Source organism: Corallibacter vietnamensis, from assembly GCF_039537875.1.
GTDB lineage: Bacteria > Bacteroidota > Bacteroidia > Flavobacteriales > Flavobacteriaceae > Corallibacter > Corallibacter vietnamensis.
This window is the reverse complement of sequence record NZ_BAABBI010000001.1, coordinates 1293942-1351612: the sequence shown is the minus strand read 5'-3', so window position 1 is coordinate 1351612 and position 57671 is coordinate 1293942. Positions and strand designations below refer to the sequence as shown.

Genomic DNA, 57671 nt, shown 5'->3' with positions numbered 1-57671 from the left:
AACGATTGGGTCTTTTTTGCGTTGCGGAATTTCAACAGGTAGAATCTCTTTTTCTAATCGTCCGTTTTCTTGTGCTTTAGTCGCTTTCATCTGACTCCAGTACGCGAATGCATCTTGGTCTTCTCGTGAGATATTATATTTTTCGACAAGATTTTCGGCTGTCATTCCCATTCCGTCTGAGCCATACATTTCGTGCATTTTCTGGTTTACAAAACGCCATCCAAAACTACTATCGTACATTTTAGCATCGGTACCAAATGCGCTGGACGGTTTTGCTATAACATAAGGTCCGCGTGTCATATTCTCAACACCTCCTGAAATGAACACGTCGCCATCTCCTGCTTTTATCGCTCTGTTTGCGTGAATAATTGCTGACAAACCTGAACTACATAGTCTGTTTACAGTTTCACCTGGAACTGTAAATGGTAATCCTGCGAGAAGTGATGCCATTCGTGCCACGTTACGATTGTCTTCTCCTGCTTGGTTAGCACAACCAAGAATAACATCGTCGTATGCTTCTTTTGGAATGCTTGGGTTTCGTTTTACGATTTCTTTGATTACTAAAGCTGCTAAATCGTCTGTACGTACAGCTGATAATGTGCCTTTGTAATTTCCTATTGGTGTTCTAATACCGTCTATTATGTATGCTTCCATATTATTTTGAAATTGAAGCCGAAATCGAAATTGAAGTCGAACTTCTTTATTTACTGTTTTTATAAATTCATAGATTCCGCATCAAGTGCGGAATGACAAATAGTTCCTATTTATTCTTCCCAAGATTTACTTGTTCTGTAAACCACACCTTTAAAAAGTGCTACGAGTTCATCCCCTCGTTTTACTTCTACTATATTAAATCCGAGTCTGTTTTTCACGTTTTCTATCACAGATTCTGCTACTAGATAATCTCCTTCTTCTAAAGCCTCAATATGGTTGATGCTGGTTTCTATGGACACAGCAAATTTTCCGTGTGTATTTGCCGCAAAACCAAAAGCGGTATCTGCCAATGCATAACTAATTCCGCCGTGTGCTTTGTTCATGCTGTTTAGCATATCCTTGCGAACCGTCATTGCTACACGACAACGACCGATTTCGCATTCCAAAATTTCGATGCCTAACCAAGTGCTGAATGCATCTTGACTTATCATTTTATGTGGAATTTGTTCTCCTTTCATATTATAATTTGTCATTGCGAGGACAAAGGACGCGGCAATCTCATCAACAGATTCTTCGCTTCGCTCTGAATGACATTCTAATTAAAAAATGTTTTATTTTCTTTATTCATTTTACGCAACAACGGACTGCAACGGTAACGATCTTCGTGGTACTCGTTGTACAATTCGTCTAATTTAGACACACACCAATCGATACCTTTTTCATCTGCCCAAGCCAATAATCCTTTTGGGTAATTAACGCCTTTAGTCATGGCGTTGTCTATATCTTCTGCTGATGCGATGTTTAAAAACAAAGCGTCTGCTGCTTCATTAATGAGCATAACTAAAACACGGTCGAAAATGGTTTGTGCTAATTCTTGATGAGATCCTGAATCTAGTTCAGGATGACAAGTATTTATAATTTTTCCTTTTTGGTCGTAATCATAGTAACCTTTTCCTGTTTTTCTTCCTAAATAGCCTGCTTCACTTAAACGCTTTTGAGTGAAACTTGGTTTGTACCTTGGGTCGAAATAAAAGGCTGTAAATACGGTTTCCGTTACTGTGTAATTGACATCGTTACCTATGAAATCCATTAATTCGAATGGTCCCATTCTGAAACCTCCCAATGTTTTCAAGCTATGGTCAATGGTTTCAAAATCAGCAATGCCTTCTTCATATATTCTTAAAGCTTCTCCGTAAAATGGTCGCGCTACACGGTTGACGATAAAACCAGGTGTATCCTTGGCAACAGCTACTGTTTTTTTCCAACTTTTTATAGTTTCAACAGATTTGTTTAAAACCGCTTTTGAGGTTTGCACTGCTGGAATGACCTCAACCAATTTCATTAATGGTGCTGGATTGAAAAAGTGTATTCCAATGCAACGCTCCGGCTTTTGCAATGATGATGCTATGGATGCTATGGATAAACTCGATGTGTTTGATGCAATGATACAATCATCCACAACATAGCTTTCCAATTCTGAAAAGACTTTTTTCTTGATATCGATATTTTCGACGATAGCTTCAATCGTAAGATTTGAATCTGCTAATGCTTTCAGGCTATCGACATACCTGATATTTGACTGAATTCTATTTTTTTCTTCAGCATCTATTCGACCTTTTTCAATGAGTCTATTTAATATTTTTTCAAGGCTTGCTTTAGCTTTGTCTAAAGCCGCTTGATTTGTATCATATAATTTCACGGAACAACCAGCAGTTGCCGCTACTTGAGCAATACCGCTTCCCATTGTTCCTGAACCGATGATTCCTACGTTCATATTTCTCTAACTTCTTAACTTGTCAATTACTTCTTTATTTGTTAATTCAGCACCATCCCATATTTTCACTTTCCTACCATTAACTCTTTCGAAAGATTCTAAAAAAATCCTCTTCTCCACTTCAGATATCCCTCCTTCATTTAATTCCATTGGTTGCACAATAAAAGAATTGTATCTTTTAACTTTATAGTCCTTTTTAAGTTTTTCAACTTGCTTTTTAAAAAACTTCTCCGCTATATCAAAATCAGAAATTAACAATCTATCATTAGAAAAAGAGATGTTTGATTTATCACAAATACTATTTCCCTTCTCAACATCAATTATTTCAATTCTATTTTTCCAAATCTTAACATAAAACAAATCGTCTTTAAAAAGCCCCCTTAAAATCATTTATTTTCCTTTAAAAGTTGGTTTACGTTTTTCTACAAAAGCTGAAACGCCTTCTTCGTAATCTTTAGTTTGAGCTGCTTCGATTTGTAATTTTGATTCTAATGCTAATTGCTCTTCTAAATTATTGGTTAAAGATTGATTAAACGCTTCCTTAATTTTCCCTAAAGCTAATGTTGGCATATTAGCGAGTTTTAAGGCTAATTTATTCACTTCTTCTTCAAAACTTTCTAATGGCAACACTTTGTAAATCATTCCCATTTTTTCGGCTTCATCGGCAGACACTTTATCTCCTAACATCGCTAATGCTGATGCTTTTTGAAAACCTATTAAGCGAGGTAAAAAGAACGTTCCTGCGCTATCAGGAATCAACCCTATTAAACTAAATGCTTGAATGAAACTTACTTTTTCGTGAGCTACAACGATATCACAAGCCAATGCGATGTTTGCTCCTGCTCCTGCTGCTACACCATTTATCGCACCAATAATTGGTTTTTTAATAGTTCTAATTCTGGTGATGATTGGATTGTAATGCTCTTCTAGAATTTTCTTGAATCCTGGGTTTAACTCCGGACTTGTTACTTCTTTTAAGTCTTGACCTGCACAAAATGCTTTTCCGTTTCCGGTTAGCACAATTGCTCTTACTTCAGAATTACTTTCGCAATCGTCAAAAACTTGCTGTAGGTTTAATGCCATTTCACGATTGAAGCTGTTAAAGACTTCTGGTCGATTTAGTGTGATGTAGGCTATGTTGTTTTCTATTTTAAGCTGAATGCTTTCCATATTTTTTTCTTTTATATTGGATTCCGCATCAAGTGCGGAATGACAAATCACTTCAAACATTTAAAATAATCAAATGGTTCTTGGCAGTCGTTGCACTGAAATTGCGCTTTGCAAGCTGTTGAACCAAATTGACTTATCATTTTTGTATTTGTGCTTCCGCATTGCGGACATTTTACTAATTGTTTTCCTTCCAGCAACACCGACTTGTCAGCTTCTTCATTTAATGGTGCTGCGATACCATAATCTTCGAGTGCCTTTCTGCCTCTTGGTGTAATCCAATCGGTTGTCCAAGCTGGATGTAAAATCAAATCTACTTCAGCTTTATAACCTGCTTTTTGCATTGCGCGCTTGATATCATCTCCGATAACATCCATTGCAGGACAGCCACTGTAAGTTGGTGTGATTTCAATTTTTACAACGTCATTTTCAATAACAGCAGAACGCACGACACCCATATCCATAATGGATAACACTGGGATTTCTGGATCTGAAATAGACTCTAAAATCTTTACCAGTCTCGGGTTGATATGTTGTTGTTCTGTTACCATTTTGAGACCTCTCGCTTTGTTTAACAATGTGCTTTCAATCAAAATATATTTTGATTTCAACTAATGCTCGAGGTAACATACTATTTTAAATTCGGTTTCAACTTCAGTTTCGATTTCGATTTCGTCTTCAGTTTCATCTTCATCTTCAACTTCATTCTACCATTCCATATTTGGATAGGTACGTTGCATATATTGTAAATCGGCTAGCAAGTAACCCATATGTTCGGTATGAATGCCTTGCTTTCCTCCTTTTTGAAAATATTTGCTTTCTGGAACGCTTAAGGTTGCTTCTTCTAAAACTGCATTTACTTCGTCGTAATAAGCGTCTTTTAATTTACTGACATCTACTCCAACGCCTTCAGCTACCATAGCTTTATCAGCTTCGGTTTGATGAAATAATTCATCGGTATACGTCCATAAATCATTTATTGCGGTTTGAATACGCTTGTGGCTTTCTTCAGTACCATCTCCTAATCGCTTTATCCAATCACTTGAGAAACGCTTGTGGTAACTCACTTCCTTGATGGATTTTTTTGCAATTGCAGACAGATTTAAATCGGTACTTTTTTCTAATTCTGTTAGCATTAAAAAATGATATACATCGAATAAGAATTGTCTTGCCATTGTGTATCCAAAATCGGTATTTGGCTGTTCTACCAATAACACATTGAAATATTCGCGTTCTTTACGAAGCATCGCGATATCATCTTCTGCTCTGCCATCGCCTGCAATCTTTGCTGCATATTGATAATAACTACGCACTTGTCCTAATAAATCTAATGACATATTGGTGCACGCGATATCGGTTTCTAAACTTGGTCCGTGACCGCAAAGCTCTCCTAATCTCTGACCGAGAATTAGGCTGTTGTCTGCGATTCCTAGGATGTAGTTGTATAGGTTTTGATTCATATTCTTTTTTTTGAAGACGAAGTTGAAGATGAAGTTGAAGACGAAATTAACTGTACTTTAAATTCAAATCTTTAACTCAAATCAATTGTTCATATTCTTTTTTTTGAAGACGAAATTAATAGCGTTTTAAAATCGTTACTACAATTCTTATCAGTTCGTCATTTTCTTTTTGTAATGGTTCTAATTCTTCAATACTGAAAATGTTTGCTTTAATTTGAATATTTATATTCCGTAAACATTCTCTTAATTCTTTTAGTGTTATTCTTAACTTATTGGCTTTATCTTTATCTGATGCTGCTCCAAGATATTCTCCAAAATTTAAAGCAGATGAGCACGAAGACCGAATGAGTTGTTTCGCTAAATAATCAGCTGAATAACTAAATGGCTTTTTGTCATAAAAAAGAATAATTGAAGCGGCAAAATCTTCAAGCCTACTATCCAAATCATACTTTTTCATAAAAAACATTTTTCATCTTCAGTTTCTACTTCGTCTTCATCTTCACCCTACATATGTTTTACGTCGTCTGGTAAATCATAAAATGTTGGATGACGATACACCTTGTCTTGTGCTGGTTCAAATAATTCGCCATTATGCTCTGGATTTGATGCTGTAATATGCTTACTTTCTACAACCCATATGCTTACACCTTCGTTACGTCTTGTGTAAACGTCTCGTGCATTTTCTAAAGCCATTTCTGCATCTGCTGCGTGAAGACTTCCGAAATGACGATGTTCTAATCCGTTTTTACTTCTTACGAAAACCTCCCAAAGTAGCCAATCTTTTTTTCCTGACATTTTATTTATGATTGTTGATTGTTGATTGTTGATTGTTGAACTTTTTTAATCTGAATTCGTTAATCATAAATCTTCAATCGTTAATATTATACTGCTTCTTTTTCTTTTCTTTCTTGTTGTTTTTCAGCATGAGCCATTGCTGCGTCTCTAACCCATTCGCCACGTTCCCAAGCACCAACTCTAGCTTTCATTCTTGCTTTGTTCATTGGTCCGTGACCTTTTACAACTTGCCAGAATTCATCCCAATCAATTTCTCCAAAATCATAACTCTGACGCTCTTCGTTCCATTTTAAATCTGGGTCTGGAATTGTTAATCCTAAAATATCAGCTTGTGGCACGGTTTGGTCAATAAACTGCTGACGCAATTCGTCATTGGTTTTTCGTTTTAATTTCCATTTCATTGATTGTTCGGTGTGAACTGACATATCATCAGTTGGTCCTAACATCATTAAACTTGGCCACCACCAACGGTTGAGTGCATCTTGCGCCATTTCCTTTTGTTCTGGTGTTCCATTACAAAGCTTTAGCATTATTTCGTAGCCTTGACGTTGGTGAAAACTTTCTTCTTTACACACGCGCACCATAGCTCTTGCATAAGGACCAAAAGAGGTGCTACAAAGTGGCACTTGATTGATAATGGCTGCACCATCTACCAACCAACCGATAGCTCCCATATCTGCCCAAGTCACAGTTGGGTAATTAAATATGGAAGAATATTTTGCTTTACCTGAATGCAATTGCTCATATAACTCGTCTCGCGAGATGCCTAATGTTTCGCAAGCACTGTATAGGTATAATCCGTGACCAGCTTCGTCTTGTACTTTTGCCAATAAGGCTACTTTACGACGTAAGGATGGTGCTCGCGTAATCCAGTTACCTTCTGGTAACATTCCTACAATTTCGGAATGTGCGTGCTGACTGATTTGCCTAATATGCGTTTGACGATATTTTTCTGGCATCCAGTCTTTAGGTTCAATTTTTTCGTCGCGAGCGATACGCGCTTCAAATTGCTCTTCCAGGTTTTTTATTTGTTCTTCACTCATAATTTAGTATTTAGTGAATAGTTTTTAATGTTTAGTGGATTCCGCATCAAGTGCGGAATGACAAATTCTATTTATACATCGAAATCGACCACCACTTTTTTAGTAGTTGGAACGGCTTGACAGCTTAACACATAGTTTTGTGCGACTTCATCCTCTTCAAGAGCATAGTTGATTTTCATTTCAACTTCGCCTTCCATTACTTGACACTTACAGGTACTGCAAACGCCTCCTTTGCATGCAAATGGCAAATCTGCTCCGGCAGTTAGTGCGCCATCTAAAATATTATCATCGTCTTGCTGCATTGTGAAACGGAATTCTTTTCCGCCATCGATAATAACAACTTCGACTCCGTCGATTTTTTGTTCTGATAAACGCTCAACACGTTTTTTATCTTCTTCAGTTAAGCCTTTTACAAATAATTCGAAATGAATTAAATCTTTTGGTAAACCTGCTTCAGCCAGATAATTACTCACATAATTGACCATATCTTCTGGTCCGCACAAAAACACTTCGCTTGTATCTGGAATGTCAATAAAGGTTTTGGTGAGAACTTTCATTTTTTCATCATCAAAACGACCATTGAACAACTCAATATCGCGCTTTTCTTTGGTTAGGAAATAATAGATTTCCAAACGACCGAAATAGGTGTTTCTTAATTGCTCTAAAGCTTCCTTAAAGATAATGGATTTTGCTGTTCTATTGACATAAAACAACTTACACGTTGAATTTGGTTCTGCTTCCAAATGCGCTTTAATCATTGAAAGGATTGGCGTAATACCACTTCCTGCTGCAAAAAAGAGGTAATTTTTTGCTTCATTAGGATTGCATTCTACACCAAATGTTCCGCTGGGTGGCATTACCTCTAGCTCGTCTCCTGCTTTTAAAATGTTATTGACAAAGGTTGAGAATTTTCCTCCTGGAATTTCTTTTACAGCCACTTTCCACTCGCTATCAAATGGACTAGAACACAATGAATATGAACGACGTACGTCCTCGCCATTAATTAATGCCTTAAGCGTTAAATGTTGACCTTGCGAGAATTTAAATTCGTCTTGCAATGCTTCAGGAATATCAAAAGTTACAACTGATGTATCTTTTGTTTCCTTGTAAATATCTTTTATTCTTAATTTATGAAAATCTGCCATCAACAGTAATTATCTATTCTAAATTGTTAGTAATCTTAAACCGAAAACGTTTTCGTTTTACGAATTAAAAAAACTAACAAGCGTTAGTTTACTTGACAAATTTACAAAAAATTAATCTATTTTTTTGTTAATGCCGTTAATTAACACTTCGCTTAATTTTTGAGAGAGCTCTTCTGGGTTTAAGTCTTCTTTTTTAGGAATCCAGAGATATAAAGAGCGTAAGGTTGATAAAATTGAAAAGAGCATCACTTCAATATTACCATTTATAATCTCGTTATTTTTAACACCTTGTTGAAGAACATTTCTAAATTCATCTTCATAATTAGAGCGTAGTTGCAAGTAATACTCCAACTTTTCTTTAAGATGCATCCAATTGTTATTAAGAGAAGCCATGCCATAAGTGTTTTTAGACGTTATATTGACATGTAATTCTATAACATCTTTTAGCTTATCTATATTTGATTTGTTTGATTTTTGAATTTCCTGCAATCCAGAAGTAAACTCTTCGGCTAAAGAAATTATAATCTCCTTAAGAATTTCTTGTTTAGAGTTTATATGGTTGTAAAGACTTGCTGCTTTCATGCCCATTTCTGTAGCCAAATCTCGCATAGTAACAGCGCTGTATCCTTTTTCTTTAAAAAGCTTTGCAGCTGTTCTTATTATTTCGTCTTTACGGGTTTCCTGTTTCAATTTTTATGTATTTATATATTTTATTGTAAATTTATGAAAAAGTAAAACTATGGGTTTTTTTGATTTTATTTTTGGAGCAAAAAAAAGACAAGTTCAACTTTACATGCAAAACGGCGCTGAAATTATTGATGTAAGAACACAACGTGAATGGGACTCTGGTCACATTGAAGGTTCTAGACACATACCTTTAGACGACTTAAAAAATCATGTTGATGAATTAAAAACATTAAACAAACCTCTTGTTGTTTGTTGTAAAAGTGGCGTTCGTTCTGCTAAAGCTGCTAAATTTTTAAACCTTAATAACATTGATGCAACCAATGGTGGTGGTTGGATTTCTTTGAAAAGCAAGCTATAATTTAAGATTATTGAAGACTTCTAAACTTTCAATTGGTGTTTGACTATACTCTAAAGTCCAACCTAAAGAGTTAGTTAAAATATAAAATTTAGAAAGCTCACTTAGCAATCTATTTTGTGCATTGGTTTTTAAGTCTGAAGCTTCTATTTTTTTCATCAACTGCTTATTTACTGTTTTTTTAATTTCGTTATAATCTTTTGCTTCAAAAGGATTGAGGTAGTCAGCTTGTATATCGTAATATTCAAAATCTGGATTGATTTTTATTTCTTCTTTAGGTATATCTAATATTTGTAATGTTTTTGTTGATGCGTCAATGGTATATTCAATTTTTGACAAATCATAAGCAATTGTTACATCAGCATTAACAACAACTAGCGCCTTTTTTTCAACTTGAATTAGGTCACCGAAAATTTGTTTAGAATTTTCATAAGTAAACACTTGACTAAAATGCCCTTCTGTAACGACTAGTTTTCCTACATTTTTTATCTGTTCTTGAATAAGCGCAGTGTTTTCCTGAAGTACAAGTTTGCTATCGCGCTTTTCTCCACAATACTTAAATGTAAAAAGTACTATTAATGTGACTATGATTCCGAATAGAATTTTTCTCATACCTCTAAAATACAAAAAAGCACTGGTTGCTTCGACAATGAAGCCTAACCAATGCTTAAAATTCCTTGATATTTAGCAGCAAATCAAAGGTATGGTTTTAAAGTAAAACACAGTTTAATTACATGTTAGCTATATATTAAATTTATATAATCTTGTTTTTTTTGGCTTTTTGAACAGCTTCTAACTTATTATGAACTTGTAGCTTTTTATAAATGTTCTCAATATGTTTCCTAACAGTTCCTGGTGATAAGATTAGGTTTTCTGCAATTAAATTATAACTCAACCCTTTACTTAATTGCTCTAACACTTCTACTTCACGTTGAGTTAACTTGATATCGTCTTGGTCGTTTTTATTTTCAATTTCTATAGGGTTTCTTAACAGCTTAAGTGTTTTCATAGCAATAGATGGGTTCATTGCTGCGCCTCCATTAAGAGTTTCTAAAATTCCGTCGTGAAGATCTTTAGCGTTTATTTCTTTAAGCAAATAACCATCTGCACCTGCTTTTATAGCATTAAAAATGTTTTCGTCGTTATCAAAAACTGTGAGCATTATGATTTTAATATGCGGATATTTTTGCTTGATGATTTCTGTAGTTTCTATTCCATTAAGCACTGGCATTTCAATATCCATTAGTATTAAATCTACATGGCGATCTTCTTCTATTTTAGTTAGTAAATCAGACCCATTTGTTGCTGAAAACTTGAATTTAAGGTCATCAAAAAAGGATAACTTCTCTTTTACTGTATTTATTAAAAAAGAATTATCATCTACAATGGCTATTTTCACTTTCATTTATAAATATTTTTTCTAAAAATAGATATTAAAACCAAAATACCACATACGTCAAATTACGTATTTATTTCTTTTTGTATTACTATGGTGGCGCCTTGTTGCGGGCTTGCTTTTAATGTAAAGCTTGCTTGAATTTCGTGAGCTCGCTTTTTCATATTGTTTAAACCGTTTCCTAATTCTATTGTATTTTGATCAAAACCAACGCCGTCATCTTTTACTGTAAGTACTAAATTTTTATTTTCCTTTTGAAAGCTTATTTGAATATTTTTTGCATGCGCATATTTCAAGGCATTATTAACAGCTTCTTGAATGATTCTGTAAATATTCATTCCTTCAACAGATGAAAAAACCAATGTATTAGACAGGCTTTCATCTACCTTAAAACTAAAATTAACTACATCTGAAGCATGATTAGCCTTATCTATAAAATTTGAAATTCGAGACTGTAAATCCTCAAAAGATATTTCACTTTTATTCATTGCCCAAATTGTGTCTCTTAACTCATAAATAGTTGCTGTAGTAAACTCACTAATTGTTTTTAGTTTAGAGCCTAGCTTTTCCGGAAGCGTAAAACCGTACTTTAAATTATCTAAAGACGATATAATAAATGTAAGTTGGGCCCCAATATTATCATGTAAATCTCGACTTATTGTTAATCGTTGTTCTTGCAAACGATTTTGGGTTTCTATTTTAGTTAAAGCTTCTTTTAGTTCACTTTCTTTTTGCAGTTGTTTGTTTCTTAATTTTTGCTGCTTATACAGCAAATATCCTAGAACAGATAGCACTACAGCTAAAATAGCCAAACCTATAATTTGTGTGTTTTTTGTATTTATATGCAGCTCTTTCTCTGCTAAATCTGCTCGCTGTTGTAAAATCTCTTTTTCTTTCTTTTCTGTTTGATATTGAATTTCCAGCTCTGATATTTTACTATTTGTATCTAAATTTAAGATACTATCCTTGAAAGCAGTATATTTTTTATAATACTCTAATGCTTTTTTTGAGTCACTTTTAGCTTCATAATAGTCAGAGTAATTCATCAAAGAGGCTTCAATATCTGAAACCGTTTTATATTTTCTTGAATACAGGTAAGCGCTATCTATATATTTTTTGGCTTCCGAAGTTCTGTTTTTCTCTATTAAAACTTGTGCGATATTATTGTATGATGCTCCTACTCCAACAAAATTTCCTATAGATTTTTCTACTGTTACAGATTTTTGAAAATACACCAAAGCTGAATCAATTTCTTCTAAATAATAATAAACCGCTCCAACATTATTTGTAGATTCTGCTATACCTTTTTTGTCTTGTAAAGCATATTCTATATTTAAAGAATGCTTAAAATAATCTAACGCTTCTTTTAAGTTTCCGTCGTTAGCATATATAATTGCTATGTTATTATAAACTTCAGAAATGCCTTTTTTATCATCCAGCTTTTCAAACACAGCTTTAGCTTTCAAATGATATGTAATTGCCTTATCATTAATACCGCTATAACTATAAACTAAACCTATATTATTACTTGCTGTAGCAATCTCTTTAGCCATTTTCTTTTCCTCATAAATAGCTAAAGCTTTTAAGTAGTATTCAAGAGACGCGTCATAAAGCCCTAAATTTCTATTTGTAACACCAATATTATTATAGGCTGAAGCTAATGTTATAGAATCTTGCGTTTTTAAAATAGCCTCACTAGAAAGCGCCTTTGATTTCTCAAATTCTCCTAAATCTCTATAAACAATTCCTAAATTATTTTTAATAATAGCAATATCTTTATCATTGCTTGCTTTAGTTAAACTTTCTTCTAAAAGTGCTATTGCTAGTTTAGAATCGGTTTTATAGAAACTCATAGCAGAATCATTTAACTTGAGAGCCTGCTCTTGAGAAAATACAGCTACTGAAACAAACAATAAAAGCAACGTTAAAATATGCTTCATAAGTAAATTTTAAAAAGTGAATTGGAAGTATAAGATTAATTGAAATGTTTCTTAAAAACAAATTCTTGCAACAAAATCATTTCTTCAAACACTTTAAAAATGCGCCAGTTAAGTGACTCATTTAAATCATTTACCAATTTAATATGTTGCTTATTTGTTTCTGCTTCTATTAACTCTACTTCTATTTTACGACTGATAAGCTGATTATTCTCTTCGGCTAACTTATTTTCAGTAACAGTTATTACCACAACCTTTACAGAGCAAACTATCAAAAGAAACACTAAACTGTATATAAAAATTGAAAAAATCATTATTTTGAAAGAAAAACAAAAAACACCAAAACCTAATTTTCACAAAGAAACATAAAGGTGTTTGGTGCTTTTTTATAATTTTATTAATAGCGTTATAAACTTACAATTTAAGTTGTAATACAAAATAATTTTTCGATATAATCCTATTAAAAAAAGATTAAACGTATTACTTAAAACGTCTTGATTACTGATAGTTTAAATCAAATGCACCATCTGTGATATTCTTAATAGAATCATCATTTGCGTTTTTACATGTAAAGTAAAAAGTACCAATAACTTTTGTATCAGAATCTTCAGTTATTACAATTTCACCAACAAGTCCTGAATCCTGGTAAGGTGCATTCCAAGTTTGTGAATTAAAAGGATCACTAATATTTGGCTCAATGTAACTAGCTGATCTAAAAACATTATCATCAGAAAGCTCATAAGTTCCTACACCATCATAAGCATTAATAATCATATTAATAGCTTGAGATTGCGTATTTCCCTGCATAACCAATGTTGTTTGTCCGCCACCAGTTGATTTACTAGCATAAGAAGTAATCTCTAAAGACGAAAAATCTACACCATCAACTTTAGCTACTATAATTCCTTGTCCTGCACTTGAGTTTGATCCTATTGGAACAATTGGCGTGGCATCATCATCACTTGAACATGATGAGAAAATTGATAATGAAAACGTCATTACCAGTAACATAATTTTTTTTAATTTTTTCATTTTGAATTGTTTTAGGCTTTTTTAACTTGAAGCAAAGTTGGCACAAAATAAAGCCGTAGACAATACGATGAATTACGTATTTTTAAAATACGATATGCGAAAAAGACTGCTGCAACTGGTTTTGCTTGTCTTTTAATGATTGAAGAAATGCCTTATGGCTAGTAGAGTTTGGATTAAACGGTCTATGCTGAAGTCCTTTTTGTATCACATCAACCTCGTTTAATGTTTTATGAGCCTTTTCTGAAATCCAAACCTGTTTAAATTTTTCCCAAATGTAATTTACTGCTACATCGTTTGGATGTAACATATCGGCTTTATAAAAACGATAGTCGCGAAGCTCGTCCAGCATAATTTCATACGAAGGGAAATAATACTGCTGATTTCTTGGTTCAATAACTTGATGAATAGCTGCAACTAAATGCGCTTTGCTTTGCGTGTTCTCTACAAAACCATCTTTAATATGTCGCACAGGAGATACTGTAAAAATTACTGACGCTTTAGGATTAACGCTTTTTATTAAAGCCACTATAGCTTGTAATGATTCTGAAATTTCACCAACCGTTAGCAACTCTTTTGTAAATTGTTTTTGTGGTACTTTATGGCAATTGGCAACAATAACATCTGATGCTATATGCCTATAAACCCAAGCGGTTCCTAATGTTATAATAACATGTGTTGCTTGGTGTATTTGCTGATTTGTTGACTGAACAGCATTGTTTAATGCATGTAACAAATCATCTTTATTATCATTACTTAACTTGGAATGCGCTTCATAACAATGCCATTGTTCGTTATGAAAAAAGATATCTTCTTCGGTGTACGTTTTAGAATTAATCGCATTAGCAACCAAACTTTCAATGGCTAGCGGATGAAATAAAATACCAAATGGATTTTGAAAACTCTGAAGCTTAAAATAGTTAAACTTTTCTCCTATATTCTCAACAAAACAAGACCCAAACAGCGCTATTTTAGAATGATAACCTATTTGATTATGCGGCTCTGATTGTAACGGTATTTGGGTTTGTAGTTTCATAGTGGATTCTGCTCAAAAACAGAATGATAATTTATGCGATATAACTTTTCACTGCTTCCAAAGCGTCTTTTATACCACTAGGATTTTTTCCTCCAGCAGTTGCAAAAAACGGTTGTCCGCCTCCACCACCTTGGATGTGTTTTCCTAATTCTCTAACAATTTGCCCTGCATTCAAGCTTTTTTCAGCAACCAATTCTTTTGAGATATAACAAGACAATAATGCCTTACCATCATTTTCAGCACCAAAAAGTAGGAATAGGTTATCATATTGACTTCCTAACTCAAAGCATAAATCTTTTATTCCTGCTGCATCTAAATCAACTTGTTTTGCTAGAAATGTGATGCCATTAACTTCGGTCAATTCATTTTTAAGTTCACCTTTTAGGTTTTTAGCTTTATCTTTTAAAAGCTGTTCAATTTGCTTTTTTAGGTTTGTATTTTCCTCTTGAAGATTCTGTAATGCTTTTACTGGCTCTTTAGCATTATTAAGTAAATCTTTCATTTCAAAATACGCACGATTGTTTTCAAAATAGAAATCTTTTACAGCATCGTTTGTGATAGCTTCAATACGACGAATTCCAGCAGCAACTGCGCCTTCAGATACAATTTTAAAATGCCAAATATCTGCAGTGTTTTTTACGTGAGTTCCACCACAAAGCTCGATAGACTTACCGAATTTTATAGTACGTACAGTATCGCCATATTTTTCCCCAAACAACGCCATTGCACCTTCGTCAATAGCTTGTTGCATTGGAATATTGCGTTGTTCTTGCAATGGTAATTTACCTTCAATTCTGGCATTTACAAAGTTTTCTACATCACGTAATTCATCAACGGTTAGTTTAGAGAAATGCGAAAAGTCAAAACGTAAATACTTACTATGTACCGCACTTCCTTTTTGCTCAACATGCGTTCCTAAAATCTCGCGTAATGCCTGATGTAATAAGTGTGTTGCTGTATGGTTACATTCCGTTCTGTAACGTTGTTTTGCATCTACAGTTGCTTTAAAAGTGCCTTGTACATTTTTAGGAAGACTCTTTGCAAAGTGAATAATAACATTGTTTTCCTTTTTGGTATCAACAATATATACAACATCACCAGAAGCATCTTCTAGATAGCCTTTATCACCAACTTGTCCACCACCTTCAGCATAAAACGGTGTTAAATTAAACACCAACTGGTACATTTCACCATCCTTTTTTGAGGTTACTTTTCGGTATTTTGTAAGCTTAACATTAGCTTCAGTAACATCATAACCAATAAACTCTTGCTCATCATCTTCAAGAACAATTGTCCAATCGTCTGATTTTAATTGAGAAGCTTGCTTACCACGTTCTTGTTGTTCTTTTAGTTTTTTATCAAACTCTTCGTGGTTATAGGTAAATCCGTTTTCACGAAGAATTAAATCGGTTAAATCTTCTGGAAAACCATAAGTATCTTTAAGCTCGAAAACTTTATTTCCTGAAATTTCTTTGGTATTAGAATGTGTTATAATTCTATCAAGCAATAATAACCCTTGATCTAATGTTCTTAAGAAAGAAGCTTCTTCTTCTTTTATAACATTTTCAATAAGTTGCCTTTGCTCTTTTAATTCAGGGAAAGCTTCTCCCATTTTTTTGATAAGCACATCAACCAAACGGTAAATAAACGGCTCTTTTTGGTCTAAAAACGTAAATCCGTAACGAATAGCACGACGTAAAATTCTACGAATTACATAACCAGCTCCTGTATTACTTGGTAATTGTCCGTCAGCAATAGAGAATGCTACCGCACGAACGTGATCAGAGATAACTCGAATAGCAACATCTATCTTTTCGTTTTTACCGTAATCTTTATCTGCGATGGTTTCAATTTCACGAATTATCGGTGTAAAAACATCAGTATCATAGTTACTTTGCACATTTTGTAATACCATACACAAACGCTCAAAGCCCATTCCGGTATCTATATGTTTGTTTGGTAAGTTTTCAAGTGAACCATTAGCTTTACGATTGTATTGCATAAAAACCAGGTTCCATATCTCCACCACTTGCGGATGATCCATATTTACTAATTCCTTACCAGAAACCTTTGCTTTTTCTTCGGCAGAACGAATATCAACATGAATCTCACTACAAGGACCACAAGGACCTTGATCTCCCATTTCCCAGAAATTATCTTTTTTATTGCCTTTTAAAATTCGGTCTTCTGCAATATACTGCTTCCAAATATCGTAAGCTTCAGTATCTAATGGTGTACCATCTTCTTCGTCACCTTCAAAAACGGTTACATATAAAATGTCTTTGTCTATTTTATAAACCTCTGTCAATAATTCCCAAGCCCAAGCAATCGCTTCTTTTTTAAAGTAATCACCAAAACTCCAGTTACCCAACATTTCAAACAATGTATGATGATATGTATCATAACCAACTTCTTCTAAATCGTTATGTTTTCCAGAAACACGCAAGCATTTTTGCGAGTCGGCAATACGATTGCTTTTAGGCTCGGCATTGCCCAAAAAATATTCTTTAAAAGGCGCCATACCAGAGTTAACAAACATTAAGGTTGGATCATCTTTTAACACCATAGGTGCAGATGGTACAATAGCATGCTTTTTATCTTCAAAAAACTTTAAAAATTTAGAACGGATATCTTGAGATTTCATGTAATGGTTTAATTGCTTATAAAACGTTAAATTCTTATTAATTGCGAAACAATTTTTATCTTTACTCGTTTGTAATAAAAATTCAACTTAAAAAGTGATTTTGTTCATTGCAAAAATAGTATAAATAAAGAAATGAGTAAGGTAAAATATTATTACGATTCAGAAACACTTTCTTACCGCAAAATTGAGCGAAAAAAAAGACGCACATTTAAGTTTGCCGCTATGTTTATTTTGGCAGCCGCATTATTTGGTTTTTTGTTTGTGTTTATCGCAAGTCAATATGTTGAATCCCCTAAAGAACGCGCTTTAAAACGAGAACTAGCAAACATGCAGTTACAATATCAGTTACTGAACAAAAAAATGGACGAAGCGCAAACCGTTTTATCAAGCATAGAAGATCGCGATAATAACATATACCGCTTATATTTTGAAGCAAACCCAATTCCTGAAGAACAAAGAAAAGCTGGATTTGGTGGTGTAAACCGATATAAAAATCTGGAAGGCTTTGATAACTCAAAATTGATTATAGAAAGCAACAAGCGCATTGATATTTTACAAAAACAAATTGTAGTACAATCTAAATCACTTGATGAAATTGCAGAATTAGCAAAAGAAAAAGAAAAATTACTTGCGGCTATTCCTGCCATTCAACCAGTAAGAAACGAGGATTTAACACGAATGGCTTCTGGTTACGGAACCAGAATAGACCCTTTTACTAAAGCAAGAAAAATGCATTGGGGCATGGATTTCACAGCACCTCGCGGAACACCTATTTATGCTACCGGAGATGGCGTTGTGATTAGAGCCGACAACCGATCTACAGGCTACGGAAATCACATAAGAATAGACCATGGTTATGGCTATGTGTCTCTTTATGCACATTTATACAAATACAATGTACGTAAAAATCAAAAAGTAAAACGTGGCGACTTAATAGGATTTGTAGGTAGCACAGGCCGATCTGAAGCACCACATTTACATTACGAAGTATTTAAAGACGAACAGCGTATAAACCCTATTAATTTTTACTACGGAAGTTTAACTGCAGAAGAATTTAATGAATTATTAGAGCACGCTTCTATGGAAAATCAATCATTAGACTAATGCATATAGAATTACCTGAAAAACGCTATTATACCATTGGTGAAGTCGCCAAAGCTTTTGATGTAAACACATCTCTTATTCGCTTTTGGGAAAAGGAATTCGACGAGCTTAAGCCTAAAAAAAATGCCAAAGGCAATAGAAAATTCACTCCAGAAGACATAAAAAACCTTAAATTCATTTACCACCTAGTAAAAGAACGCGGTTTTACACTTGATGGTGCCAAAACACATCTTAAAGAAGAAAAGAAAAAATCACTTACTAATTATGAAATAATCAGTAAATTAGAAGATGTTAAGGCGCAACTTATCAAAATAAAAGAGCAGTTGTAACATTTTGCAAAAAGTTACAACTAATCTATAAACACTAATAAAACAAAAATCACTTATCATGAAAAAATGGCTTATTCCAGTAATTATTCTTGCCGTAATTGGATTTGGAATTTACAATTGGGCTGTAGGTTTTAATAACACAGCTGTAGAACTAAACGAAAATGTTAGCGAAGCTTGGGGAAATGTTCAAACATCTTACCAACGTCGTAACGACTTAATTGGAAACCTTGTAAACACTGTAAAAGGCGCTGCAGATTTTGAACGTAAAACTTTAACAGATGTTATTGAAGCTAGATCTAAAGCAACACAAACAACCATTGACCCTTCTAACATCACACCAGAACAGTTAGCACAATTTAACCAAGCGCAAGGCGGATTAAGTAGCGCACTGTCTAGATTACTTGTTACCGTTGAAAAATATCCTGAATTAAAAGCAAATCAAAATTTTTTAAAACTTCAAGACGAATTAACTAGCACAGAAAACACCATTCAAACAGCTAGAACACGTTATAACGAAGCTATAAAACCTTACAACAATCACGTTAAAAAGTTCCCTAACTCACTTCTTGCAGGTATGTTTAATTTTGAAGGAAAACCATACTTTGATGCTGAAGCTGGAGCTGAAAAACCTGTAGATGTTGAATTTGATTTCAGTTCTTAATCATGTCTAAAATTGAAGATTTTTTATCAGCAGAAGAAGAGCAAGATATTATAAATGCTATTCGAGTTGCCGAGAAAAACACATCAGGTGAAATACGAGTTCATTTAGAAAAAAGCGCTAAAAAAGATGTTTTTGAACGCGCTATGGAAGTGTTTCATTTCTTAAAAATGGACAACACAAAACAACAAAACGGTGTTCTTATTTATGTAGCTGTAGAAGACAAAGCATTTGTTATTTATGGTGACAAAGGTATTAACGATGTTGTAGCCAATGATTTTTGGGACACAACCAAAGACATTATCCAAGCTCATTTTAAACAAGGAAATTTTAAACAAGGACTTGTTGACGGTATCTTAAAAGCAGGTAAAGAACTAGAAACATTTTTTCCTTGGGATCATACAGATACTAACGAACTTTCAAACGAAATATCTAAAGGATAAATTTTATATGGATTTTTTAACAAACAGTATCAAACGTGTAAAGCGCCTAAAACTTTTCACGATTTTACTTATAGCTATATTTTATTTCAACCCTTCTTTTGGTCAGTTTGATATCCCTAAAGTTCCAAAAGAACAAACAAGTGTTTACGATTATGTTTCTTTATTATCAAGTACAGAGAAAAACCATTTAGAGCAAAAACTCATAAAGTACTCTGATACAACCTCAACACAAATTGTTATTGCTATTATTGCGAGTACTCAAGGAGAAAATATTGGATTACTAGCTCCTAGATGGGCACACGATTGGGGTATTGGTCAAGCAAAAGAAGACAATGGTGTTTTTATTTTACTTGCTCGAGATGACAGAAAAATATGGATTGCTCCAGGTTATGGCGTAGAGCATAAATTAACCGCAGGAATAACAGGAGAACTTGTTAGAAATATTATTATCCCAGAGTTTAGACGTAATGATTATTATGCTGGTCTAGACAAAGGCACTGATGCTATTTTTCAAGTTTTACTAGGCGAATATAAAGGCTCTAGAAAATCATCAAACTCTTCTAACGGATTTCCGATTGGTTTCTTTTTTATGTTTATCATATTTATAATCATAATAATTTCTATCTCAAAAGGTAGACGTGGCGGCGGCGGAAACGGTGGTTCTGGCGGCAGAAAAAATGAAGGATTCAGTATTCTTGATGCGATTATATTAAGCAATATGGGACGTGGCAGTTACGGTGGTTCTTCTGGTGGCTTTGGAAGCGGCGGCGGCTTTTCCGGAGGTGGTTTTGGCGGCGGCTTTGGTGGCGGCGGTTTTTCCGGAGGTGGTTTTGGCGGCGGCTTTGGTGGCGGCGGTTTTTCCGGAGGTGGCGCTGGCGGAAGTTGGTAATAAAAACATTAAAAAAACAAAAAAGAGCACTGTTATAGTGCTCTTTTTTGTTTGTAGTTGCTTGATTATTTTTTAGTCAAAGTAAAAACCTCCGCCATCATTAGTCTCTCCTTTTTTGCCAAGACTATTAAACTTCCAGCTAAAGCTCAACATAAAGTAACGTTCTAAAACTGTACTTTGAGAATCCTCTATGTAGTTTTGAGTAGCACTTCTTCTTGCGTTGGTGTTTTGGTTTAGCAAATCATAAGCCTTTAAGGTTATTGTACCTTTATCTTTTAAAACAGAATAAGCGAGGGTTGCATTCCAAAACCATGCGCTTTTTTGAAAACCATCAGCTATGTTTGGGTTGTAGTTATAGCGTATATCGTTTCGCCACTCAAACTTTTTAGGTAAAAAGAGTGCTGTTCCTATTCTTAACTCATGATATAAAAAGTCTCTGTCTTCAAAGGCTGCAATATTGTACGAGTTTTTACTAAAGTTTATACTATATCTAGGTCTTATTTCTAAAACATCTTTCCACTCAAACTTGGCACTAACTTCAGGTGATAACGACCTAACACGACTCGCATATTGAACTCCGTTATTAAAGTTTATATCTCTAGAAAAGTTTCCGTAAACACCAATACCTGCGCTTATTGATCTTAAAGAATCTACTTTTACCCGCTTATCATAATCAAAGCCTCCATAAACATTATAACTTCCATTTACATTAGCATAGGTTGTTTGTCTCACTAAATCTTCGTCTATGGTTGTTTTAGATACTATTTTATTATTGGTAAATGTGGCTCCAAAGTAACTATAAAACCCTGTTCTATTTTGAAAATCATAAGAATTGAAACCAGCATAAATACGATGATTACTTTCTGGCTCTAAATTAGGGTTACCAACTACTGTGTTTAATGGATTAGACACATCATTAAACGCTTGTAGTTGCGACAATTGTGGCGGATCATTTCTTAAACGGTAATTGAAATAAAACGAAGCTTTATCATTAAATCTGTAATTAGCATATGAACTTAATTGTATCGTTTTAAAATCGCGCTTTATGGTAAGTTGTGGCCTTAAATGATCTATGTTTTCTAATGTTCTAAAAAGGTATTGCGCTCCTATTCTTGATGAAAATCTTTTTTTTCTGTAACTAATAGACATTCCTGGGGAACTTTGTTCATCAATATATTCAAAGTCTGTACTTAAATCAGTATTAAAGTCTGAATATTGACCTGTTGCTAAATCACGATCTCGCGTTGTTTTAGTATCTATAGTTTTATTCCTTTGATACTCGTATTCAAAATTTAGGAATAGTTCTTTTGCTATGATTGGCAATCTATATGCAATGGAAGAGTATAAATTGTTTCTTTCTCCGCTCCCATCGGTATATTGATCTCTTATTATTTGATCTGTTAGCACATAATCTGGATTACTTGGATCTGTAACATCTTCACCATAAACATTGGTTTGAGATTTTAAATAATCATCACTTGAACTTTTATTAATTTCATTTGTGATATTAAATCTTAAAAAAGCGCCTTTATTTCCAAATCGTTTTGTAACATTCAATCTGTTTCTAAAATTCCTTGCTTCATTTTCCACAAATGACGATGTATTAGATTCGTTGGTTAAAACATTCTCTTCTTCACTAGATGTTTCATCTCTAAAAAAACTTGTTTTACTATTTGAATACCTAAAAGACGGATCTATATTGATTAAAAAAGTAGAATCTACTTCTATATCAAAGCCAAGATTTGCACTATGACTATCACTATCACTTATAGATTTAGAGTGCGATGTGGTAAAATATCTTGAGTCAGGCAGGATATTTTCTCGCTCTGACGATGATTCGTTTTCAGAGCTGCTTCCAGAAAAGAAATAATCGGCAGAGATATCTGTTTTTTCACCTATTACATCTGCATAATTAAATCCAGCATTCTGGGATTTTGTTATTCCTTGTCCGCCACCAAATGTACGGCCATCTATGGTAAATGTTCCGTTGCTAGACATAGACATACTATTAGCTCCGCCAAACATTTTTCTTATCTCTCCAAAACTAAAGCCTGGAGAATTAATATTGTTACCTCCTAAAAGCACACTTATACGCCTATCATTATTAAAATAATTAAGCATTCCTGCACCTTCATAACGCTCATCTGTTCCAGCTCCAGCGGCTATTCTACCAAAAACACCTTTATTTTTCTCTTCACTAATGGTTAGGTTTATGGTTTTGTTTTCGCCATCGGTAACTTCGCCAGTAAAAGCTTCTGATTTTGTTTTAGTATCAACAACTTGTATTTTCTCAATAAGCTCTTTAGTTAAGTTTTTTGTAGTGATTGTTGGATCGTCTCCAAAAAATGGTTTTCCGTTAACTAATATTTTATTTACCTCTTTACCATTTACTTTTATTTTTCCTTCTTCATCAACCTCAACACCTGGTAATTGCTTTAGTAAATCTTCAACAGTGGCATCTTTTTTTGTTTTAAAAGAACTTACATTAAACTCTAACGTATCCTTCTTTATGGTAACTGGCGCAGCTGATTTAATAACGACTTCATCTAGAGCATTATCACTTACCGCCAAGGCAATTTTACTTAAGTTTATTTTTTCTTTGTCTAATAAAATACGTTGATAATACGTTTTATAACCAACAAAAGAGACATACATATTTGCCGCCTTATCACTACTCCGCTCTTGTAAGGTGAAGTTTCCATTTTTATCAGAAATGGTATAGGTTATTAATGAACTATCTTTTTCGCGTTCTAAATAGATTGTAGCAGACTCTAAAGGTGATTGATCGTCTTCTGCAACTAGGGTTCCTGAAATCTCAAATGATTTTGATTGAGAAAAGGACACACTGACACAAAGAAATGCCAGGAAGACAAGTGATTTCTTCATTTTTTTGATTGATGTTTAGCGTTTTGTTAACTTAAAAACGAAGATATTGCCTTTTTCGTATGAAATTTCTTAAAAAAACTATAAAATTATGTTATTTTTTACGCATGTAGACACTTACAGGAACTCCATGAAAATCAAAATGTTCGCGCAGTTTATTTTCTAAAAATCGCTTATAAGGTTCTTTTACATATTGTGGTAAATTACAGAAAAATGCAAACTGTGGTTGCGGTGTTGGCAACTGCATGATATATTTAATTTTCACATATTTTCCTTTATATGCGGGCGGCGGATTTTGCTCTATGATTGGTAAAAGAATTTCGTTAAGCTGGCTTGTTTTTATTCGTTTGGTTCTGTTTTGATAAACTTCAACAGCCGTTTCTATAGCTTTAAAAATTCGCTGTTTGTTTAATACAGAAATAAAAACAATTGGCACATCTGTAAAAGGTTCTATTTCACGTCTTATTACACGCTCATATTCTTTTATGGTTTTATTGTCTTTATCTACTAAATCCCATTTATTAACAAGAATTACAATCCCTTTTCTGTTGCGCTCTGCTAACCAAAAAATATTTTGTACTTGACCATCAAAACCGCGTGTTGCATCCATAACAAGTAAACACACATCACAATGCTCTATGGCTCTAACGCTTCGCATTACAGAGTAAAATTCTAAATCTTCTTTTACTTTAGCTTTACGTCTAATTCCGGCCGTATCAACCAAGTTAAATTCAAACCCAAATCGGTTATACTTTGTATCTATCGAGTCTCTGGTAGTTCCAGCTATATTTGTAACAATGTATCGGTCTTCACCTATTAATGCATTTATAAAAGATGATTTCCCAGCATTAGGACGACCAACCACTGCAAATCTAGGTAGCTCTTCTTTTTCTTCTTCTTCAACATCTGGAAGTGCCTCTACTAATGCATCAAGTAAATCTCCTGTACCACTACCATTTATACTAGCTATGGTATAATACTCACCTAACCCAAGCGCATAAAACTCTACAGCATCTTCGGCACGTTTATTATTATCAACTTTATTTACAGCCAGAAATACTGGTTTATCAACCTTTCTTAATAATTTGGCAACATCTTCATCCATACCAGTTACACCAGCTTCAACATCAACCATAAATATAATAGCATCAGCTTCATCAATAGCTAATTCTACTTGTTTATCAATCTCGGCCTCAAAAATATCGTCACTTCCTAACACATATCCGCCTGTATCTATTAAAGAAAATTCTTTACCATTCCAGTCACTCTTACCGTAATGGCGATCTCTTGTCACTCCACTAACAGCATCAACAATTGCCTCTCTACGCTGAATCAAGCGATTAAAGAATGTCGATTTTCCTACATTTGGTCTTCCTACAATAGCAACAATGTTACCCATTTTAAATAAAATTTTGGTGCAAATATAATGATATGCTTATGATTTCGTTGTATTTTGTGGTACTCAAAATAATAATTTTATCATGAAAAATAATATCACTGCTATAATATTCTCTTTAGCCATTGTCATTTCTGCATTTTTATTAGGAAATGCTTTTATGAATAGAAACAAAGCTGATGGTACAATATCTGTAAACGGATTAGGGAAAACTGATTTTACTTCAGATTTAATTGTTTGGGAAGGTTCTTTTGCAAAAGAAAGTTCTAATTTACAGCAAGCATTTAATGATTTAGAAAAAGACAAAAAAATAATTACCGACTACTTACTATCAAAAGGTATTACGGAAAAAGAGCTTGTTTTTAACGCTGTAAATAGTCGTAAAAATTCGCGAGCAAAATATACGACTGATGGAAAATACGTTGGCGAGGAATTTTTAGGTTATGTTTTAACGCAATCATTACAAATAGATTCTAATGATGTTGAAAAGGTTGAAAAAATTTCTCGAGAAATTACCGAGCTTCTTAACAAAGGAATTCAGTTTTACTCTCAAGCACCGCGATATTACTACACAAAACTAGCTGATTTAAAAATTGAAATGATTTCTAAAGCAACCGCAGATGCTAAAATGCGTGCTGAAACTATAGCAAAAAACTCGGGCGGCAAATTAGGTAGCTTGATATCTGCTAAACTTGGCGTGTTTCAAATTACTGGTCAAAACTCTAACGAAGATTATTCTTGGGGCGGAACTTACAATACGTCTTCAAAAGAAAAAACAGCTTCTATCACTATGAAACTAGATTACGAAGCCAATTAACTTACTATTTTTGATTGTAACCAAAACGCTTTAATTGATTGGTATTAGAGCGCCAATTTTTATTCACTTTCACGTAAAGTTCTAGGTGAATTTGTTTTCCGAAGAATTTTTCTAAATCTTTTCTGGCTTCAATACCAACACGTTTTAAAGCAGATCCTTTGTGCCCTATTATAATGCCTTTTTGGGTATCTCGCTCTACCATAATTACAGAGCGCATGCGAATTATATCATCTTCTTCAAGAAACTCTTCAGTATCAATTTCTACGGCATAAGGAATCTCTTTTTTATAATGCAATAGTATTTTTTCTCTAATGGTTTCATTTACAAAAAAACGTTCAGGCTTATCTGTTAACTGATCTTTTGGATAAAATGGCGGTGAGTCAGGAAGCAACTCTATAATTCTGGTGAAAACCTCTTGCACCTGAAAACCTTCTAAAGCTGAAATAGCAAAAATCTCGGCATTCGGAACTTTTTCAGACCAGGCTTGCACTTGTTCTTCAAGTTGTTCTTGATTGGACGTATCAATCTTATTTAAAAGTAGTAAAACAGGTATTTTTGAGTTGGTTATTTTATTAAAAAAAGCGTCATCTTTTAATTCTTTTTCACCAATCTCAACCATGTAGATTAGCACATCTGCATCATCAAAAGCAGACTTTACAAAATCCATCATAGATTCTTGTAACTCGTAAGCTGGTTTAATAATCCCTGGTGTATCACTTAAAACCATTTGAAAATTCTCACCATTTACAATACCAAGTATTCTATGACGCGTTGTTTGTGCTTTTGAGGTGATGATAGATAATTTTTCACCAACAAAAGCATTCATTAAGGTTGACTTACCTACATTAGGGTTTCCTATAATATTTACAAAACCAGCTTTGTGCATTCTTTTATATTTTATGCAAAGATACTACTTGTTATTTTTCAATAACACGATTATTAAAAAAAGTACTTACGATCTAGGTTTGTTAATACCTCTATCATACAAAACAATACTACCTGCAACAGATACGTTAAGGCTTAATTGCGATTTAAACTTCACCAAAAAGTGACTTTTTTCTATAGCTTGTTTTGATAAGCCATGATCTTCTGCACCTAACAAATACACACAACGTCTAGGGTGATGAAAGGTCTCTAGATCTTCAGCTTCATTGGTAAGTTCGACACCAACAATTCTAGCACCTTTAGGCAGGTTATTATAAAAATCATCAAAAGTTTCATAGTGAAAATACGGCATTGATTTTACTGCATTATGTGTATCACATGCTTGTTTAGCATAACGATTGCCTATTGTGAATATAAAACTTGCTCCTAAATTTTGGGCAGAACGCCATAAAACACCCAGATTTTCAGGGGTTTTCCCATTTTGGATACCTATTCCAAAAAACTCATTTTCAAAGTTATCTAACATATTGCCAATTTATAAAAAATTAAAACGAGTATACCTATTAACTTTATGCTATTGTTGTATATTTTAATAAAAAAAGAATTTATCAGTCGCTGCGCTTGGTTGGCGGATTCACCTACCCTGTATCAAGTACATGACAGGCTAAAGCAAAATCACTCGGAATTAGCTACGCTATTTTTTTAATTTAGCTGCACTAATCGTCAATTTAGCTACGCTGAACCTAAAAGTTTGCTAACATCAGTGCTAAACCGAAAATTATTAACTTTAAATTCGCAACTAACGATTTATACATATTCCAAGGTGAAAAATAAACAAATGAAAACAAAGTTACACATATTCAAAACTGTTGCTAAACATTTAAGTTTCACAAAAGCTGCCGAGCAATTATATATTTCACAGCCTGCCATATCCAAAGCAATTAAGAATTTAGAACAAGAATATGAAACAACGTTTTTTATTAGAAAAAGGAACTCTATTGAATTAACAATAGAAGGAAAATCATTCCTTATATATGTAAATAAAGTATTAGCGATCTATTCTGAAATGGACGAGCAATTTTTACATAAAAATAAAACCTTTCCAAAGTTTATAAACTTTGGAGTAAGTACAACTTTATCTAATTATGTCATTCCAAAAGTAATTGCAAAGTTTAGAATGCAATTCCCTCAAACAAAATTTGATATAGTTAGTAATAATTCAGAAAATATTGAAAATTTAATTTTAAATGAGGAAATCGATTTTGGAATTACAGAAGGGAATTTTTCTAATCCTAAACTACACTTTGAAAAATTTATAAAGGACGAAATTGTACTGGTAACCAATGTTAGAAATCCTTTATTTAAAAAAGGACATATTGATATAAAAACACTGCAAAAAATTCCAATAATAGAACGTGAAAAAGGCTCTGGAACAAGAGACATGATTTACACTTTTTTGCAACACCATAATATCTCTAAGTTAAACACTGTAGTAACCCTAAACAGTACCGAAGCAATTAAAAATTATTTATACAGCTCTAACGATTTTGCTCTAATTTCTATAAATGCTATAAATGAAGACTTAATAAACAACAAGCTTAAAATTATAGATATAAAAGGGTTGATAATTGAACGATGGTTTTACTTTGTAAAAAGAACAGGTTACATTTCTAATTCTTTAGAAAAGTTTGAAAAATTCATTAAACTAAACCATAACTTTTAGTTATCGCTAATAATTAATTCGTTTCCTTTTTAGTTATACATATCCTCTAGTTTTGTGTTAAACAAAATTATTTAACATGAAAAACATCATCTCTAAAGCAGTTTACTTTCTTGTAATTCTGCTTTCACTTTTGGGAATTATAAACAGCGCTACGGCCTTACTGCTTGGTTTTTTATTTACAGTTATATTCCACAACCCTTTTAAGGCATACAGTCATAAAGCTATTCATTATTTTTTAAAAATATCAGTTGTAGGCCTTGGGTTTGGAATGTTCTTAAAAGAAACCCTCGAAACAGGTAAAGAAGGATTAAGCCTAACAGTACTCTCCATTGTTTCAACTGTATCTTTAGGCTTACTCCTAACAAGACTTTTAAAACTTGATTTAAAACTAGGCCATTTAATAACTTCAGGAACAGCTATTTGTGGAGGAAGTGCTATTGCAGCTATTTCTCCTGTCATTAAAGCAAAAAGTAAAACAATAAGCATTGCTTTAGGTATCGTATTCTTATTAAACTCTATTGCTTTACTTATATTTCCTGCTGTTGGACATCTGCTAGATTTAACACAAGAACAATTTGGTTTATGGTGTGCCATTGCTATACACGATACAAGTTCGGTTGTAGGAGCTGCTTTAAGCTATGGAGACGAAGCATTAAGAATTGCAACCACAGTAAAACTATCTAGAACTTTATGGATTATTCCTTTATCTATTTTTTCAATGTTTTTATTTAAAACAAAAGGAGAACGCATAAAAATCCCTTACTTTATCGTTTTATTTATTATTGCAATAATAATTAACAGCTACCATATATTACCAGAAACAGCGACTAATTTTATTGTATTAATGGCTAAACGTTTATTAATAATAACATTATTTTTAGTAGGCTCAACCATTTCTATTAAAGATTTAAAATCTATCGGAATAAAACCCATCATATTAGCATTAATTCTGTGGATTTTCATATCAATTTTCTCATTAATATTTATCACATACTAATCATGTATTTCTTATCTATTGTTTTTAAGAATGGCATAAGCTAAAAATTACGGCACTTTTAAAAGCCTCTAATTGATAAACACGCTACTCTTGTAATGTTTGTGATATCAAGTAATCAGCTTTGTGATGATACTTTATAGAGCATAATAGAACAACTAAAAAACCTTATCAAATACTTTTACAGTATGTTTATTAATTTCATCAAAACTGTATCTACATTATTAAATAGATCGCTATATTTTTGGTTTATAATTATATCGGGGTTAAGTGCCGTATTTTCTTGATTCGACAATCGAAATAATCTTTTAGAATAGGATATTACAAGTTTTGAATTTGGTAAGATAAAGCTATCCATATCTTGATACCCATTTGGGTTTGAACCTGTGGGTTGACCAACAATTTTTGCATTTAACAATTGCTTAAAGAGGGCTGCGTTACTTGTAGCCGCTGAAAAGGTTTTATTACTTGTTAATACAAATACACCATTTTTCCAGTCTATAGAATCAGCAAGGTTAAGAGCATACGCTAAAACTGTACCTACATACAAATCACCACCACCATTTTTACGCATATCAATAATTACCTTTTTCATTTGGTTTTCTTGAATATAAGAGACTAATTGTTCGCCAAACACTTGCATCTCTTCAAAGGTTGGGTAACTTTCAAAATTTATATATACCGCTTTTGTGTCAGAAATTGATGTAAACCATAAATCAGGATTACTACTATTGGGTATTGTTATTTCTGGTACAGATAAAGTTACCATTGAAAGATTACTTTTCTCCCAAATGTCATTAGTAATTGTGTTCAATTTCAGATGTATTAATTCATTATTATTGTTGCGAAAACTAAATGTGGCTTCATTAATTGAATCAATCAAATTAATATTGAAAAGTAATTCTGCTATTGTTAAATAACTACCTGTTCTATCTTTTAAAGAATATTCATTTTCAACAAATTGAGCGATTTTTGAAATTTTTTGAGTAACTGTATCAATCGGCATCCCATTAATAGTCTCTAATGAAGCCTTGAGAATATGTTTATCCTTATTCAATGTTTTTACAACATACCATCGATTTTCGATCCATTTAACTTCAAAAGGAAAGCGATGTGTTGATATATCTCTCAAGGATACCGCCGTATGTCCATCATTAATGAGTCTTGTTAAATGCATTAATTTTAAAATGATTTCAAAATCATTTAATGACTCAATATTATTATAAATTTTATTCCATTCTTTTGTAAAATCTGCTTTAGTAATTGAATGATATAAATTTATATGGTTTAGTTCTAAAGATGCTTTATAGATTTCAAGGTCTTCTTTCCAATGCATTTTTTTTAATGATTGTGCGAATAGTGGATTAAAAACCGAAACGATAAAAATTGATAAATAAATTATTTTTTTTCTTAATAAATCCATAGTCTTATTTGTTTACTAATATTTTTAGTATTTCATAAACCAAAATCATGGCACTTTTAGAAGCTTCAAGTTGATTTAAAGTCCCTGAAATATAAATGTCTAATTGTGGGCAATACCATAAAAACGACGCTGTAGATCCAGAATGACCAACGAGTTGCAAGTCAGATTCTGTGTTTGTTAATTCATCAATAGACACTTTTCTTATCCCAAAACCGTATTCCATTCCTTTTGTTTCAGTTATCCAATTTTGCATGGCTAAACGTGTGTCTTTCTTTACAATTTTATCGGTATTAAAGGCTTTTAAAAATGCTATTAAATCATGAGTGGTTGAGACTAAACCGCCGCCGCCCCAATCTGCACTTAAGCTATTAAAAGACAAGAGCTCGTATTGACTTGCATAGAACTTAACCACAGGAAGTTTATTATTTATGGCTTTAGATTTTAAGTTGATATACGAACTATTCATGTTTAAAGGTTGAAAAATATGCTGCTTAAAGAACTTATCTAACGATAAACCACTTACATTTTCAATTATCAAAGCTAAAAGCACATATTCGGTATCGGTATAATGATAACCTTCACCAGGAACAAAATGAGGTGTCATTTTTTCTTTAGAAAATTGTATCAGTTCTTCTGCAGACCACATTTTGTTAGGGTTCATTAATAGTTGACTAATGATATTTTGACTTTCATCATTGGTTGAATCTGTAAAATAATCAGGTAAACCAGAGGTATGTTGCAGTAAATGTGCAATGGTTAAATCTTGTGAATAGTCTTTACCATCTAAAATATGAAGGTTATTCATCAATGAATCTGGTAAGTATTGAGCAATTTTGTCTTCAAACTTTAATTTGTTCAGATCCTTTAAAATACCAATTGCTGTTGCGGTAAACATTTTGGTGATGCTAGCTGTGTAAAATGGATGATTTATTGAAATGGAATCTTCTTTACTTTTAGCTAACTGAATATCGATATCACGAGATTCAGAATATACATGTAGTAAACCGCTTTTTATATTTTCTATTTCTAATTCAGTTTTAAATCGTTGTTTAATTGTTGTTTCTGTTGTTTGCTGTGCAATAGCTGATAATCCAACTAAAAATATTAAACCTAGAAATAGATGTTTCATAATATTAGTAATTTGTTGAATGATGGTTTTGTAAGTTAAAATTTTATACCAACATAAAGGTTAGGTTCAAACAGAAAGTAAGAATCCCATTTATTGTCGAGTTGCTTAAATTGTTTAGGCGTATTGGTGTCAAAGTGCCAAACATTACAATGAAATTGTGGTTCTACAAAAAACTGTTTCTTTTTACCAAAAGCAAAGTGATAACCAATATGATACGAATTGTAGAGCTTAAATCCGTTGGCTATTTTTTTGTCATCAAGATCTAAATAGGTTTTGTATAACGGCAACACTTCAACTGAAGCAAATAACCCTTTCCAGAGCATACGTTGATATGAGATACCAATACCTGTTTCGCGTAAATAACCAGGATAAAATTCGGTTTCAGAGTCTATTTTATCTTTTAGTCCGTCCCACCATTGAATGCCCATAGGTTGAAACAAACGCCAAGTGGCAAATTTAACACCAACAATGTTTTTAGCGTCAAGCTCACGTTTTATATGTAATTCAATGTGTTGTGTGTTGGTTCTTTCGCCACCTTTTCCAATATTTCCTAAAATAATAGCAGGAAAACTAACTCTGTATTTCAAGTCGTGATTAACAAGTTTTGATGATTCTGAAATCTGTTGAGCAAAACCATGAAACGTGAAAAATGTTAAGCAGATAATTACTAATTTTTTCATTGTGATTGATGTTTAAATTGTTCGTTTTTTGTTTGATTATTTGATGTGACAAAGATGTTAAAGAAGTGAATGCCAATCGTCCTGAATTATGATTTGAAACCTTTTAAATATTTAGTTGTAGTTTCCTTTAAGTAGAACTTTAAGTAGTAACTCCTGCATTCTATTAGATGCTTCCATTGGTATTTGATGACCTACATCATTGAACCTATAAATTTCCTTTTCTTTAGATTTTATACCCTTAAAGAACTTTTTGGATAACTTATAATAAGCTGTGTAGTCTTTATCACCATAAAAAACAATCGTTCTACATTGTAATAAAGGTCTAATTTTTAGTCTGTTTACTTTATAAAGTTGGCTGTATAATAGACCCCATTTGGTGTACCATTGTTCGAAAAACTGTGAGTATTGACTGTAGAGCGTATCATTAATTGATTCGCCTTGGTATTCAGAGAACCATTTGAACTGAATAGCCATATCTTTTGCATTATGATAAGGTATATTAATAGTTTTTAGTTGTGTAACTGCTTTTTGGTTTTTAGATTTCCTAAAATGTCTAATAAGCATCTTATTCAGACTTTTTTGACTTGACAAAAGATTTACAATGGGGCTTATGGCAACCAATGTTGAAATTTTGTCAGGATGTGTTTCTGATAAATGAAAAGCTAATGAAGTACCCCAAGAATTTGCCACTAAAATAATTTGTTGACGATGAAACGTATTTAAAATATAATTGAGTAACTCTTCAGCATCTGATTGCATTAATGCTAATGTTGGTCTTTGTTTTATATTGTTTTGTTTTAAGGTTTTGCCTGCGCCTCTTTGATCCCAATGAATCACTAAAAAATCTTGTTCTAATGATGCTGTTATTTTTTCACTATGAGCAGATGCCGCTGCACCAGGACCTCCATGTAAATACAATACTACTGGTTTGTTCTTAATCCCCTTAAGACTAACGTATTGGTCTATGCCTCCAATCTTTACAAAGTAGGATGTGTCTATTTTTTGATGAACGTTTTGTATATTTTGTGCATTCATTTTATAGATAAACACACTTATAATTATTAAGATATTTGTTTTAAAATTCATTTTTAATTGTTTTTAGTTTATTGATACAAAGGTGCTTTGAAAAGTATTTTTTTTCGTTTTAGATTATAATTCAGTACCTATTTAGTCTATCCATCAAGTTTTTATAAACAAAAAAAGGCTTAACACAATTAGTGCTAAACCTTTAATTAATTTTTAGAATATTATTTTAAAATAGCGTTTCAGGATGCGATGTGAGTTTGTCTACATTTTTAGTGATTTTTTCAATCTCCCAATCCCACCATTTAAGTTCCAATAGTTTAGAGATGATATCTTCAGAAAAACGTTTTTTAATAGGTTTTGCAGGATTTCCGCCAACAATAGTGTAAGGTGCAACATCTTTTGTAACTACTGCTTTTGTGGCTATAATGGCTCCATCACCAATGGCTACACCAGGCATAATGGTAGCATCATGACCAATCCACACATCATTACCAATTATAGTATTCCCTTTGGTTGGATAGCTTTTACCATCCATAGCATGTTGCCATGCACTACCAAATATGGCAAACGGATAGGCTGATGTGGCTTCGGTTAAATGATTACCACCATTCATGATAAAAGTTGCGCCAGATGCAATCATGCAAAACTTACCAATGATGAGTTTATCACCTATAAAATCAAAATGGTATTTTACGTTTTTTTCAAAATTTGAAACCGTTTCAAAATCATCGTAATAGGTATAATCACCAACCTCAATATTAGGATTGTTGATGTAGTTTTTCAAAAAACACAACTTATCATAATTAGCTAACGGAAAAACGCTACTTGGATCTATAATGTTCATCTCTTTAGTGTATTAGCTTCTTCTCTAAAATAGTCTTTTAAATGGTGTTTTCCATAGGTTGGTGCGATATTATCTTCTGCCATTAAAGTTAGGAAAAACTCAATTGGTCCATAGGTTTTAACACTTGTAAATGTTCTTAACGTCCAAATAGTGAATCGTCTTAAACAATCTGGTAAGTGTGTAATTTTAATCGGTTTGTTTAATGATGATAATGCGAGTTTACTAATATCATTAAGACTTAAAACATCAGGACCGCCAATGGTTATTGTTTTGTTGTAATCGCTCAAATTCTCCACAATGGCATTAGCTAAATCTTCACCATGAATTGGATTAAATTTTTGATTTCCAGATCCAAATAAATATACACGACCCGATTTTGCCATTTGTAAAAAGTCTTTCATATCAGAGAAAAAACCGTTAGGCCTTACAATGGTATAGTTTAATCCTGATGTTTTTAAAGCATCAACAAACTTTTCTTTGGCTTCAAAAATCTTCAAATGTCTATGTTTATCACCATTAATAGCAGACACATAAACAAAGTGGCTTACACCAGACTTTTTTGCTTCAGCAAGTAGATTCATATTCGCTTGATAATCGACATCCATATAGGTTAAACCATCCTTTTGTCTCGTAATACCAACGGTTGAAATTACGGTATCTATCCCTTTACAAATGTCTCTTAAGGTTTCGGGTTTGGTGACTTCGGCTTGCTTAATTTCTAAATAATTTTCATTAGGATTATCTATCTGATTTGGCTTACGGACAATAGCAACCACCTGATTTTGTTTTTCTATTAAAACCTTTAATAAATGTCTACCAAGATAACCAGTAGCACCTGCCAATAAAATGTTGGTATGTTGCATGGCTGTAATTTATTGGTTAAACTCATTAGTTAACAGTTGCTGAATTATGGTATTGCGTTGTTCGCCAGAATCGTCTTGTTGATTGCTTAATAATACAATAGTTGCGTTGCATTCTGGCACAAAACCAATCATGCTCCAGTAACCGTCTATATCGCCACCATGCCAGTAAAGTGTGGTGTTGCCTTCTTGTGTGGTAAACCAACCTAAACCAAAATCTACATAGCCGCTTGGTACATCTTGCGCGAATATGTCTTCTTTTTCTGTAGCTGAAAACCAGTTTGTTTTTACAGCATTCGTCCACGTTTCCATATCTTTTGGTGTGCTACTAAAATCGCCAGCGCCAAACGCTAAATTCATAGGGTAAACACTATTTGCACTACCATTTTTATAGCCTTCGGCATGTGTGTTTTGGTCAATGATATCCGCACCTCTGTATGTGTTTGTCATTTGCAAAGGATTAAAAATATTCTGCTGAATGTACTCGTGATAAGCCATATCAGTAAGTTCTTCAACCAGCAAAGCCGCAATAAGGTAGTTAGAGTTACTGTATTGTTTTCCGGCACCAGGTGTAAAGTTGAGTCCGTTTTCTGAAATTAGTTCCATAATAACTTCATAGATGTCTTCTTCATCAAAAAAGTAGCCTTGTTCTGTAGCGTCTTCAACCACAAATTGGTAATCTGGAATACCGGATTGATGCGATAACAGTTGTGCAATACTAATTTGATTTCCGTTTGGAAACTCAGGGTCAAATTCATCTAAAGTTTGATTATAATTAGAAATATAACCATCGCGTTTTAGCTGAATAATTGCTGCTGCAGTTAATGTTTTGGAAACCGAGCCAATGCGGTAAGCTAATTGGTAATCTTGAGGAAGTGCTGTGTTTTTATTAGCTAAACCAAATCCTTGTCGGACTAAATCGCTTCCATTTTTTGTGATAATGGCATAACCTTGAAAGTTGAGATCGGTTAATAAATTTTTAGCGGTTGTGTAATTAATGGAAGCTGTGTTGTTGTCATCATCTGTTGAACATGATGTAAAAAGCATTACAATAGCTATTATAAATGCCATTAAAAGTTTGTGTAAAATTGTCATAACTGTTCGTTTTTAATTGATTATTTGATACTGCAAAATTGAAGTACAAACAGTTATGCGTCGTGCTAAATTATAATTTAGAACGTTCGGAATTTATAAGAAGAAAGTTTTACTTAGAATGCTGTTGCACCCATTTACTAGGTGTAATACCTTCTGTTTTTTTGAAAAAAGTATTAAACACGCTTTTAGAATTAAAGCCACTATCGTAAGCTAAACCAAGAATAGTGATGTGTTTAAATTCTGGTTTTACTGCAATGGTTTTAAAATATTCTAAACGGTACGTATTGATAAAATCGTTGAAGTTTTTCTTGAAACTCGCATTAAGCAACCACGATAAATGATTTGGATGTATATTGACTTTATCTGCTAACGCACGTAATGATAATGTTGTATCTAAAAAACATTCTTCATTGTCCATTAAATCTAAAATAGCGGTTTTATAATGCGCTATTTGAGCTTTAGAAAGGAGTTGTTTTTCAATAGTTTTTGTTTGTGGTTTACTTTCGTTAGATAAGGCAAAAATAACATCAAGTTGTTTGTTGAAGCGTTCAAGATTGTGCAAAGGTTCTAATAACGGATCTACTTTTACTAACGTCATTAAAGGCTCTTTGTGAGTAACACCTTCATCAATTAAATCTAAAGCGTTATCGTACTGCTTCAAAATCGTATAAATATAAATCAAAAAAAAGCGCACACGCTCACGGCTATCGGTGTTGAGCAAAGGCTGTAGCTTACTTATGTAAACCTCAACTTTTACTTTATCTTGCATTACCGCATACGCCAAAGTAGTCATTATTAGTTGCTCTGTTTTAGAGCCATTTATTTCTGGAATACTTTTGGCAACTTCAATGATGTGTTTAGGTTGATTTTGATAAGCTAGAGACAATGCATAAATGCCATAGCCAACTATAAACTTATTGTTAATTTCAAAACATCGTTTAAAATGTCTTTTTGCTCCTTTTACATCTTTATTAATATAGGCATTATAGCCCATAAAATAGTTGTTTAAATCGTTAAGCGGATCTAGTGAATAGGCAGTATTTATATGTGTATTGGCTTCCTCTAAATTACCTTCTAAAATTAACGTAATAAAGAGTTTTTGATGTGCATCAGCATAGCCTGGTTTTAACTCTAAAGCTTTTTTAAGATGGCAAGCAGCCGCTTTAAAGTCCCATTTTTTATTGAGCGCATCCCAACCTAAGGAATGATGAACCTCTGGTAAATCTACTTTTAGTTTATGCGCTGAATTAAGATAATCCTCACCAATTTCAAATGCTTCTTTTACAGGCATTAATCCTGCTGCTGCTAAAATATTGTATGCGTAATGAATATGAACATGAGCCAACGCAAATGTTGGATACTGCTCAAGTATGTTTTTTAATATTGAAATACCTTCTACAGCATCACTCTTATTAAAACGCGAAACAAGCTTTTTAGCTTTTAAGTAGTCGTGATAGGCTTCTGTAGAAATTTTATGATGTGTTACTAGAGAATCATCAACATTAAAGTGTCCAAAATTTTCTCTAATTTTATCTGCAATCAAAAGGCTTATTTCATCCTGAAGTTTAAAAATATCATTAAGTTCACGATCAAAGTTTTTAGACCAATAATGCGCGCCATCTGATGTGTCAATTAATTGTGCAGAAATACGCACTCTGTTATTCGCCTTTCTAACACTACCTTCTAGAATGGTTGAAACATTGAGCTCTTTTCCAACTTCTCTAACATCAACTTGTTTTCCTTTAAAGGCAAAAGACGATGTTCTCGCTATAACTTTTAAAGCCTTAATATTAGATAAAGCGTTAATAATTTCTTCGGTTATACCATCACTAAAAAACTCATTATCAACATCATTACTCATATTGACAAAAGGTAAAACTGCTATGGATTTATTAGCCTTCAAATATTTTGACACTCTTTAACTTAATTAAAGCCTTATTACTAAAACTTTTTAACTAACAAACAATAATTTTTTTTATTCAATATAGAAATGATTTTTTACAAAACATCTCAATTTAGAACCAGTGACCTTCGGGTTATGAGTTTGAGATTTGAATTTTTAAAAACTTAAAAATCAAATACTTATAAAATTTAATTTTCAAAACCGTATGCACTTTCGTATGCAAAATCATATGCAGTTTGGAGCTGCAATTAAACAATAAAATTGAGACCTCAATATAGTATTAATTTTTAATTAAAAATGGTTTTCAAAATTTGATTTTTCACAAGCATATAAAAAGATTCTTATACGGATTTATCTGCTGAAAAAAGATACTAATAACAGTTATTAAAAAAGCTTGTTTTCAAATACCCAGTCTTTAATTGCGCCCATTTTTTTAACAAAGACATGTTTAGCGCTTATTTTCTTTAAATAGCGCTTATTTTTTTATTATATTGCACCTATAATTTACAAATTATGCAAAAAAGCGCTCATTTTTATTTTTCAGCACCTGTTTTTCATGGAAAACAAACACCAGAAGAAGGTATAATAGTAGGGTATGCAGCAATAATCCATAAGTTAAAACTGCAAATGCCTATGGTTACACCAATAGCATTAATTTGTGATCAAAATAAGAAGTACCAAAATAATGAATGGATAGTCTTACCTTCTAGTTATATACCAGAAGACAATACTAATCTAAATGAAATAGAAGCAATATATAAACACTTAGTTTTTGCTCTTAAGTATGAAGGAATAAACCTATTATTTTTCAGCTTCCTAATAGAACATTACTCAGAAGAGGATTTAACATCTTTAGTAAGTATAGAACCTACAGGACAATACAGTAGAAGAATTTGGTTTATTATAGAGTGGTTAAGAAAAAAAGAACTAAAAGGCATGGAGCCTCTTAATAAAAAAAGCTACGTAGCTGTAGTTGATGAGCGTCACCAATATGCAATAGAAGGCATAAAATCTCGTAGACAATTAGTAATAAATAACCTACCTGGCACCCCAGACTTTTGCCCATTAATTAAAAAAACTCAAAAATTAGAAGAATATATAAAAAGTAATCTATCTAACGAAAATAAAAAATACCTTACTGGTATAAGAAAAGAAATCATCCAAAGAGCTTCTTCTTTTTTATTATTAAAAGATTCTAAAGCCTCTTTTTCAATTGAAGGTGAGAGCCCAAAAAGCAAACGAGCATTTAGATGGGGACAAGCCATAGGACAAGCTGGAGTTAATAACTTAAATGAAAAAGAGTTAATGAGACTACAACAAGTTGTTATTGAAAACTCTCGTTTTATAGAAATGGGCTTTCGAAAAAAAGGTGGTTTTGTTGGCGAACATGATCGTATAACAGGTGAGCCTATTCCAGATCATATATCTGCTAAATGGCAAGATTTACCTAATTTAATGAATGGTCTTATTGCAACGAACAAGTTGTTAGGAAAAAGTAATATTGATCCTGTCATTGCTGCTACAATAATTGCTTTTGGATTTATTTTTATCCACCCTTTTGAAGATGGAAACGGAAGAATCCATAGATACCTTATTCATCATGTTTTAGCAAAAAAGAAGTTCTCCGAACAAGGCATAGTATTTCCTATTTCTGCTTCAATATTAAACCATATTGATAGTTACAGGCAAATACTTGAAAGTTATTCACATAAGTTACTTGATTTTATAGAATGGGAAGAAACAAATGATCACAATATAAGTGTTCTAAACGATACAATAAATTACTACAGGTATTATGACTTAACTTTACAAGCTGAGTTTTTATATGATTGTGTATTTGATACAATAAAACATATAATTCCTGATGAGTTTTTATATTTAACACAATATGATTTGTTTAAAAAAAATCTTGACGAAGCATATGAGATGCCTGATAAACTTGTAGCCTTGTTAATCAATTTTTTAGGTCAGAATAACGGCTCACTATCCAAAAGAGCTAGGCAAAAAGAATTTTCTTTACTGACAGAAAATGAAATTGAATCAATAGAAAAACTATACAAGGAAATATTTATTGATCATAATTAAACAACTCATTTTGCAGTCTTTTCAACCACAAAATGAGTTTCTGTTATTTATTCCTTCTTCTTCTTTTTTTTTCTCCATGGTGCATTCACTTGCCAATCTCCTGCCATAATACATCCGTAAGGCAGAATCTCATCAACAATTTCACCTAATCCAAATTGTTCTATTTGAGAACGAACAGATGCTGCTGACTTATAAGCACTAGGTAACTCGGAAATATCAATTTCATTTGAAAAGAAACGAATATCTAAACCTTCTGTTTCTTGCTTAAAAATAATATCATCAGCTATATGCTCATTATTTCGCTTATGTTGTGACCTACTCATGTTACGACCAGCACCGTGTGGCGCAAAACCTAAATTAGTTTTTGTTGTTTCGCCTTCTACAATCAAAATAGGTTCTGCCATATTTAAAGGGATAATTCTTGGCCCTGTAATATCAGGCATATATTTGGGATCAAGTGGCGTAGCTCCTTTTGCATGGTAAAAAATATCTCCATCTTTAAAAACAAAATTATGCTCATTCCAAAATCTGTTTATGATTTTTTCACCCACTAAATCTGATGTAGACTTATGAATTATCTCATGATTCAGTTTTGTCCACTCTCTAATAAGCTGCAAAGCTTCCCAGTACTGTTTACCTTCTTCAGATTCAAAAGGAATCCAAGCATTTTGAGATAACGTATCAGGTGACAAATGATTCTTAAACTTGTTTGCTATGGTCATTCCTTTTTTATAAAGTAAAGCGCCTGGGCCACGAGAACCATGATGTGTTACCATAACTGTGTGTCCTGTATTTTTTGATTTACCTACGTATAAAAAATGATTTCCATCGCCTTGAGTTCCTAAATGTTCTTGTGCCATAGACATACTCTTTTGATATCCTAAATATGGATTATTTTCAAAAGCAGTTTTTAAGCTTTCAGGCATCTTAAACTGTTCTCCTCTTGCTCTACCACCAGGACCAAAATGCGTACTTGCATGAGCTGCATCTAATATTGCCTTTGGTGAAACATTTCCAAAATCAGACAACATCACAGAACAACAAATATCAGCACTATGCATTCCTGGATGAATTGCATTTTTAGTTGCAACTACACCTCCAACAGGAATTGTACCTAAAGGTCCAGCAGGACAAGCATCAGGCATTATTGCTCCATCAACAACAGTTGGTGTTCTCATAACTGCGTTCATCGTGGCAACAACTTTTTCTACATTGTCTTCTTCTAATATATGTTCTGCCTCAATATTTTTTGCAAACTTTTTAGGAACATCAAATAATGCTATTGGGTCTGGCAATTTAAATTGTTCTAAATAATTATGTAGAGCTTCTCCTTGTAGGCTATTGTCATTAATGTGCTGCAAAGCTTCTTTATACCAAGCGCCTGGAGGGAATCCTAAAGCTCTTATATCTTTTCCTGTAATTTTTGTTTCTTCATTCATAATTTAATGTTTTATTTAAGCTCCGTAATGTCCAAAACTGCATTACGGAGCACTACTTAAAAAGGCAATTCCACAACCTTTATTTAATTACAGTACAAACATCACATTAAACTACGCAATCTTTTTGCGTAGTTTAAAATTAATAGTATTTTTATTGAAAATCGCTTATTATGGCTACCACTAAAAATGCCCTTATTAGATACAAAACCATTGACAAGTGCCTACAAAATCACTTTAAAAAGTGGACTTTAGATGACTTAATAGCAGCCTGCTCAAATGCGCTTTATGATTTTGAGGGCAGAAATATTAATGTGAGTAAGCGCACAATACAATTAGATATTCAGCTTATGAGAAGTGATAAGTTAGGTTATAACGCTCCTATTGAAGTATATGACAAAAAGTATTACCGATATGCTGAATCTGACTACAGTATAAAAAATACACCAATCACTAATGCTGATATGCAAGTACTTTCTGAAACCATAGAAATGCTTAAGCAGTTTCAAGATTTTTCACTGTTTAGTGAATTAAGCGGATTATTTAATAAACTAGAAGACCAAATACACACACAAAAAAATAACAAACCAGCAATTATTCATTTAGATAAAAATGACAACCTAAAAGGCTTAAAATTTCTTGACGAACTTTACCAAGCGATTTTAAAGGAAGTTGTCTTAATTATTACATATAAATCATTTAAAGCTAGACACCCTAACATTATTGTTTTTCACCCTTACCTTTTGAAGGAGTATAATAATCGTTGGTTTGTTATTGGCAAACCTCATGCTGAAGACAAATTGCTTACTCTGGCTTTAGACAGAATATTAGCATTAGATTACAATTTTAAACTCAACTATCAACCAAAGTTTTTAGACGCAAATTCTTATTACAAAAACACCATTGGTGTAACTGTAATGCCTGAAACACATCTAAAAACTGTGGTCTTCAAAATTGATTCAAAAAATGCTCCTTATGTCATAACCAAGCCTTTTCATAGTTCTCAAAAGTTAGTTGAGAAAAGCAAAAAAGGAAGCGTGATATTTTCTATTGATGTACACATCAATTATGAGTTAGAGCGTCTAATTCTTGGATTTGGAGAAAGCATTGAGGTTTTAGAACCTAATAGTTTGCGCAATCGTATTAAACAAAAACTTAATAAAGCTGCTAAACAATATGCTACGAGATAAGCCTCTATCTCTTTTTATTTAGCGTTATTGTTTCAAATTGGTTTTTAGATATTTCATTTAATTTATTGTTTGCTTTATCTTTTAAAACCTTACGGTAATACAAATGATCTGCTTGTTCTATAAATTTCACATCAGTTACTTTATACGCTGTAATAAACTGTTCTAAATCTGTTTTGTTTATAGAGGTATTATCACTTAAGTAATCTGAAAGTTTTAATAAAAGCTTCATTTCTGTTTGTAGGGTTTCTTTTGCTAGCTTCAAACCATTTGTTACCATTTGTTTTATTTCTAATTCTATTTCGGACACATCATGACACAGAAAATTATCTGATGCATCTGTTGAATACCCTAGAACATTGTTTCCCATACCGTTAAACTTAAACATTTTACTCACAAAGTTTGTTGCTTGCTTAATATCTGAAGAAGCTCCAGCTGTAATGTAATCTTTACCAAAAACAAGCTCTTCAGCAGCAATACCTCCTAAAAAGACAGCTACCCGTTTCTCTATTTCATGTTTTGCAATATACTTCCATGGCCATTTAGCATAAACAAAGCCTAAACTATCAGGATCGGATGTCACAGAACGAATATTTTCTGGAACTACTTTTAGTAAAATTGCAGATAATGTAGCATGCCCACTTTCATGGACGGCTGTTATAGCCTGAATATCATCACTTTTTGGTTTACGCATTGTTTCAAGAGGTGTCTCTACTTTTATCTTTTTAAAATGTACTTCATTCTCATTCATATCATAAAAGACTTCTAAATATCCTTTGCTATATGATAACCTCACTGTATTTACATGAATATTTTTAAGAATGATTTCTGAAATGAGTTTTGGCAGATTGGATTGTAACATATAGTTCACAGTGGTTTTTACTGGTCTAGCTCCTTGTGTTGGAAACACACCTTCCTTGTAAATTACATGTAATAGTGATTCAGCGAAATCTAACTTTAAACCAAAGCCCTTTAGAACTTTACTAGAAATGTCTTTCAACTCTTTAGTAATAATTGCATAATAAGCTTTTGAGCTTAACGACGGATAAATAATATGGTTATTACCTAACCTAGCGATTTGTTCAAGTCGGAATCTATTTGCTAAAGCACTTTTTATTTTTGGCAATGTAATTTTTAAAGTGCTCTCATAAAACACATCTGCATGAATATCTGCATTTAAATTTCCGCTTATATCATAAGCCTCATCTAGATTTCCAACAACAAAAATTAATGCTTTAGTAAATATTTTAATGTCTGGTTTTTGGGCAATTCTAATGATACGATCTAAAAAAGCAATAGATTCTTCTCCGTTTAAGGTTAACAGATAGTCGCTCAAATCATTTTGAAGCGTAAACCCCAATTGATTCCCTCCATAATCAATAATATCACTATAATATTCAGGTTTTATAAACTTTCTAGAACGTTCATCAATCTTTTTTAATTCATCATTATCATCATCTGACCAAAATTCTGCTCTTTCCATTTCCAAATGATATAACTTAAAGTTTTTAGTCACGATTCCATTCTCAACTCGCACACCTACTTGAAGTAATTTTTTCAATAATTTTACATGGTCTCTAAAGTCAAGAAGACCACGTTTCCATTGATAATATTCAATTTTACCAGAATCTATTAAATCCCAAACCTTACGGTTTACGTCAGCATTGACCTCTTCTCTCATAGGGCCTTTTAGTGTTCGTGTATGCTGAAACTCATCTAAAACAACAATAACAGGTTTATCTTCATTTTTCTCACATAAATCATCCAACCCGCTATTAAAAGCTCTGTTGCTTTTGTCTCCTAAATCAAACCTAAAAAGCAAGTCACTATAATCTATTAGTTCTGCCATACGCTGGATTAAAGATGTTTTCCCTACCCCTGTTAATCCCCAAAGGTTTACAATCAAAGGACGTTCTTGGTAATCATTTAGCATGTACCATGAGCGTGTATTATCTATAAGCTGATCAATGGCTTTATCAATCCCAAAAAACTCTTGTTTTAACTGTATTCTAACTGTTTCTAATTGGTTTTGCTTTTTTACAAACTCTTCTCGTAGTGTGTTTAATTTTTCGCTCATATTTTGATTTGTTTTAAAATGATACCCAAAAGAACAATCTATGTTCGTCAAAACATGTCGTACTAATTATTTTACACTATATTTAGTACATCGTCATCAATTGACGAACACACTAAATACATTTGCTACTATGTCCAAATATCATATTTCAAGACGACTACAGTTTATTATTCAATTTATCTATGATGAAACTTATGCTTCTAAAGAGCGTATTTTAGAGTTTTTAAACGATAAAGATTTTAACATATCGTCACGTACATTAGAACGTGATTTCGAAAAAATAAAATCCGATTTTGGCATTGAACTTACTTATAACAAACAACACAACGGCTATTATGTTGATAAAGAAAAAAGTGTAAAAGTTGCATCGTTCTTTAAGTTTTTAGAGTTAGTATCATTGGCTGATGTATTTGCTGATGGTTTAAAAAACAACACCAGTACTTTAGATTATGTGCAATTTGACGACTCATCAAACTTAAAAGGACTAAATAACCTTGAGACAATATTAATGGCCATTAAACAAGAACGTGATTTAGAGTTTACACATCATAATTTTTACTTTAAAACCTACAAAGAGAAAGTTATCACTCCAATTATCGTTAAAGAATACATAAACCGATGGTTTGTTATTGGAGTTCCCAAAGGTGAATATGAGATTAGAACCTATGGCATAGAACGTATTTTTAATATAAAGCTTGGAAAATTATCTACCATTGAACGCGCTCCGTATCTTGAACAAACCAACCGTTTTAAAAATATCATTGGATTACGATATACTGACGATAAACCTGAACACATTGTACTGAAAGTTTCAGATTTACATTTAAAATATTTAGAAAGTTTACCATTACACCATTCCCAAAAATCAAAACCGCATACTGATGATGGCTTTGCTATTGTTACTTATGACTTAATTCCAAACTATGAGTTTATAATTGAAATATTAAAAATGAGTATAGAAACTGAAGTATTAGAGCCACAATGGTTTAGAGAACGCATCAAAAAAGAAGTTGAACAGATTTATAAAAAGTATACAAACAAATGAATATCTTATACCTACACGGATTAAATGGCAGTTTAAAACCAAAAAAACGCAACATACTTGAAGCTTACGGAACTGTTATTGCGCCTTCTATTGATTATCAGAATAACTCTAATGCTATTTCATGGCTTTACGACTCATATGCAGACAAAAGTATTGATGTTGTTATAGGTAGCAGCATGGGTGGATTTGCAGGATTTCACTTAAGTAAGTTATTTCAAGTGCCTGCATTGTTGTTTAATCCAGCTTTAGCTAAAAGAAGTGTACCTCAACATATAATTGAAACTCCTCAAAACAACAATACTAGTATAGAAATTGTATTAGGAGCGAAAGACACTGTTATCAACCCCAAAGACACACTGTCTTTTTTAGGTAATGGCTTTTCACAAAAGCAGCTTTATAAGCTAACTATTTTACCTGATTTAGAACATAGAATCCCTGTTGCTGTTTTTGAGGAAATGGTAAATCGTTTCTTTTTATAACTAATTGACAAACTAAAGCTTTAACCTTCTCATAAAACATGAGTTAACAACTTAAAAAACACAATGAAACCGATTTAAGACTTTCATCGCTTTGCGTGTGGGAAGAAACGAATTACTTTAGTGAAAAAGAATGTGCTGTTTTAAAGTTTACTGATGTACTCACCAGACTAGAAAGACAACCTATTTCTGATAGTGTTTTTAACCCTTTACTAGAGCATTTTACTAAAGCAGAAATTGCACAACTTACACTGGCAATATCACAAATTAATACTTGGACAAGACTCATGAAAACCTTTGGGTTTACACCTGGGAATTTTAGGGTTGAAAATAATTGAGCTAAATAAAAAAGCGACGCCTTTTGGTGTCGCTTTTCATTAGAAAATTAATCAGTCCAATTATATAGTCCTTTTCTAGATATGAATTTTGAATAATTATAATTTCTGGATGCAAATGCTTCCTTAATTCCTACATCTAATATAGGTTCGCTATATTCATGCTTACCTTTCTCATTACTAAAAAAACGACCTGCAGGATCTATCATTACATAGCTATTGGTAATATCATCATTACATTCTGGCACAATACTTTGAATATTCTTATGCCTACTTATGAACTCTGAAAATTGAGTTTCAGAAATTTTAAATTCATCAACTTTGTCATCATTCTGTCCTTCTATTGGCAATACTTGTAATACTTTCCAACGTTTAGGGTTTGTTTGATTAATAAATACATTGAAATCTTCTTTATAATTATAAGCGTTTACAACTGTATTTATTTTTAGTCCATAACCGTACTCCTCAATTTTCTTGATTAAATTGATATAATACGCTTTTGTTAAGGGCTTTTTACCTGTTATAGCTCTTCCTATTTTTAAATTTGTTCTAGAATCCAAACTATCAATACTTATAGCAATCCAATCTAAATATTGTTTATTCTGAGCTAAAAACTGATTAGTTAACCTGCTTCCGTTACTAACAATCATAGTGGTTAATCCTTTGTTTTTAGCTTCTCGAATCAACTCGGGCAACCATGGACATAATGTTGGCTCTCCTCCTGCAAAGGTTATTTTTTCAAAACCAGCTTTAGCAATTTCTCTTACCACTTTTAAAGCTTCTTCTTTTGGTAAATGCCCTTTTGGCAAAATAGTTTGTTTGACATCTTGAAAGGTTGCAAAGCAAAATTTACAACGCATGTCACAAGGTTCCCATAAATGAAAATTGATGCTTGGGATAACTAATTGAGTGTTCATATGAAATAGTTTAAAGTTGAGCTTACGTAAAGCAGACTATTTCATAAATTGCACTCTAATTATTTAAATTTAGCTTTCCTATATTATAGAATGTATCTTCTGTAACAAACTGTGTAAAATCTGACAATGAATTAAATTTTAAATTCTCTAATGCCATATAACGCTTGGTATTGACCAAATCTTGATAACTAACTCGAAATACTCCTTCCTCGATAGTATTAATTTTTTCAAATGCAGTCGTCACATACCATAAATGTATTTTTTTACCCGTATTAATATTCTCTTTTGCCTCCGTAAGTTGACGTATTGCTGTTCTATCTTGGCTAGTTTGATTATGCAACTCTAGTGTATTTGTTTTTTGAGTAGTACGTTTTAATTGTATTAAAATAATATTCCAATCATCCTCCATTACTACATCTACATCTCCATGCTTTTGATTATTGGATTTTTCGTAGGTTTTCCAATTTTCACCTTTATACATTTCAACTAGTTGAGTTTCTATTCTGCTACCATTTTGAGGTTGAAAATTTCTTAAAATAGATTCCGAAATGGTATATAAACCAGTAAAACTTGTCAATACACTAAAAGGGGAAATAACAAAGTCTCCAATTTGAATGAATGGCTTCTGCCATAAACTTACTTTTTGGCTTAACCTACCTAATATATTTTTACTTCCTTCATATGAAAATAAATCAAGAAATCTAAAAAACTCTTGCTCATCACATTTTACACCAGCATTAATAGCAGAGTTAAACAGCTCATCTTTTCTAGAAATAAGTACTAATTCTGCAACTTTTCTTTTGGCTATGAGTCTCATTATTGCTTCACCATAAGTATTTAATCCTTTTTTTGTTAGCTCTCGTAAAGGGTTCTCGAAGGTTTCTAATTTCCGCCAAGCTATACCATGAAGAAATGAAATTATAACATCAAGCGTTGGTAAAGCGTTATGCATTAAGTCCTCATCTCGAATCCCTAAATCATAAACAGCTTGTTTTATGGCTAACTGTCTTGAGTTTCCAAGTTGGTTATTTGTACTTATATTATCATTAACAAATTTGATTTCGTTTTCATTTTTAAGTTCAGCAAACTGTAGTTCTCCATAGTTATAATATGTTTGCTCATTTACTTTATATCTTAATTCATCATTGCTCCATTGCTCATTAAACTCTTTACTTCCACTAAATATTAGATTGTTTTTAGAATCAATGGTTACTTTTAAACCAGGTTCAAATACATATCTATTAATATAGTCTAATAACAGAATATGTTGGTATGCGCAAGAGAATAACTTTTGACCTCTATCAAATATTACACAGTCAAAATATATTTTAAATAATTCTTCATGTGTAACTTTAACTGATTTTAAATCGTGTTTTTCTTGAGTTATAGCGACCAACCAGCTTAAAGTTTCACCTGCAAACTGCCATCTTAAATTATCATTAGGATTTTTGAAAATAAAAGTTTCAAATGAAGCTAAAAGAGTCATTAATACCTCTTGAGGTTTGGATTCAATATTTGTAAACTCTCTTTTAATAGCTTCTAAAGAAGCTTCAAAACGATTAAAAATATTATTCCATATTTCTAATTCTTTTTTAATAGAGCTAGGAAAATCATTGCTCTGAATAAAGTCGAGTCTCTCTTTATTTAAAAATACTTTTTCATACTTATAACCTAAACAAAAAAGTTTAGGGTTGTTATGAGCTACGTATAACTCAAACTCTTTTAAAGGTTCTTTTTGAGTTCTCAAATAAAATCGCCACAGATTTAAAGCATATTTTTGATTAAGCCAATCTGTCCGTTTTGTTATAAGAAAATTGTTATAAAAAAAAGAATCGTAGAAGAATGGGTTTTTATAATTCCTTTTGTTTCGTTTTCGCTTACCTTTTGAATCTGTATACCATTTTACAAATTCATTAAAAGATAAATTCCATGCAGCTTCATAAGCCTCATAAAAATCTTTATTACTATAAAGATTTTGAGCCTCTCGTTTGTAGTCTAATTGTTTCATGATAAACAAGTTTAAAGTTGACTATACGTAATAGTGCTTGTTTATCACTGTCACAAATATAACATTTTTCATCAAACCAAAGACCATATTTACTTATTAATAGAAGACATTCGCTTCATAGTATCAAAAAAGGCGCGATAAAATGCATCATCTTTAGCATACAATTTATACAATTCTAGTTCTTGTTTACGTTGCTGACGCATTACTTCATCAAGAATTTTCTTAAAAGCCAAATCACTGTTTTGTTGGTCGGAATTGCTCACCACTTTCTCTTCAAAATCAGGATGCGCTTGTACGGATTTAGTTAAACTTATAAACTTTACACGTTGGTCGTCTGGTGTAGCCTCCCAACCTTGAAACCAACGTTCATTAAAAGATTGAATAATCAAATCTAAAGGGTCTTTTTCCTCATCGGTACCGTGCGCACCTCTTGGATTTGGGTTTTGAGGATCTACTTCGGTTTCTGAAGCATCTAGCTCAATACTTGTATTCAATTTTACGCGTTCTAAACCGTATGTGGATAAATCAATAGATTCTAACAATTCGTCTAAACCTTCAATATCTTTATTTTTAACTGGTAGCTTAGGAATTAGGAACTTTAAGAACCAAAACAGCTTTTCCCAGTTCAAAATTTCAAAGGGAAGAATGGATGCCATTTGTCCATAAATCTTGACGAATTGTTTTGCCTTTATTTTAAAATCGGCTTTTTCATCGTCTTCTAATTCCAACTCGTGAATAAACCGTTCGGATGCTTTTTCAATTATCGGACTTAATACTTGTGCATCTTCTTTATTGAAAAACTTCTCGTTAAAATCTTCTACTTCACTCCATTCATACACACCAACATCGTCCAATACATCTTTTAATTCGTGTAGTACATTAACATCTGTGGTATCGGTTAAAGAAGTTGCGGTATAGAACGGGTCGAATGAATTTTTAATATCATCGGTACTATTGAAGAAGTCTAACACAAACACATCTTCGGTACGTTTGTTATACTTAAGTGCTGCACGGTTTAATCGAGATAGGGCTTGCACTGCCAATACACCTTGTAACTTTTTATCGACATACATCGCACAAAGCTTTGGTTGATCAAAACCTGTTAGGTATTTATTGGCAACTACTAAAATGCGATAGTCGTCTTCATCAAATTTATGTCTGGTATCTTTTTCTGCAAAGCCATTCATTTCGGCTTCTGTGTATTCTATTCCATCTACTTTTTTGGTTCCTGAAAAGGCGATTGCGATTTTAAACGGATTGCCTTTATCGGCTATAATTCTTTTTAAAGCTTTGTAATACTTAATAGCGGAAACAATACTTTGTGTTACTACCATTGCCTTTCCTTTCCCTTTTAATCGTTTTTTGTTCACGATGTTGGGAATAAAATGGTCTAGGATAATTTCTGCTTTGGTATTAATGGTTTGTTGGTCTTGCTCTACATAGGCACGTAACTTTTTCTGCGCTTTGGTGGAATCAAACAAGGGATTGTCTTCTATAGATTTTGAAATTTCATAGTAGCTCTTTAAGGTGGTATAATTCGCCAAAACATCTAGAATAAAACCTTCTTCTATGGCTTGTTTCATTGAATATAGATGAAATGGCTTTCGTCCTACGCCATCTTCTTTGACGGTACCAAACTTTTCTAGTGTAATTGGTTTTGGAGTTGCGGTAAAGGCTAAATAACTAGCATTGCCACGCATTTTACGCGATTGCATTGCTTTGATGATTTTATCTTGGGCATCATCTTCTTCCTCTTCTGCTATTTGTTTACCCATCGCACGATTCATATTATCGTGTGCCGAACCACTTTGGCTAGAGTGTGCTTCATCAATGACCACAGCAAAACGCTTTTCGCTTAAATCGGAAATACCCTCAATGATAAACGGAAATTTCTGAATAGTAGTAATGATAATCTTTTTGCCCTGTTCTAAGCTATCTCTCAACTCTTTAGATGAATAGGCTGGTGCAATGATATTTTTTACTTCCGAAAAATTGGCAATATTATCGCGGATTTGTTTGTCTAACAAACGTCTATCTGTTACCACAATCACCGAATCGAACAAGGGTTGTTCTACACTTTTTGCTCCTGGTACATTTTCATTTACTGGATAAGTCTCAATCAGTTGATAGGCTGCCCAAGTAATGGAATTGGATTTACCAGAACCAGCAGAATGCTGAATTAAATAGGTTTGTCCGACTCCTTTTTCGCTAGCGTCTGCAATAATTTTACGTACCACATCCATTTGGTGGTATCGTGGAAAAAACAAGGTTTTGGTGTTTAGTGGGTCTTTTTTCTTACCATCTAATCGTACAAAATGCTGAATAATATTGGCTAAACTTTCTCTTGTAAATACCTCATCCCATAAATATTGGGTTCTGTGACCGGTAGCATCTGCGGGTAATTCAGGATTTCCTTTTCCGTTTTTGTTGCCTTTATTGAACGGTAAAAAGAAAGTGGACTTCCCATCGAGTTTAGTCGTCATATAGGCTTCATCGGTATCGACTGCAAAGTGTACAATGCAACGTGCAAACTGCAACAACGGTTGTTTAGTATCGCGTTGCGTTTTGTATTGGTGCTGACCGTGAACACGAGCGTTTTGCCCTGTCCACGCATTTTTAAGCTCCATAGTGACTAATGGCAAGCCATTGACAAACAACACCAAGTCTATTTCTTCTCTTGGGTTGTCTGTGCTGTAGCGTAATTGTCTGGTTACACTAAATTTATTACTCTCAAAATTGTCTTTTACTTGTTGGCTGCTACTAGCCAATGGCGACTCGTAAAACAAGGTAAAATGCGCATCATCTACTTCCAAACCTTTTTTTAGCAAATGCAATACCCCGTATTTTTTTATCATACGGTCAAAACGATTTAGGATTTTAAGTTTCCAATCGGTTTGTTTTTGTAGTTTTTCTAGCTCTTCTTTTTGGGTGCTTTGTAAAAAATCCCAAAAGAACTGCTCGTCTATGGCAAATTGGGCATTGAAATTGCTCGGTTGCCCAATGTAATAGCCTTTACCTGTTTGGTAGATTTCTGCATCTTCGTTTACAGCATCTATAGGAAGACCTTGTTGTTTTAGATCTTCTAAACAAGTGCCAGTTAAGTGTTTTTCTATAGCTGCTTCTAATGCTTGTTCGTTGGTTTGGCTATGCATTGCTAAAGTTTTTTAGTTTGTCCTTCATCATTTCTGTATGAATTCTTATTTCTTTTTCTTCCCAATTACCCTCTTCCATCATTAATTGTTGCTTTAAACTATCTGCCCCAACTTTATAGTAATAATCTTTTTTTGCTGAAGGCATATGATTACTCAATCTAGAGTTTTTACTGCTGCTAATCAAACATAAGTTCCCAAATAAATCGTAGATATCAGATTCAATTTTATGTTCTTTTGATATAGGATTTTGAGGATAATAATGTTCTACAGAACTTCTAAATGTAAATTCAAAATTTACATTTTTTTCTTTCCATAAAATATAATCTAAGTAATTAAAAACAAAGTTTTCTACAGCTGTTCCGTTATCTAACTTATCAAAGTTATATTTTAAAATAACTTTATTAGTAGCTATTGCATTGTTTTTATAAATAATATCAAAATAATCTATAGGTTCTTCTACTGCTATGTATCTATCATACAAATAGCATTCTGCTAAATTTTGTAAATACGATTGATATTCAATTGCATTTATTTCTTCTTGATAAAACAAATAATATAAAGCTGCATTTAACCAATGTTTGTATACTAATGTTGGTGTTGAAACGTGAAACATAGCTAACAGCATTAATATATCTCTATTTAAAGCTTCGTCATTTTCAAAAACATTTACATAACTAACTTTATTTCCGTTATACCATTTTAGCTTTTTTAAACTCCACTGATCTTTTTCTCTAATAAACTCTCGCTTAATAATGTATTGATCAAATAGATGTTTTGCTTTTAGCAAACTAAACCCAAAATCTTTAACAAACTGCAATTGCTTTTCTTTATCTGTATTTTTAAGAAAACCATCAAAAGCATAAATTAATCTTTTATCATCTAAGGCTATATTGGTTTTTGTTTGTACCCGTAAAACGTGTAATAAAAAGTTAGAAAAATTAATAACCGAATTAAACCGCTCGGGTGCATCTTCGTTTTCTCCTGTATTATTTTCAAAAGAACCTTTAAATGCAATAATTTCTTGCATTGTAAAATCTGTTTCGGTGGTATCTTTTGTATCATTAAAAATACAATCTGCCAAAGTGTCTAAAGAAGTTACACTTAGTTTGTTCCAATTACCCGCTGTAAAAACAGCATCTCTTTGTTTTGTAGTGAAACCGTATTGCACGTAGCGTTCCATATCTGCACAAGCTTCCCAAACCGTATTAAATGTATAGCTTAATTTTTCATTATCTTTTAATACTTCAAGCATATTTGCTTTTAATATCTCGTGTTTTTCTAATTGCTCGCCACGATTGTTCATTATTTCAAAATAATGATTCAAATCTGTTTCTTCGGGCACAGATACACGTACCAAATGTACCTTATTGGTTAAATAGTTATAAAACTTTTCTATTTTATCTGATGTATCTAAAAAACGTGTTAGTACTTTTTCCGCATCAAAATAGCGTTGTTTTATATTTACATTGTAGTCTTTATTTGGTATAAATGTAGCTTCTGTATTTTGATGATTATTAATAACTGCTAAAGTTTCAGTAGATTTTTTTCGACTATCAAAAGTTAAGTTTAATTTATAGTTAATTTTAGAACTTAGCTCAATCTTATATTTACGATGTAAGGCATTTAATAAAATATTCAAAGTGGTTAAACGCTGTTGACCATCTATGGTTTCATACGTAATTTCTCCATCTAAATGACGTTCATATACTACCAATGTACCTATATAATAATTGGTTTTAGTTTTTTCATCATCAAAAGCATAATCACATACATCTTGTATTAATTGTGTTATTTCTCCTAATCCCCAAGTATAATTTCTTTGGTAGATTGGTATTACATAAGATTCTTTTCTTTCAAATAAATCTTTTATAGAGAAGGATGGAATTTCTTTACGCATAAATATAATTCATTTTAGAAAAGATGTTTTTAATATCTTCTGTTTTAGCTGAAGAAACTAAACTAGATTGATCTAGTATCTGAATTTGAGTATTTAAAAAATCACTTGGTTTTAGTGCATCTTTTATAGTTTTAAAAACAAAAGGGTAAGACAACGCATAATTATCTATAGATGCTAATTGCACACTATGGTAAGTTAAACGTACTGTATATGCCCAAATAAAAATACGTTCTATAGCGCGTTCTATTTCTACAACACCAAATTTATCTATATAGTAAATTAAAGCACAATCAAACAAATTGCGAACATACTTATCTCCTGTTCTGTTTTTACCTGCATAATTATCTATAGTATGTAAAATTTGTTGAGCTAAACTGTTGTCTTGTGCTGTAACTTTTAGTTGTTTTATTACTGTTACATAATGGTTAATCATTTCAAAAAAACGTTTTCCGTTAATAACCACTTGGTCTAACTGAAACGGATATGACATAGTATTACCATCTATTTTTCTATTAAAATCTTGATTATAGCCCTCTACATAAAAATGACTAATGCGATATATACTTGCAAAAGGATAAGGTTCTTTTACACTTGGACTAATGCCTTTAAAAATATCGACATCATTTTTGGTAAACCTTCTTGCTATTTTTGAATTTGCCCAATTTTTAATACGATATAGATAATTAGCAAAGGTGTTTTTTAATTCTTCTAATGGCATATCTTCCCAATTATCTACGGTATGAATACGTTCTATTTCAGAAGTATTATCCATCATTTCACGTAAATGAAATGCCTTTAACAAATCGTGCGGTGCTAAATCTACACCACGTGCGTTTTGAGAATCGAAAAATTGAAAAGCTTCTGATATATCTTTTAAAACAACTTTTACCACTTCGCAACGCTCATAAAAAAACTGTACGGTTTCTGCATCAAAATCTACAATTCTGCGTTGTATTTCTAAATAATTATCTCTTATATTATTTTTACTTTGCTCGTTTTTAAAAGAAAGTTTATTGGTAATATTTAAATCTGGTAAACTAATTTTAGATGCTTTTAATTTTGAAACTAAAGCCTTATTATTTTGAATAGCCAAGCCAATTAATAAAACCGTTATGGTGCGTTGCTGCCCATCTACAATGTTTAGTTTTTGGTTTTCATCTAAATGATACACAATAGTCCCTATGCGATAAGCAGGTTTTTGTTTAAACGCCAAAATATCGTCTAATAATTGGTTTACATTTTTTATTGACCATTTATAAGGACGTTGATAGTTAGGTATCTCTACATTACCAGTATTTACCAATTGTTTAATGGTAATTATTTCTGGTTTTATTCTTGTATTTATTGCTGGGGGATTTTTAGTCATACTCTACATCATTTTAACTTTATAGTTAACCGCCTCTACACATAAATTACTGGCATCCCCTTGTAAGATTAAAACATCTCCTTTTAAAGTTTCATCATTAAAATTATATACACGATATATGTAATAATTATTCTTTTCTTGTATGCTGCGCTCCATCTCGTTTCTAGTAATATAGAAAGGTGTGTTTTTATTGCTCTTAGTAGCTTTAACCTCAATATACATTTCGTTACCATCCATATCGAAAGACAAGACATCATACCCTAAACCGTCACCTTGTTCTTTGGAGTGATGTGCTACTCTTTTTGCCAAATTCTCCATATTTGCATTAAGCAATTTTTGTTTTTCCAATTGAATTATAAAGAGCTCGCCTAAATCGCCAATACGCTTGTTTTCTTTGTTATTTTGTAAATGGTTTGTAATACTACCTGTAAAGTTTACATTAGTATTTTCTACTGTTACTTGATTAGTTCTTCTAATTTCAATGGTTACCTGATTGTTATCTTCCTGTTCAGCATCATCGTTATCTAGTAATTGAATATGCTGTACACTAGAATATATTATATCTTGGGTTAAAATATGGTAACCTTCATCTATGTAACAGTCCTCTGTTAGTCTGCCATGATGTAATCTTAAAAGTTCTTGGTCGACAGATACGATGTGATTCATTTGTTTACAAAGGTTTTCAAAATGAGAAATATTTTCTATTCTACCCTTAACAGGTATGTAAGGATAATCGACTTGAGTAGCAAACTTTTTAAACATACCGAACTTGTATAAGAAATAGCGTTCGGGATATTTTAAAACCAAATATACCATTACCGCTCTATGATCTTGGTAATGGTTATTAACCTCAAAATTTGCATTAACAATTTGTATTATGCCAAGCCTAAAATCTTCAATTCTATCAAACAAATGCATTTCTTCATTATACAAATCTTTAAAAAGTGCTCTTACTACTTCTGGTTCAGACAGCGCACTTTCTAACAACATTCTCTTGGGGTAGTACAAACCAGAATCTAATAAATTAAAAGTCTGACTTAACGCTTCTTGTAACATTGAGGCAAAATCTTCTGCATCAATATCCCAATAGTCTTGAAAATGCTTTACAGCTTTCCATTTATACAATTCTTGCTGGCTTATTTCTTCAAATTGTTCTTTATAAGCTTCTATATAAGCCCTTACTACTTGCTGATTCATAATTTATTTAATAGCTTTTGTTTAATCACTTTTATATCCTCTAGCTTGTTTCTAACTAACCGCTTATTACTGTAATGTTCAAACTCTGAATAATCGAAAATAATAAGTTTAATACCTTTTTTTGGTAATTCAATTCTTCTGCGTTCATCATATCTTTTTCGTTGTTCTCCTCTACTCATTCCTGAAACTGTCATGCGCTTATCAAAATGTAGTACAGCTTCTGTATGCTGACGCTCATAATATTCAACAACAAGATTTAAGCTTATGTAATAGGCATCTACAGGTAATTT

The 57671-nt window shown here is 32.6% G+C and carries 54 protein-coding genes (2 of these 54 cut by a window edge); 14 read left to right on the top strand and 40 right to left on the bottom strand.

Annotated elements, in window-relative coordinates:
- The 12 genes from ABD690_RS06180 to ABD690_RS06125 all read right to left on the bottom strand — a co-directional run.
- On the bottom strand, nt 1-654 hold the 5' portion of the coding sequence (locus tag ABD690_RS06180) for an acetyl-CoA C-acyltransferase (protein ID WP_344728390.1). The gene continues 558 nt to the left of window position 1, outside the view; the window shows 654 of its 1212 coding nt (coding positions 1-654); its start codon is at nt 652-654; its stop codon lies off the left edge, out of view.
- 110 nt (nt 655-764) lie between these two features.
- Nucleotides 765-1172 carry a hotdog fold thioesterase gene (locus tag ABD690_RS06175; RefSeq protein WP_344728388.1) on the bottom strand — a complete coding sequence of 136 codons (408 nt, stop codon included), beginning with the start codon at nt 1170-1172 and terminating at the stop codon, nt 765-767.
- A 77-nt stretch (nt 1173-1249) separates the two neighbouring features.
- Nucleotides 1250-2428: a 3-hydroxyacyl-CoA dehydrogenase NAD-binding domain-containing protein gene (locus ABD690_RS06170; protein ID WP_344728386.1), complete on the bottom strand. Its 1179-nt coding sequence runs from the start codon at nt 2426-2428 to the stop codon at nt 1250-1252.
- Nucleotides 2429-2434: 6 nt separating this feature from the next.
- Complete coding sequence (locus ABD690_RS06165) at nt 2435-2818, bottom strand: hypothetical protein (protein ID WP_344728384.1); 384 nt, start codon at nt 2816-2818, stop codon at nt 2435-2437.
- The gene (locus tag ABD690_RS06160; RefSeq protein WP_344728382.1) at nt 2819-3598 is read right to left on the bottom strand and encodes an enoyl-CoA hydratase-related protein; all 780 of its coding nucleotides are present in this window, start codon (nt 3596-3598) and stop codon (nt 2819-2821) included. It lies immediately after the preceding gene.
- 47 nt (nt 3599-3645) lie between these two features.
- Nucleotides 3646-4146, bottom strand: a complete 501-nt coding sequence (gene paaD / locus ABD690_RS06155) for a 1,2-phenylacetyl-CoA epoxidase subunit PaaD (RefSeq protein ID WP_344728380.1) — start codon at nt 4144-4146, stop codon at nt 3646-3648.
- A gap of 156 nt (nt 4147-4302) precedes the next feature.
- The gene (gene paaC / locus ABD690_RS06150; protein WP_344728377.1) at nt 4303-5055 is read right to left on the bottom strand and encodes a 1,2-phenylacetyl-CoA epoxidase subunit PaaC; all 753 of its coding nucleotides are present in this window, start codon (nt 5053-5055) and stop codon (nt 4303-4305) included.
- Nucleotides 5056-5170: 115 nt separating this feature from the next.
- On the bottom strand, nt 5171-5512 hold the full coding sequence (locus ABD690_RS06145; protein WP_129761051.1) for a four helix bundle protein: 342 nt from the start codon (nt 5510-5512) through the stop codon (nt 5171-5173).
- Between the two features lie 47 nt (nt 5513-5559).
- The gene (paaB, locus tag ABD690_RS06140; RefSeq protein WP_344728374.1) at nt 5560-5850 is read right to left on the bottom strand and encodes a 1,2-phenylacetyl-CoA epoxidase subunit PaaB; all 291 of its coding nucleotides are present in this window, start codon (nt 5848-5850) and stop codon (nt 5560-5562) included.
- Between the two features lie 86 nt (nt 5851-5936).
- Nucleotides 5937-6893: a 1,2-phenylacetyl-CoA epoxidase subunit PaaA gene (gene paaA, locus ABD690_RS06135; RefSeq protein ID WP_344728372.1), complete on the bottom strand. Its 957-nt coding sequence runs from the start codon at nt 6891-6893 to the stop codon at nt 5937-5939.
- A 71-nt stretch (nt 6894-6964) separates the two neighbouring features.
- Nucleotides 6965-8038, bottom strand: a complete 1074-nt coding sequence (locus tag ABD690_RS06130; protein ID WP_344728370.1) for a 2Fe-2S iron-sulfur cluster-binding protein — start codon at nt 8036-8038, stop codon at nt 6965-6967.
- A gap of 111 nt (nt 8039-8149) precedes the next feature.
- Nucleotides 8150-8728: a TetR/AcrR family transcriptional regulator gene (locus ABD690_RS06125; protein ID WP_344728368.1), complete on the bottom strand. Its 579-nt coding sequence runs from the start codon at nt 8726-8728 to the stop codon at nt 8150-8152.
- Between the two features lie 49 nt (nt 8729-8777).
- Here ABD690_RS06125 and ABD690_RS06120 point away from each other — a divergent pair, with 49 nt between their 5' ends.
- A complete protein-coding gene (locus ABD690_RS06120; RefSeq protein WP_344728366.1) occupies nt 8778-9083 on the top strand; it encodes a rhodanese-like domain-containing protein in 306 nt (101 codons plus the stop codon).
- Here the strand turns inward: ABD690_RS06120 and ABD690_RS06115 are convergent.
- The 7 genes from ABD690_RS06115 to alaS all read right to left on the bottom strand — a co-directional run bounded on the left by ABD690_RS06115 (nt 9078) and on the right by alaS (nt 17122).
- Nucleotides 9078-9692 (bottom strand): DUF4230 domain-containing protein, encoded by a 615-nt coding sequence (locus ABD690_RS06115; protein ID WP_344728364.1) that lies wholly within the window; start codon nt 9690-9692, stop codon nt 9078-9080. The genes ABD690_RS06120 and ABD690_RS06115 overlap by 6 nt on opposite strands.
- 142 nt (nt 9693-9834) lie before the next feature.
- A complete protein-coding gene (locus tag ABD690_RS06110) occupies nt 9835-10485 on the bottom strand; it encodes a response regulator (protein ID WP_344728362.1) in 651 nt (216 codons plus the stop codon).
- A 56-nt stretch (nt 10486-10541) separates the two neighbouring features.
- The gene (locus ABD690_RS06105) at nt 10542-12416 is read right to left on the bottom strand and encodes a tetratricopeptide repeat-containing sensor histidine kinase (protein WP_344728360.1); all 1875 of its coding nucleotides are present in this window, start codon (nt 12414-12416) and stop codon (nt 10542-10544) included.
- Between the two features lie 35 nt (nt 12417-12451).
- On the bottom strand, nt 12452-12727 hold the full coding sequence (locus tag ABD690_RS06100; RefSeq protein ID WP_344728358.1) for a hypothetical protein: 276 nt from the start codon (nt 12725-12727) through the stop codon (nt 12452-12454).
- A gap of 184 nt (nt 12728-12911) precedes the next feature.
- Nucleotides 12912-13445: a Riean_0653 family protein gene (locus ABD690_RS06095; RefSeq protein ID WP_344728356.1), complete on the bottom strand. Its 534-nt coding sequence runs from the start codon at nt 13443-13445 to the stop codon at nt 12912-12914.
- An 82-nt stretch (nt 13446-13527) separates the two neighbouring features.
- The gene (locus ABD690_RS06090) at nt 13528-14478 is read right to left on the bottom strand and encodes a GSCFA domain-containing protein (RefSeq protein ID WP_344728354.1); all 951 of its coding nucleotides are present in this window, start codon (nt 14476-14478) and stop codon (nt 13528-13530) included.
- A gap of 31 nt (nt 14479-14509) precedes the next feature.
- Nucleotides 14510-17122, bottom strand: a complete 2613-nt coding sequence (alaS, locus tag ABD690_RS06085) for an alanine--tRNA ligase (RefSeq protein WP_344728352.1) — start codon at nt 17120-17122, stop codon at nt 14510-14512.
- A 132-nt stretch (nt 17123-17254) separates the two neighbouring features.
- On the opposite strand from alaS, the gene ABD690_RS06080 reads away from it, so the two are divergent.
- Genes ABD690_RS06080 through ABD690_RS06060 form a run of 5 tightly spaced genes read left to right on the top strand, consistent with a single transcriptional unit; the run spans nt 17255 to nt 20545 of the window.
- On the top strand, nt 17255-18226 hold the full coding sequence (locus ABD690_RS06080) for a peptidoglycan DD-metalloendopeptidase family protein (RefSeq protein ID WP_344728350.1): 972 nt from the start codon (nt 17255-17257) through the stop codon (nt 18224-18226).
- Nucleotides 18226-18555, top strand: coding sequence for a MerR family transcriptional regulator (locus ABD690_RS06075; RefSeq protein ID WP_344728348.1), 330 nt, complete (start codon nt 18226-18228; stop codon nt 18553-18555). Before ABD690_RS06080 ends, ABD690_RS06075 begins: the two co-directional genes overlap by 1 nt.
- Nucleotides 18556-18613: 58 nt before the next feature.
- Entirely contained in the window at nt 18614-19216 is a 603-nt protein-coding gene (locus ABD690_RS06070; RefSeq protein ID WP_344728346.1) for a LemA family protein, read from the top strand.
- 2 nt (nt 19217-19218) lie between these two features.
- Nucleotides 19219-19656 carry a TPM domain-containing protein gene (locus ABD690_RS06065; protein WP_344728344.1) on the top strand — a complete coding sequence of 146 codons (438 nt, stop codon included), beginning with the start codon at nt 19219-19221 and terminating at the stop codon, nt 19654-19656.
- A 7-nt stretch (nt 19657-19663) separates the two neighbouring features.
- On the top strand, nt 19664-20545 hold the full coding sequence (locus ABD690_RS06060; protein WP_344728342.1) for a TPM domain-containing protein: 882 nt from the start codon (nt 19664-19666) through the stop codon (nt 20543-20545).
- Nucleotides 20546-20617: 72 nt separating this feature from the next.
- On the opposite strand, the gene ABD690_RS06055 is transcribed toward ABD690_RS06060, so the two are convergent.
- Entirely contained in the window at nt 20618-23431 is a 2814-nt protein-coding gene (locus ABD690_RS06055) for an outer membrane beta-barrel protein (RefSeq protein ID WP_344728340.1), read from the bottom strand.
- 91 nt (nt 23432-23522) lie between these two features.
- Nucleotides 23523-24827 carry a ribosome biogenesis GTPase Der gene (gene der / locus ABD690_RS06050; RefSeq protein ID WP_344728337.1) on the bottom strand — a complete coding sequence of 435 codons (1305 nt, stop codon included), beginning with the start codon at nt 24825-24827 and terminating at the stop codon, nt 23523-23525.
- A gap of 82 nt (nt 24828-24909) precedes the next feature.
- On the opposite strand from der, the gene ABD690_RS06045 reads away from it, so the two are divergent.
- On the top strand, nt 24910-25641 hold the full coding sequence (locus ABD690_RS06045; protein WP_344728335.1) for an SIMPL domain-containing protein: 732 nt from the start codon (nt 24910-24912) through the stop codon (nt 25639-25641).
- A gap of 4 nt (nt 25642-25645) precedes the next feature.
- Here ABD690_RS06045 and era read toward each other — a convergent pair whose 3' ends face one another.
- Together era and ABD690_RS06035 are read right to left on the bottom strand one after the other, a co-directional pair.
- Nucleotides 25646-26527, bottom strand: coding sequence for a GTPase Era (gene era, locus ABD690_RS06040; protein WP_344728333.1), 882 nt, complete (start codon nt 26525-26527; stop codon nt 25646-25648).
- 66 nt (nt 26528-26593) lie between these two features.
- Entirely contained in the window at nt 26594-27052 is a 459-nt protein-coding gene (locus ABD690_RS06035) for an RNA methyltransferase (protein WP_344728331.1), read from the bottom strand.
- Nucleotides 27053-27364: 312 nt separating this feature from the next.
- Between ABD690_RS06035 and ABD690_RS06030 the strand changes: the two genes are divergently transcribed.
- Nucleotides 27365-28249, top strand: a complete 885-nt coding sequence (locus ABD690_RS06030) for a LysR substrate-binding domain-containing protein (protein WP_344728329.1) — start codon at nt 27365-27367, stop codon at nt 28247-28249.
- A gap of 76 nt (nt 28250-28325) precedes the next feature.
- The gene (locus ABD690_RS06025; RefSeq protein ID WP_344728327.1) at nt 28326-29246 is read left to right on the top strand and encodes a YeiH family protein; all 921 of its coding nucleotides are present in this window, start codon (nt 28326-28328) and stop codon (nt 29244-29246) included.
- Between the two features lie 178 nt (nt 29247-29424).
- Here the strand turns inward: ABD690_RS06025 and ABD690_RS06020 are convergent, their stop codons facing one another.
- The 8 genes from ABD690_RS06020 to ABD690_RS05985 form a co-directional block, all read right to left on the bottom strand.
- Nucleotides 29425-30666 (bottom strand): S41 family peptidase, encoded by a 1242-nt coding sequence (locus ABD690_RS06020; RefSeq protein ID WP_344728325.1) that lies wholly within the window; start codon nt 30664-30666, stop codon nt 29425-29427.
- A 4-nt stretch (nt 30667-30670) separates the two neighbouring features.
- Complete coding sequence (locus ABD690_RS06015) at nt 30671-31795, bottom strand: serine hydrolase domain-containing protein (RefSeq protein ID WP_344728323.1); 1125 nt, start codon at nt 31793-31795, stop codon at nt 30671-30673.
- Between the two features lie 35 nt (nt 31796-31830).
- Complete coding sequence (locus ABD690_RS06010; RefSeq protein ID WP_344728321.1) at nt 31831-32475, bottom strand: hypothetical protein; 645 nt, start codon at nt 32473-32475, stop codon at nt 31831-31833.
- 111 nt (nt 32476-32586) lie between these two features.
- Nucleotides 32587-33561: an alpha/beta fold hydrolase gene (locus tag ABD690_RS06005; protein WP_344728319.1), complete on the bottom strand. Its 975-nt coding sequence runs from the start codon at nt 33559-33561 to the stop codon at nt 32587-32589.
- A gap of 166 nt (nt 33562-33727) precedes the next feature.
- Nucleotides 33728-34345 carry a CatB-related O-acetyltransferase gene (locus ABD690_RS06000; protein WP_344728317.1) on the bottom strand — a complete coding sequence of 206 codons (618 nt, stop codon included), beginning with the start codon at nt 34343-34345 and terminating at the stop codon, nt 33728-33730.
- On the bottom strand, nt 34342-35208 hold the full coding sequence (locus tag ABD690_RS05995; protein WP_344728315.1) for an SDR family oxidoreductase: 867 nt from the start codon (nt 35206-35208) through the stop codon (nt 34342-34344). The genes ABD690_RS06000 and ABD690_RS05995 overlap by 4 nt, the downstream gene beginning before the upstream one ends.
- 9 nt (nt 35209-35217) lie before the next feature.
- Entirely contained in the window at nt 35218-36300 is a 1083-nt protein-coding gene (locus ABD690_RS05990) for a serine hydrolase domain-containing protein (RefSeq protein WP_344728313.1), read from the bottom strand.
- A gap of 109 nt (nt 36301-36409) precedes the next feature.
- A complete protein-coding gene (locus tag ABD690_RS05985; protein ID WP_344728311.1) occupies nt 36410-38161 on the bottom strand; it encodes a helix-turn-helix domain-containing protein in 1752 nt (583 codons plus the stop codon).
- 555 nt (nt 38162-38716) lie between these two features.
- On the opposite strand from ABD690_RS05985, the gene ABD690_RS05980 reads away from it, so the two are divergent.
- Nucleotides 38717-40288 carry a Fic family protein gene (locus tag ABD690_RS05980; protein ID WP_344728309.1) on the top strand — a complete coding sequence of 524 codons (1572 nt, stop codon included), beginning with the start codon at nt 38717-38719 and terminating at the stop codon, nt 40286-40288.
- 47 nt (nt 40289-40335) lie between these two features.
- Here ABD690_RS05980 and ABD690_RS05975 read toward each other — a convergent pair whose 3' ends face one another.
- Nucleotides 40336-41727, bottom strand: coding sequence for an RtcB family protein (locus ABD690_RS05975; protein ID WP_344728307.1), 1392 nt, complete (start codon nt 41725-41727; stop codon nt 40336-40338).
- A 170-nt stretch (nt 41728-41897) separates the two neighbouring features.
- On the opposite strand from ABD690_RS05975, the gene ABD690_RS05970 reads away from it, so the two are divergent.
- Nucleotides 41898-42914: a helix-turn-helix transcriptional regulator gene (locus ABD690_RS05970; RefSeq protein ID WP_344728305.1), complete on the top strand. Its 1017-nt coding sequence runs from the start codon at nt 41898-41900 to the stop codon at nt 42912-42914.
- A 4-nt stretch (nt 42915-42918) separates the two neighbouring features.
- On the opposite strand, the gene ABD690_RS05965 is transcribed toward ABD690_RS05970, so the two are convergent.
- A complete protein-coding gene (locus ABD690_RS05965) occupies nt 42919-44988 on the bottom strand; it encodes a hypothetical protein (protein WP_344728303.1) in 2070 nt (689 codons plus the stop codon).
- 130 nt (nt 44989-45118) lie between these two features.
- Between ABD690_RS05965 and ABD690_RS05960 the strand changes: the two genes are divergently transcribed.
- The 3 genes from ABD690_RS05960 (at nt 45119) to ABD690_RS05950 (ending at nt 46847) form a co-directional block, all read left to right on the top strand.
- On the top strand, nt 45119-46033 hold the full coding sequence (locus ABD690_RS05960; protein WP_344728300.1) for a helix-turn-helix transcriptional regulator: 915 nt from the start codon (nt 45119-45121) through the stop codon (nt 46031-46033).
- On the top strand, nt 46030-46512 hold the full coding sequence (locus ABD690_RS05955; RefSeq protein ID WP_344728298.1) for a YqiA/YcfP family alpha/beta fold hydrolase: 483 nt from the start codon (nt 46030-46032) through the stop codon (nt 46510-46512). The genes ABD690_RS05960 and ABD690_RS05955 overlap by 4 nt, the downstream gene beginning before the upstream one ends.
- Before the next feature lie 95 nt (nt 46513-46607).
- Nucleotides 46608-46847: a carboxymuconolactone decarboxylase family protein gene (locus ABD690_RS05950; RefSeq protein ID WP_344728296.1), complete on the top strand. Its 240-nt coding sequence runs from the start codon at nt 46608-46610 to the stop codon at nt 46845-46847.
- 47 nt (nt 46848-46894) lie between these two features.
- On the opposite strand, the gene ABD690_RS05945 is transcribed toward ABD690_RS05950, so the two are convergent.
- From ABD690_RS05945 to ABD690_RS05915, 7 genes are all read right to left on the bottom strand, one after another.
- Complete coding sequence (locus ABD690_RS05945; protein WP_344728294.1) at nt 46895-47761, bottom strand: viperin family antiviral radical SAM protein; 867 nt, start codon at nt 47759-47761, stop codon at nt 46895-46897.
- A 55-nt stretch (nt 47762-47816) separates the two neighbouring features.
- Nucleotides 47817-49769, bottom strand: coding sequence for a hypothetical protein (locus ABD690_RS05940; RefSeq protein WP_344728292.1), 1953 nt, complete (start codon nt 49767-49769; stop codon nt 47817-47819).
- 89 nt (nt 49770-49858) lie between these two features.
- A complete protein-coding gene (locus ABD690_RS05935; RefSeq protein WP_344728289.1) occupies nt 49859-52921 on the bottom strand; it encodes a type I restriction endonuclease subunit R in 3063 nt (1020 codons plus the stop codon).
- A complete protein-coding gene (locus ABD690_RS05930; RefSeq protein WP_344728287.1) occupies nt 52914-54818 on the bottom strand; it encodes a GmrSD restriction endonuclease domain-containing protein in 1905 nt (634 codons plus the stop codon). Before ABD690_RS05930 ends, ABD690_RS05935 begins: the two co-directional genes overlap by 8 nt.
- Nucleotides 54811-56184, bottom strand: coding sequence for a DUF262 domain-containing protein (locus tag ABD690_RS05925; RefSeq protein ID WP_344728285.1), 1374 nt, complete (start codon nt 56182-56184; stop codon nt 54811-54813). The genes ABD690_RS05930 and ABD690_RS05925 overlap by 8 nt, the downstream gene beginning before the upstream one ends.
- Nucleotides 56185-56187: 3 nt before the next feature.
- Entirely contained in the window at nt 56188-57381 is a 1194-nt protein-coding gene (locus ABD690_RS05920; RefSeq protein ID WP_344728283.1) for a protein NO VEIN domain-containing protein, read from the bottom strand.
- A protein-coding gene (locus ABD690_RS05915) for a hypothetical protein (RefSeq protein WP_344728281.1) crosses the window boundary here: on the bottom strand, nt 57378-57671 show its 3' portion. Its footprint extends 393 nt past the window's final position; only the last 294 of its 687 coding nucleotides appear in the window; its start codon lies off the right edge, out of view; its stop codon occupies nt 57378-57380. Before ABD690_RS05915 ends, ABD690_RS05920 begins: the two co-directional genes overlap by 4 nt.

Bases quoted from the DNA above. Each gene is read 5' to 3' on its own strand.
- alaS (WP_344728352.1), bottom strand. From the start codon at position 17,122: ATGAAATCTCAAGATATCCGTTCTAAATTTTTAAAGTTTTTTGAAGAT.
- ABD690_RS06080 (WP_344728350.1), top strand. From the start codon at position 17,255: ATGAGTAAGGTAAAATATTATTACGATTCAGAAACACTTTCTTACCGC.
- ABD690_RS05925 (WP_344728285.1), bottom strand. From the start codon at position 56,184: ATGACTAAAAATCCCCCAGCAATAAATACAAGAATAAAACCAGAAATA.
- ABD690_RS05990 (WP_344728313.1), bottom strand. From the start codon at position 36,300: ATGACAATTTTACACAAACTTTTAATGGCATTTATAATAGCTATTGTA.
- ABD690_RS06030 (WP_344728329.1), top strand. From the start codon at position 27,365: ATGAAAACAAAGTTACACATATTCAAAACTGTTGCTAAACATTTAAGT.
- ABD690_RS05960 (WP_344728300.1), top strand. From the start codon at position 45,119: ATGTCCAAATATCATATTTCAAGACGACTACAGTTTATTATTCAATTT.
- ABD690_RS06020 (WP_344728325.1), bottom strand. From the start codon at position 30,666: ATGGATTTATTAAGAAAAAAAATAATTTATTTATCAATTTTTATCGTT.
- ABD690_RS06120 (WP_344728366.1), top strand. From the start codon at position 8,778: ATGGGTTTTTTTGATTTTATTTTTGGAGCAAAAAAAAGACAAGTTCAA.
- ABD690_RS06110 (WP_344728362.1), bottom strand. From the start codon at position 10,485: ATGAAAGTGAAAATAGCCATTGTAGATGATAATTCTTTTTTAATAAAT.
- ABD690_RS06005 (WP_344728319.1), bottom strand. From the start codon at position 33,561: ATGAATTTTAAAACAAATATCTTAATAATTATAAGTGTGTTTATCTAT.
- paaD (WP_344728380.1), bottom strand. From the start codon at position 4,146: ATGGTAACAGAACAACAACATATCAACCCGAGACTGGTAAAGATTTTA.
- paaC (WP_344728377.1), bottom strand. From the start codon at position 5,055: ATGAATCAAAACCTATACAACTACATCCTAGGAATCGCAGACAACAGC.
- ABD690_RS05935 (WP_344728289.1), bottom strand. From the start codon at position 52,921: ATGCATAGCCAAACCAACGAACAAGCATTAGAAGCAGCTATAGAAAAA.
- ABD690_RS06060 (WP_344728342.1), top strand. From the start codon at position 19,664: ATGGATTTTTTAACAAACAGTATCAAACGTGTAAAGCGCCTAAAACTT.
- ABD690_RS06015 (WP_344728323.1), bottom strand. From the start codon at position 31,795: ATGAAACATCTATTTCTAGGTTTAATATTTTTAGTTGGATTATCAGCT.
- paaA (WP_344728372.1), bottom strand. From the start codon at position 6,893: ATGAGTGAAGAACAAATAAAAAACCTGGAAGAGCAATTTGAAGCGCGT.
- ABD690_RS06025 (WP_344728327.1), top strand. From the start codon at position 28,326: ATGAAAAACATCATCTCTAAAGCAGTTTACTTTCTTGTAATTCTGCTT.
- ABD690_RS05995 (WP_344728315.1), bottom strand. From the start codon at position 35,208: ATGCAACATACCAACATTTTATTGGCAGGTGCTACTGGTTATCTTGGT.
- ABD690_RS05930 (WP_344728287.1), bottom strand. From the start codon at position 54,818: ATGCGTAAAGAAATTCCATCCTTCTCTATAAAAGATTTATTTGAAAGA.
- ABD690_RS06160 (WP_344728382.1), bottom strand. From the start codon at position 3,598: ATGGAAAGCATTCAGCTTAAAATAGAAAACAACATAGCCTACATCACA.
- ABD690_RS06170 (WP_344728386.1), bottom strand. From the start codon at position 2,428: ATGAACGTAGGAATCATCGGTTCAGGAACAATGGGAAGCGGTATTGCT.
- ABD690_RS05965 (WP_344728303.1), bottom strand. From the start codon at position 44,988: ATGAGCGAAAAATTAAACACACTACGAGAAGAGTTTGTAAAAAAGCAA.
- ABD690_RS05940 (WP_344728292.1), bottom strand. From the start codon at position 49,769: ATGAAACAATTAGACTACAAACGAGAGGCTCAAAATCTTTATAGTAAT.
- ABD690_RS06045 (WP_344728335.1), top strand. From the start codon at position 24,910: ATGAAAAATAATATCACTGCTATAATATTCTCTTTAGCCATTGTCATT.
- ABD690_RS06100 (WP_344728358.1), bottom strand. From the start codon at position 12,727: ATGATTTTTTCAATTTTTATATACAGTTTAGTGTTTCTTTTGATAGTT.
- ABD690_RS06105 (WP_344728360.1), bottom strand. From the start codon at position 12,416: ATGAAGCATATTTTAACGTTGCTTTTATTGTTTGTTTCAGTAGCTGTA.
- ABD690_RS06130 (WP_344728370.1), bottom strand. From the start codon at position 8,038: ATGGCAGATTTTCATAAATTAAGAATAAAAGATATTTACAAGGAAACA.
- ABD690_RS06075 (WP_344728348.1), top strand. From the start codon at position 18,226: ATGCATATAGAATTACCTGAAAAACGCTATTATACCATTGGTGAAGTC.
- der (WP_344728337.1), bottom strand. From the start codon at position 24,827: ATGGGTAACATTGTTGCTATTGTAGGAAGACCAAATGTAGGAAAATCG.
- ABD690_RS06090 (WP_344728354.1), bottom strand. From the start codon at position 14,478: ATGAAACTACAAACCCAAATACCGTTACAATCAGAGCCGCATAATCAA.
- ABD690_RS06055 (WP_344728340.1), bottom strand. From the start codon at position 23,431: ATGAAGAAATCACTTGTCTTCCTGGCATTTCTTTGTGTCAGTGTGTCC.
- ABD690_RS06035 (WP_344728331.1), bottom strand. From the start codon at position 27,052: ATGTTAGATAACTTTGAAAATGAGTTTTTTGGAATAGGTATCCAAAAT.
- ABD690_RS06145 (WP_129761051.1), bottom strand. From the start codon at position 5,512: ATGAAAAAGTATGATTTGGATAGTAGGCTTGAAGATTTTGCCGCTTCA.
- ABD690_RS06095 (WP_344728356.1), bottom strand. From the start codon at position 13,445: ATGAAAAAATTAAAAAAAATTATGTTACTGGTAATGACGTTTTCATTA.
- ABD690_RS06115 (WP_344728364.1), bottom strand. From the start codon at position 9,692: ATGAGAAAAATTCTATTCGGAATCATAGTCACATTAATAGTACTTTTT.
- era (WP_344728333.1), bottom strand. From the start codon at position 26,527: ATGCACAAAGCTGGTTTTGTAAATATTATAGGAAACCCTAATGTAGGT.
- ABD690_RS05920 (WP_344728283.1), bottom strand. From the start codon at position 57,381: ATGAATCAGCAAGTAGTAAGGGCTTATATAGAAGCTTATAAAGAACAA.
- ABD690_RS06070 (WP_344728346.1), top strand. From the start codon at position 18,614: ATGAAAAAATGGCTTATTCCAGTAATTATTCTTGCCGTAATTGGATTT.
- ABD690_RS05975 (WP_344728307.1), bottom strand. From the start codon at position 41,727: ATGAATGAAGAAACAAAAATTACAGGAAAAGATATAAGAGCTTTAGGA.
- ABD690_RS06000 (WP_344728317.1), bottom strand. From the start codon at position 34,345: ATGAACATTATAGATCCAAGTAGCGTTTTTCCGTTAGCTAATTATGAT.
- ABD690_RS05985 (WP_344728311.1), bottom strand. From the start codon at position 38,161: ATGAGTAATGATGTTGATAATGAGTTTTTTAGTGATGGTATAACCGAA.
- ABD690_RS05970 (WP_344728305.1), top strand. From the start codon at position 41,898: ATGGCTACCACTAAAAATGCCCTTATTAGATACAAAACCATTGACAAG.
- ABD690_RS06010 (WP_344728321.1), bottom strand. From the start codon at position 32,475: ATGAAAAAATTAGTAATTATCTGCTTAACATTTTTCACGTTTCATGGT.
- ABD690_RS06175 (WP_344728388.1), bottom strand. From the start codon at position 1,172: ATGAAAGGAGAACAAATTCCACATAAAATGATAAGTCAAGATGCATTC.
- ABD690_RS05955 (WP_344728298.1), top strand. From the start codon at position 46,030: ATGAATATCTTATACCTACACGGATTAAATGGCAGTTTAAAACCAAAA.
- ABD690_RS06065 (WP_344728344.1), top strand. From the start codon at position 19,219: ATGTCTAAAATTGAAGATTTTTTATCAGCAGAAGAAGAGCAAGATATT.
- ABD690_RS06165 (WP_344728384.1), bottom strand. From the start codon at position 2,818: ATGATTTTAAGGGGGCTTTTTAAAGACGATTTGTTTTATGTTAAGATT.
- paaB (WP_344728374.1), bottom strand. From the start codon at position 5,850: ATGTCAGGAAAAAAAGATTGGCTACTTTGGGAGGTTTTCGTAAGAAGT.
- ABD690_RS05980 (WP_344728309.1), top strand. From the start codon at position 38,717: ATGCAAAAAAGCGCTCATTTTTATTTTTCAGCACCTGTTTTTCATGGA.
- ABD690_RS05945 (WP_344728294.1), bottom strand. From the start codon at position 47,761: ATGAACACTCAATTAGTTATCCCAAGCATCAATTTTCATTTATGGGAA.